The sequence below is a fragment of the Peribacillus frigoritolerans genome (assembly GCF_001636405.1).
Lineage (GTDB): Bacteria > Bacillota > Bacilli > Bacillales > DSM-1321 > Peribacillus > Peribacillus frigoritolerans.
This window is the reverse complement of the sequence record NZ_KV440950.1, coordinates 5343933-5401603: the sequence shown is the minus strand read 5'-3', so window position 1 is coordinate 5401603 and position 57671 is coordinate 5343933. Positions and strand designations below refer to the sequence as shown.

General features: G+C 37.0%; 50 protein-coding genes and 6 pseudogenes (1 of these 56 only partly in view). 45 read left to right on the top strand and 11 right to left on the bottom strand.

Features of this window, described 5'->3' with window-relative positions; all coding sequences use genetic code 11:
• The 7 genes from A6755_RS25345 to A6755_RS25315 all read left to right on the top strand — a co-directional run.
• On the top strand, positions 1–439 hold the 3' portion of the coding sequence (locus A6755_RS25345; RefSeq protein ID WP_063592688.1) for a nucleotidyltransferase family protein. Its footprint begins 89 nt before the window's first position; only the last 439 of its 528 coding nucleotides appear in the window; the start codon falls outside the window, past its left edge; the stop codon is at positions 437–439.
• Between the two features lie 194 nt (positions 440–633).
• Positions 634–1134 (top strand): hypothetical protein, encoded by a 501-nt coding sequence (locus A6755_RS25340; protein WP_063592354.1) that lies wholly within the window; start codon positions 634–636, stop codon positions 1132–1134.
• A 197-nt stretch (positions 1135–1331) separates the two neighbouring features.
• Positions 1332–1544: a DUF6366 family protein gene (locus A6755_RS25335; RefSeq protein ID WP_048685394.1), complete on the top strand. Its 213-nt coding sequence runs from the start codon at positions 1332–1334 to the stop codon at positions 1542–1544.
• Between the two features lie 728 nt (positions 1545–2272).
• Positions 2273–2797: a DUF4352 domain-containing protein gene (locus A6755_RS25330; protein ID WP_063592353.1), complete on the top strand. Its 525-nt coding sequence runs from the start codon at positions 2273–2275 to the stop codon at positions 2795–2797.
• Positions 2798–2883: 86 nt separating this feature from the next.
• Entirely contained in the window at positions 2884–3426 is a 543-nt protein-coding gene (locus A6755_RS25325; RefSeq protein WP_063592352.1) for a DUF3040 domain-containing protein, read from the top strand.
• Complete coding sequence (locus A6755_RS25320) at positions 3423–3743, top strand: hypothetical protein (RefSeq protein ID WP_063592351.1); 321 nt, start codon at positions 3423–3425, stop codon at positions 3741–3743. The genes A6755_RS25325 and A6755_RS25320 overlap by 4 nt, the downstream gene beginning before the upstream one ends.
• 354 nt (positions 3744–4097) lie before the next feature.
• The gene (locus tag A6755_RS25315; RefSeq protein ID WP_063592350.1) at positions 4098–4736 is read left to right on the top strand and encodes a hypothetical protein; all 639 of its coding nucleotides are present in this window, start codon (positions 4098–4100) and stop codon (positions 4734–4736) included.
• Between the two features lie 816 nt (positions 4737–5552).
• Here the strand turns inward: A6755_RS25315 and A6755_RS28420 are convergent.
• Positions 5553–5723 (bottom strand): annotated as a pseudogene (locus A6755_RS28420) (tyrosine-type recombinase/integrase); the annotation flags it as partial.
• A 172-nt stretch (positions 5724–5895) separates the two neighbouring features.
• Here A6755_RS28420 and A6755_RS28175 point away from each other — a divergent pair.
• The 8 genes and pseudogenes from A6755_RS28175 to A6755_RS25280 all read left to right on the top strand — a co-directional run bounded on the left by A6755_RS28175 (position 5896) and on the right by A6755_RS25280 (position 17219).
• Positions 5896–6003, top strand: coding sequence for a topoisomerase C-terminal repeat-containing protein (locus A6755_RS28175; protein ID WP_347876805.1), 108 nt, complete (start codon positions 5896–5898; stop codon positions 6001–6003).
• 1250 nt (positions 6004–7253) lie between these two features.
• Positions 7254–7349, top strand: a pseudogene (locus A6755_RS28415) (zinc-ribbon domain-containing protein); the annotation flags it as partial.
• Between the two features lie 339 nt (positions 7350–7688).
• Positions 7689–8576, top strand: a complete 888-nt coding sequence (locus A6755_RS25300; protein WP_244889719.1) for a histidine kinase dimerization/phospho-acceptor domain-containing protein — start codon at positions 7689–7691, stop codon at positions 8574–8576.
• 11 nt (positions 8577–8587) lie between these two features.
• Positions 8588–8893, top strand: a complete 306-nt coding sequence (locus A6755_RS27845) for a sensor histidine kinase (protein WP_244889718.1) — start codon at positions 8588–8590, stop codon at positions 8891–8893.
• The gene (locus tag A6755_RS25295; RefSeq protein ID WP_063592347.1) at positions 8890–9525 is read left to right on the top strand and encodes a response regulator; all 636 of its coding nucleotides are present in this window, start codon (positions 8890–8892) and stop codon (positions 9523–9525) included. The genes A6755_RS27845 and A6755_RS25295 overlap by 4 nt, the downstream gene beginning before the upstream one ends.
• 404 nt (positions 9526–9929) lie before the next feature.
• Entirely contained in the window at positions 9930–11261 is a 1332-nt protein-coding gene (locus A6755_RS25290) for a peptide MFS transporter (RefSeq protein WP_063592346.1), read from the top strand.
• Positions 11262–11982: 721 nt separating this feature from the next.
• A complete protein-coding gene (locus A6755_RS25285) occupies positions 11983–12690 on the top strand; it encodes an SH3 domain-containing protein (RefSeq protein WP_063592345.1) in 708 nt (235 codons plus the stop codon).
• 3389 nt (positions 12691–16079) lie between these two features.
• The gene (locus A6755_RS25280) at positions 16080–17219 is read left to right on the top strand and encodes a phage tail protein (RefSeq protein ID WP_063592344.1); all 1140 of its coding nucleotides are present in this window, start codon (positions 16080–16082) and stop codon (positions 17217–17219) included.
• 659 nt (positions 17220–17878) lie between these two features.
• Here the strand turns inward: A6755_RS25280 and A6755_RS28410 are convergent.
• A complete protein-coding gene (locus A6755_RS28410; RefSeq protein WP_084738124.1) occupies positions 17879–18229 on the bottom strand; it encodes a polysaccharide pyruvyl transferase family protein in 351 nt (116 codons plus the stop codon).
• Positions 18230–18909: 680 nt separating this feature from the next.
• Between A6755_RS28410 and nikA the strand changes: the two genes are divergently transcribed.
• From nikA to A6755_RS25245, 8 genes are all read left to right on the top strand, one after another.
• Positions 18910–20535, top strand: a complete 1626-nt coding sequence (gene nikA, locus A6755_RS25275) for a nickel ABC transporter substrate-binding protein (RefSeq protein WP_063592343.1) — start codon at positions 18910–18912, stop codon at positions 20533–20535.
• A gap of 17 nt (positions 20536–20552) precedes the next feature.
• On the top strand, positions 20553–21497 hold the full coding sequence (gene nikB / locus A6755_RS25270) for a nickel ABC transporter permease subunit NikB (protein ID WP_063592342.1): 945 nt from the start codon (positions 20553–20555) through the stop codon (positions 21495–21497).
• On the top strand, positions 21494–22324 hold the full coding sequence (gene nikC, locus A6755_RS25265) for a nickel ABC transporter permease subunit NikC (protein ID WP_063592341.1): 831 nt from the start codon (positions 21494–21496) through the stop codon (positions 22322–22324). The genes nikB and nikC overlap by 4 nt, the downstream gene beginning before the upstream one ends.
• 18 nt (positions 22325–22342) lie before the next feature.
• Positions 22343–23170: a nickel import ATP-binding protein NikD gene (gene nikD, locus A6755_RS25260; RefSeq protein ID WP_063592340.1), complete on the top strand. Its 828-nt coding sequence runs from the start codon at positions 22343–22345 to the stop codon at positions 23168–23170.
• Positions 23171–23203: 33 nt separating this feature from the next.
• Positions 23204–24025 carry a nickel import ATP-binding protein NikE gene (gene nikE, locus A6755_RS25255; RefSeq protein ID WP_063592339.1) on the top strand — a complete coding sequence of 274 codons (822 nt, stop codon included), beginning with the start codon at positions 23204–23206 and terminating at the stop codon, positions 24023–24025.
• Positions 24026–24164: 139 nt separating this feature from the next.
• On the top strand, positions 24165–24293 hold the full coding sequence (locus tag A6755_RS28060; RefSeq protein ID WP_283249157.1) for a hypothetical protein: 129 nt from the start codon (positions 24165–24167) through the stop codon (positions 24291–24293).
• A gap of 104 nt (positions 24294–24397) precedes the next feature.
• Positions 24398–24889: a DUF2975 domain-containing protein gene (locus A6755_RS25250; protein WP_034306308.1), complete on the top strand. Its 492-nt coding sequence runs from the start codon at positions 24398–24400 to the stop codon at positions 24887–24889.
• A 10-nt stretch (positions 24890–24899) separates the two neighbouring features.
• On the top strand, positions 24900–25124 hold the full coding sequence (locus A6755_RS25245) for a helix-turn-helix domain-containing protein (RefSeq protein WP_057276524.1): 225 nt from the start codon (positions 24900–24902) through the stop codon (positions 25122–25124).
• A 210-nt stretch (positions 25125–25334) separates the two neighbouring features.
• Here A6755_RS25245 and A6755_RS25240 read toward each other — a convergent pair whose 3' ends face one another.
• Both A6755_RS25240 and A6755_RS26455 read right to left on the bottom strand, forming a co-directional pair.
• Entirely contained in the window at positions 25335–25874 is a 540-nt protein-coding gene (locus A6755_RS25240) for a VanZ family protein (RefSeq protein ID WP_063592338.1), read from the bottom strand.
• 91 nt (positions 25875–25965) lie between these two features.
• A pseudogene (locus A6755_RS26455) lies at positions 25966–26046 on the bottom strand (carboxypeptidase); the annotation flags it as partial.
• Positions 26047–27127: 1081 nt separating this feature from the next.
• Between A6755_RS26455 and A6755_RS25235 the strand changes: the two are divergent.
• The 3 genes and pseudogenes from A6755_RS25235 to A6755_RS25225 all read left to right on the top strand — a co-directional run bounded on the left by A6755_RS25235 (position 27128) and on the right by A6755_RS25225 (position 30495).
• Positions 27128–29287 (top strand): S8 family serine peptidase, encoded by a 2160-nt coding sequence (locus A6755_RS25235; RefSeq protein ID WP_063592337.1) that lies wholly within the window; start codon positions 27128–27130, stop codon positions 29285–29287.
• Positions 29288–29554: 267 nt separating this feature from the next.
• Positions 29555–29891 (top strand): annotated as a pseudogene (locus A6755_RS25230) (tyrosine-type recombinase/integrase); the annotation flags it as partial.
• 52 nt (positions 29892–29943) lie between these two features.
• Positions 29944–30495, top strand: coding sequence for a GNAT family N-acetyltransferase (locus A6755_RS25225; RefSeq protein WP_063592336.1), 552 nt, complete (start codon positions 29944–29946; stop codon positions 30493–30495).
• Positions 30496–30848: 353 nt separating this feature from the next.
• On the opposite strand, the gene brnQ is transcribed toward A6755_RS25225, so the two are convergent.
• The 3 genes from brnQ to A6755_RS25210 all read right to left on the bottom strand — a co-directional run bounded on the left by brnQ (position 30849) and on the right by A6755_RS25210 (position 35750).
• Complete coding sequence (gene brnQ, locus A6755_RS25220; protein ID WP_084738121.1) at positions 30849–32213, bottom strand: branched-chain amino acid transport system II carrier protein; 1365 nt, start codon at positions 32211–32213, stop codon at positions 30849–30851.
• Between the two features lie 1151 nt (positions 32214–33364).
• On the bottom strand, positions 33365–35155 hold the full coding sequence (locus A6755_RS25215) for a helix-turn-helix transcriptional regulator (protein WP_063592335.1): 1791 nt from the start codon (positions 35153–35155) through the stop codon (positions 33365–33367).
• Between the two features lie 4 nt (positions 35156–35159).
• On the bottom strand, positions 35160–35750 hold the full coding sequence (locus A6755_RS25210) for a sensor domain-containing protein (protein ID WP_063592334.1): 591 nt from the start codon (positions 35748–35750) through the stop codon (positions 35160–35162).
• 327 nt (positions 35751–36077) lie between these two features.
• Between A6755_RS25210 and A6755_RS25205 the strand changes: the two are divergent.
• The 3 genes and pseudogenes from A6755_RS25205 to A6755_RS27370 all read left to right on the top strand — a co-directional run.
• Positions 36078–37121: pseudogene (locus tag A6755_RS25205) on the top strand (serine hydrolase domain-containing protein); the annotation flags it as partial.
• Positions 37122–37224: 103 nt separating this feature from the next.
• Positions 37225–37722, top strand: a complete 498-nt coding sequence (locus A6755_RS25200; protein ID WP_034306267.1) for an LURP-one-related/scramblase family protein — start codon at positions 37225–37227, stop codon at positions 37720–37722.
• Between the two features lie 697 nt (positions 37723–38419).
• Positions 38420–38569, top strand: a complete 150-nt coding sequence (locus A6755_RS27370) for a hypothetical protein (RefSeq protein WP_034306261.1) — start codon at positions 38420–38422, stop codon at positions 38567–38569.
• 642 nt (positions 38570–39211) lie between these two features.
• On the opposite strand, the pseudogene A6755_RS26450 reads toward A6755_RS27370, so the two are convergent.
• Positions 39212–39391, bottom strand: a pseudogene (locus A6755_RS26450) (catalase); the annotation flags it as partial.
• A 220-nt stretch (positions 39392–39611) separates the two neighbouring features.
• Here A6755_RS26450 and A6755_RS27840 point away from each other — a divergent pair.
• The gene (locus tag A6755_RS27840; RefSeq protein ID WP_244889717.1) at positions 39612–39803 is read left to right on the top strand and encodes an SRPBCC family protein; all 192 of its coding nucleotides are present in this window, start codon (positions 39612–39614) and stop codon (positions 39801–39803) included.
• Between the two features lie 76 nt (positions 39804–39879).
• On the opposite strand, the gene A6755_RS27835 is transcribed toward A6755_RS27840, so the two are convergent.
• Positions 39880–40077, bottom strand: a complete 198-nt coding sequence (locus A6755_RS27835) for a hypothetical protein (protein WP_244889716.1) — start codon at positions 40075–40077, stop codon at positions 39880–39882.
• 375 nt (positions 40078–40452) lie between these two features.
• Between A6755_RS27835 and A6755_RS25185 the strand changes: the two genes are divergently transcribed.
• On the top strand, positions 40453–40638 hold the full coding sequence (locus A6755_RS25185) for a hypothetical protein (RefSeq protein ID WP_034306238.1): 186 nt from the start codon (positions 40453–40455) through the stop codon (positions 40636–40638).
• Positions 40635–41138, top strand: coding sequence for a hypothetical protein (locus A6755_RS25180; RefSeq protein WP_063592332.1), 504 nt, complete (start codon positions 40635–40637; stop codon positions 41136–41138). Before A6755_RS25185 ends, A6755_RS25180 begins: the two co-directional genes overlap by 4 nt.
• Positions 41139–41586: 448 nt before the next feature.
• Here the strand turns inward: A6755_RS25180 and A6755_RS25175 are convergent, their stop codons facing one another.
• Positions 41587–42237 carry a TetR/AcrR family transcriptional regulator gene (locus tag A6755_RS25175; protein WP_063592331.1) on the bottom strand — a complete coding sequence of 217 codons (651 nt, stop codon included), beginning with the start codon at positions 42235–42237 and terminating at the stop codon, positions 41587–41589.
• A 291-nt stretch (positions 42238–42528) separates the two neighbouring features.
• On the opposite strand from A6755_RS25175, the gene A6755_RS25170 reads away from it, so the two are divergent.
• The 5 genes from A6755_RS25170 (at position 42529) to A6755_RS25155 (ending at position 46949) form a co-directional block, all read left to right on the top strand.
• On the top strand, positions 42529–43380 hold the full coding sequence (locus A6755_RS25170; protein ID WP_063592330.1) for an SDR family NAD(P)-dependent oxidoreductase: 852 nt from the start codon (positions 42529–42531) through the stop codon (positions 43378–43380).
• The gene (locus A6755_RS28055; protein WP_284108960.1) at positions 43380–43505 is read left to right on the top strand and encodes a hypothetical protein; all 126 of its coding nucleotides are present in this window, start codon (positions 43380–43382) and stop codon (positions 43503–43505) included. The genes A6755_RS25170 and A6755_RS28055 overlap by 1 nt, the downstream gene beginning before the upstream one ends.
• A 396-nt stretch (positions 43506–43901) precedes the next feature.
• Entirely contained in the window at positions 43902–44816 is a 915-nt protein-coding gene (locus A6755_RS25165) for a DoxX-like family protein (RefSeq protein ID WP_063592329.1), read from the top strand.
• Positions 44816–45427, top strand: a complete 612-nt coding sequence (locus tag A6755_RS25160) for a DUF4166 domain-containing protein (RefSeq protein ID WP_063592328.1) — start codon at positions 44816–44818, stop codon at positions 45425–45427. The genes A6755_RS25165 and A6755_RS25160 overlap by 1 nt, the downstream gene beginning before the upstream one ends.
• The gene (locus A6755_RS25155; protein WP_063592327.1) at positions 45396–46949 is read left to right on the top strand and encodes a YndJ family protein; all 1554 of its coding nucleotides are present in this window, start codon (positions 45396–45398) and stop codon (positions 46947–46949) included. The genes A6755_RS25160 and A6755_RS25155 overlap by 32 nt, the downstream gene beginning before the upstream one ends.
• A 337-nt stretch (positions 46950–47286) precedes the next feature.
• Here A6755_RS25155 and A6755_RS25150 read toward each other — a convergent pair whose 3' ends face one another.
• A complete protein-coding gene (locus A6755_RS25150) occupies positions 47287–48261 on the bottom strand; it encodes a LacI family DNA-binding transcriptional regulator (RefSeq protein WP_063592326.1) in 975 nt (324 codons plus the stop codon).
• Between the two features lie 429 nt (positions 48262–48690).
• Between A6755_RS25150 and A6755_RS25145 the strand changes: the two genes are divergently transcribed.
• From A6755_RS25145 to A6755_RS28405, 8 genes are all read left to right on the top strand, one after another.
• A complete protein-coding gene (locus A6755_RS25145) occupies positions 48691–49989 on the top strand; it encodes an ABC transporter substrate-binding protein (protein WP_063592325.1) in 1299 nt (432 codons plus the stop codon).
• 11 nt (positions 49990–50000) lie between these two features.
• On the top strand, positions 50001–50945 hold the full coding sequence (locus A6755_RS25140; protein WP_063592324.1) for a carbohydrate ABC transporter permease: 945 nt from the start codon (positions 50001–50003) through the stop codon (positions 50943–50945).
• Complete coding sequence (locus A6755_RS25135) at positions 50945–51793, top strand: carbohydrate ABC transporter permease (protein ID WP_034306216.1); 849 nt, start codon at positions 50945–50947, stop codon at positions 51791–51793. Before A6755_RS25140 ends, A6755_RS25135 begins: the two co-directional genes overlap by 1 nt.
• 111 nt (positions 51794–51904) lie before the next feature.
• Positions 51905–53146 (top strand): MFS transporter, encoded by a 1242-nt coding sequence (locus A6755_RS25130; protein ID WP_063592323.1) that lies wholly within the window; start codon positions 51905–51907, stop codon positions 53144–53146.
• Between the two features lie 21 nt (positions 53147–53167).
• Positions 53168–54631 (top strand): glycoside hydrolase family 32 protein, encoded by a 1464-nt coding sequence (locus tag A6755_RS25125; RefSeq protein WP_063592686.1) that lies wholly within the window; start codon positions 53168–53170, stop codon positions 54629–54631.
• A gap of 53 nt (positions 54632–54684) precedes the next feature.
• Positions 54685–55695: a carbohydrate kinase family protein gene (locus tag A6755_RS25120; protein ID WP_063592322.1), complete on the top strand. Its 1011-nt coding sequence runs from the start codon at positions 54685–54687 to the stop codon at positions 55693–55695.
• A gap of 403 nt (positions 55696–56098) precedes the next feature.
• Positions 56099–57331, top strand: a complete 1233-nt coding sequence (locus tag A6755_RS25115) for an MFS transporter (protein WP_063592321.1) — start codon at positions 56099–56101, stop codon at positions 57329–57331.
• A gap of 162 nt (positions 57332–57493) precedes the next feature.
• Positions 57494–57664: a DUF2834 domain-containing protein gene (locus A6755_RS28405; RefSeq protein ID WP_377307432.1), complete on the top strand. Its 171-nt coding sequence runs from the start codon at positions 57494–57496 to the stop codon at positions 57662–57664.
• The last annotated feature ends 7 nt before the right edge of the window (positions 57665–57671 follow it).

The window sequence follows — 57671 nt, the reverse complement described above, 5'->3', positions numbered from 1 at the left end:
ATTACACGATTTTAGCATAAGAACATCTATTCCAGATATTGATGTGATTTATTTTGATCCAACAAATATTGATAAATATGAAGAAAAGAAAATCGAAAAAAAACTAGAATCCCTTATAACCAATATCCCTTGGTCGGTAAAGAATGAAGCGAGAATGCATGTTAAAAGTAATATGCCTCCTTATTGTTCGTCTGTAGATGCTATATCGAAGTTTCCAGAAACAGCAACAGCTTTGGGAGTAAAGTTAGATGAAAATGACAATGTAATATTAACAGCACCTTGTGGAATTCATGATGTTATTAATTTAGAGGTAAAACCAACACCTTATTTTAAAGAGACTAAAGAGCGAGTAGAAATTTACGAAGATCGCATAACAAAAAAGAAATGGAAATCGACTTGGGAAAAGTTAAAAGTTAACCACATCAAAACCTCTTCTTAAGCTAACGGGTGCTTTACTTCAATAACAGGGGTTGCTGCGGCAGCCTTTTCTTATGGCACTAACGGGGCAGGATAGTTGTATAAGGAATTGGTTTATTATGGTATTATATTTAGGTTATTGTCTTCAACACTCAATGTTAGGGTGGATAATTTAATCGTTTGAAATTTACATTCATCTTTTAGGAGGACATACCTTTGTTTAATTTAAAAAAAGTCACTGTGGGACTCCTGGTTATAGGAATTCTTGCTGCTTGTGACAATGAACTAGACTTTAAAAATGAATTAGTGGATACTCCTCAACAAAACGAGGTTCAAGATTCCCCCCAACAGAACACAGAGCCTTCTTACGATGCACCAAGGTATCATATGACGGGCGGTTGGACAAATGGTGAATATTACATAATGATTAATGGTAGCAGCGACATCAAAGGATCTGCTAAGTATATACTGCAAAAAATTCCGAAAAAGGGAACAGAGAAAGTCGTAAAGCATATGCAGTTAACCGAATCAACTGGAAATAAGCTAACTGCTATAATTTATAGTGAAAATTCAAATAGGACTTCATTTCTAACGTTAGAAATGAACAAGGAAAAAACTGAAATTACTCTTACGATGCCGAATGAAAAACCCGTCACTTATAAAAAAACAGATATTATGCCATTCGAATTTAATCCTGAATATGTAAGGGGAGAATAAAACCAAAATAATAATAAAAAAAATACACCTCATCAACCTTAGTGGTAAGCTTTGTTATTGACCTAACGGTTGCGTTAACTGAAGATCAGAGCTGTCTTTTAAGGCAGCTCTTTTCTTGTGGCACTAACGGGGCAGGTTTATGGAAGAAGGTATTACCAAGAAATTAGAGAATACGGTAATCATAGGGGGTGTTTGACTTGAATACTCGACAAGAAACTCCAGAAGAAAAAAGAGAGAGGTTAAGACAAGAAGAACTTAAAAAGAACCCGAACGTTGCATTAAGAGATGGAATTGATCGAGCTGAAAATGGAAATTTAGCAGATTTAGCTGGTGGTTTAGGTTGGAAAGGAACAGGAATATTAATTATTGTTTTAATTGTTGGATATGTTTTATATAAACTGTTTTTCTAAAGGTTTAAAGTAAACTTGTTCAGCTTAAGGGTGCTTTACTTCATCAGGAGCTGATCATCAGCTCCATTTCTTATAGAACTAACGGGGCAGGTTAGTTGAACAAGGGACATTTTGAATAGGATTTACTCTTATATTCTCAGAAGCTACCCATCCTACTCCTATCATAGAGGCAGCAACTCAGTAATAATAATTAAAGGATGATTTTCTAATAACTCTTTCAACTTCCCCACACCGCCATACCAACTTTAAGTGATTCATTACTCATATTCGCCATTTGTTCTCTCCCATCCCATTCCGTTTTATAATTTACACACTTACACAATTATTTGCACATAAAAAAGCCTGATTTTTAGGATTATCAACTAGATAATTGTAAGAAACAATCAGAAGCATCGGTTTAACAAATGGGAAATATCTTACAATATCTCTCTCTTCATCAAGTTTTAAAGTGATTGTATATTGTAAATTACGAAACCTATAATGTGAAATTCGGTCTATATTCATCCCCCGTATATCATCAAGAACAATAGACAAGAATTCAAAAAATTCTTCCTTATCATCTCCTATAACTCATCTACCAATTGTGGGGAATTAAACATAAATTTGTCTTTAAATAAAAAATCTTTAAATAAGTGTAAATAGATATAAAAAAGTATTTCAAATACATGTTATATACGTTACATTAGTAATGGACTAAAAATCACATAATTAAATGGGGGCAAAACAAAATGAAAAAATTTGCTAAAATCTTAGGTCTATCTGCATTAACGATCGGTGTTCTAACAGCTTGTGGAGAATCAGAAGTGAAAGAAGTCGACGGCGGAGCTAAAGAAGAAACGAAGAAAGAAGAAGCACCGAAAAAAGAATCGTATAAAGTGGGAGATACCGTTTCTGTTGACGGAATGGAAGTTACCATCAAATCAGCGAAATTTGTAAATCCAGCGGAATATTCACCTTCAGAAAAAGGAAAGATTATTCAAATTGAAGTGACAGCAAAAAATAATTCGTCTGCTAATGGATTCATCGACAATACAGAATTCACGATTTCTGATAAAGAAGGAAACATGCTTGAAGAGTATTATGGATTCGATACATCTTTCAGCGGTGAAGTGAAAAAAGGAAAACAACTTACCGGTAAAATCGCATTTGACGTATCAGAATCAGAAAGCTATGAAATCTTTTACGAACCTTCTTTCACTTTGAAAGAAAACGCAGAAATTAAATTCGACTTACCAAAATCAGAATTAGAATAATAACTGGTATAGTCGTCGAAATCAACCAATTCACATATGTGGGGGATATTTTCCCCCCTTTTTAGTCCTCAATGGAGGTAGGTTTTATGAAAAATTTATCTTGTTTTTTCCTTTTCGCACTAATTTTATTCTTTCATATCCCTGTAAGTGCAGAAAGTTACGAAGTGGAAGACATCCAATCGGAAATCGACCAATTAAGAGCGGCAATGGAACAATATTCCCAACAATACGAAGATGAATGTAAGTCTTCTGATGAATATGGGGTAGAGTGTGCTTCTCTTGTAGGAACAATTAAAGGAACAGCCAATAGAATCCGCACATTAGAAAATTTATTGTGGGAAAAGCAATCCATCATAGAAGAACAAGAAGCAGAAAAAGAAACCATTTTAGAAGAGAAAGAAATGGAAGAACTGCAAGAAATCGAACAAGAACTAAGAGATGAAAATAGTCGAATTGAAGAAGACAAAAGAAAAGAACGTGTACAAATCGCAAAAGAAGAACGAGAAGAAAAGCGATTATATAAATTAATTGCCGTTATTTTTGGTTGTCTTCTCATTCTGACTGTCATTTTCGCTCTCATTCTAAAGAACACAAAAAATATTAAACAACATGGAGGAAAACAACAATGAAAGTATGGGTAGCAGTATTATCAATATTAGGTGGATTATCAGGTATCGTCAGTGGATTTATCGTAACAGCATTTGGAGCAGGATTCGGAGAGGACGAAATGGCAAGTAGCGGCGCCAATGTATTTTGGATTTCAGCACTCGCCATCTTTATCGGATTCTTAGCCTGGAAATTTAAAAAAATCAGCGGATTACTTCTTATCATCATCGCTTGTTACGGATTCGTAGCCAATGGATTATTCTTCACGATTGCTTTTATCTTCTTAATTTTAGCAGGAATCTTATCTTTCCGTATTCCAACTGTAAAAAAAGAAGCGTAATAACATACCATAACATCTAAGAAGAGAGAGCAAATCATCAGAAGAAAGCGTTAAAAATTACGGGAATCAGCATTATGCGTAACTAAATAGTTACGCTATTTTTTTACACACAACATTTGGAAGGATTTAACTGTATGACAGAAAAAAAGATGTGTACGTACTGCGCTAATTGGTACGATTTTTCTGTAATGAGGCCATTGTATGAACAAGGCAATACCCATATTGATTACTATTGTGAGAGATGTGTACAGGCTGTTAAAAAGAATCTGATAAACCTTCCATACCGATCATTATTCACATGGGGCAATAAGGGGAGCGAGAAAGAGTAGAAGATAAGGTCTAGGGGGATTGGTTATGAAGAAGATGCTAAGTGTAGTATTCTTGTCGGTTGGATTATTGTCAGCCTGTCAAAGTGATTCTTCTGAAGCAGGTACAGAAGTTGAACTAAAAAAAGAAGAAAAACAGGAAATAATGAAAGAAGTAAAACAGGAGTATGAGTTCAAAGATATTGAGAAGATGGATAAAGAGAAATCTTTTGAAGAAGCCTTCGATAATTATTTTGGTCATGATAGGCATTTCACTGCTTATGCTTATGGTGATGAAAAGGAAGAGATTATATTTGGTGGACCAATCAAAGAACTCGATATGAATGAAACCTCCTCCTATTATGATAGGGAAGTGCAGATTTATATTCAAATGAAAATAGGTGTGGATACTCGTGTAGAAATGATAGATTTCCTTCATTATCTGAAATATAGTGGATTGTTGGAAGTGGAAGAACCGATAGAGAATGATTCAAATGGAGATGCGTTCCCGATTAGAATGCTTGTCTATCCTCCGACTAAGCCTGGAATGAATACACCAGAAGCATATCAAGAGTGGACAATCAATAATAAGAAAGTCGAAGCTATGGATTTCAGCGATAAGTTAGATATCTTACGATTCATTAGTCAGTATGGAGAGTTTGAAGGTGTGAATCCGACAGTTCAATAAAATTAGGGGCGGATATTAAATGGTGAAAACAAATTTTTGGGCACCATGATTCAAGAATTAGTGGACTTGACCTAACGACATAATTACGTTGACTATATCAGACAGTGCTACACGCAGGAGCAAATCAAGTAAAACGAAAATTCCTAAATTTAAAAGGATGACTAAAAGAGTACTACATACAGAGTTTGGCGAAATGATGGGAAATCTTACGATAGGCATGCTCTTTGTATTCCCAGTAATAACCTTGCTAACTATGTCATTTCCTAAAGTAGTCTTTTCAATCGTTGGATTAATATTTCTGGGTACATGGTTATCTTCGCAGAGTATTAGATCCGCTTTAATCATTTTGGGAATATGTTTGGCTCCAGTGTTATTAGGATTCGTGTCCATTGGCTTTTTTATGGCTATATTCGGCTAGAAAGTTTTGCCGTAAACACACAAAGACATCACTTTTGTGTCGTGGCCAATTTAAAAGTTTTAACTTATTCAATAAGAGTAACACGGTAACATCGGAGTAAAATAAAAGCCCACCAACAAAGGCAGGCACGATTTAAAATGGGGGTAACACAAGGGTAACATAGTCTTTTTAAAAGCCATTATCTAGAGTTAAAGACGTTACAGAACGAATCCTTCAAAAACGTTTGTATACCGTGCATTAATTAACTTATATTTACTTTAGTTAAACATGTTACAAGATGAAGGACTTATGGGCGGCATGATGTAATCATTCGCTAAAACCCTTAATGGAGGGGTTTAACGAGGATTCAGAATGAGCTCACCTAACATGTGAATATCAATTTTAAAGAAAAAGGCCTCTCACAGTTTACTGTGGGAGGCCTTTTTTTCCATGTTGTCAGTCATATGAGCATAGATATTCATCGTTGTTTGAATATCTGTATGTCCTAATCGTTGTTGAATTTCTTTCAACCCCACCCCTGTTTCGATCAGTAAGGATGTGGGTATGCCTGAATGTAACGTAATTTCCTTCACTTCCCTTAGGTATTGTACACTAAGTGTTTTTCTTATATTGCCCGCTAGCATAACAATTTGAATACCTAATGAATGCCCGTTGATGTAAAAAAGAGAATATCAGTTTCAGACGTTCCTTCTATGGATGCTCGGAATATGCAAATGGGTGTAAATAGACCTTTCCTTCTCAATGCTCGGAAAGAAAGTGACCGAAAACCATGTGAAAGATTTATGTACCAAGAAGAAAACAAGTGTGATCAAGGGGATGAAACCGAAGGCAAAAGAAAAAAGCCTTTGATGCTTCTCTTGTTTTGAAGATGATGGATCAAATGGATTTGAATTTGCTAAAAAAACATTTGCTAAATCCAAACAAAACTAAACTAAACTAAAATCCCCATCACAATTGATAGGTTTCGGTAATTAAAGGATAATTTAACATATGGTGGATAAAAAATTTAAACTGTGTATTTACATTTGATAAAGGGAGAGTAATATTAATATAAGATGTTGGTAATAAATCTGGTTTTATCAGAGAAACAAACGAAATCTTTTGTATAACGAAATAAGAGAGTGAGAAATTGCTATGATTTTAAAGAGAAAAATATTAACTGCTATTCTTAGTAGTTTGTTATTTGCACTTATCTTTTCAGTACTTGGTGGCTTTGAAGTGAACCGATTTTTTAATTTATATTTAAATTTATATTATTTAAACTTTATGTTTGTAATTACGTACGGAGTTATTGCTTCCTTTTTTAGTGACTGGCTAAGTAGGAAGATTTCTAAAATAACTTGTACCCGTGAAATTACCTCCTTCTTAATTCATTGTTGCTGCGGAGCAGTATTACTAGTCTATGGTATTGGTTCTGCTATCTTATTCTTTATTATTGATCGTTTATTAGGCAGGATGAAGTTTGGATGGCTGTCAGTAATCATAGCATTATTTATCGTAATACTAGTATTTATAATTATGATTAATAGGTAGGCAAAATTAGCGAATTGAATTTAACTGTTACTTAATAATATGGCATCCTACTCTAATCAATCAGATTCCAATAAGTAAGTTATAGAAGAGAGTGTGAAGGATTTTATCGGAGGCATTAATCAAAGAAAATTAGTGTTCTTTCTTGGCTCTGGCGCTAACTTGGCAGCATTCCCATAATAAGTGAATTAAAAAAGGAAGAGTTTGTGAAGAAATAAACTTAAACAATCGGGAGCGTTTGTTTAATAAGGGTCCTTACATATTAGATATATCTAATATGTAAGGACCCTTATTTTATCTATATTATTTTTATTTTAGTCTTGATAACTTAATATCAGGATAATCTTCGTATTCATAAATAATTGTGGTTTCATATTCCTTTTTTCTTCTGGAATTTCTTCAGACAAAGTAAAATCACCTTCACTATTTTATTTGATTATATATATTCTAAGAAAGAGGGAATGCGGAGCAAGCCTGCCTTTGTATAATTTCTAAAAAATAAATGTAAAAGGCGGCAAGCTTATTTTACAAACTCTCATTTTAATGTTTGGTGATTATGTAAAAAGCGCAGTCACGAATGGAATGCACAAATATACAATAGAAATGGTAATCGTAGTGGATGTCCCAATTGTTATGAGAACAAACTTAAAAATAAGCAATTTTAAATAAACTCGCTTTCTGGACTCTCTTATCCACTAGGGACATATTGATAGACCCTGTACAACCATTATGTATTGGATAAGTCTCATTCCTCCATTATTTCCATAAAATCACGAAAACTCAAGTTGTACTGCAGGCACCACCTTACTGTGAGGATAGTAATTTTTAGAGTTTACTTGCAAGATGTTCGAGCATTAGAACCCATTTTTTTATAATTTTCATAATAATGATGAATTGCGTATAATGAGAATGGAAGGGTATACATACATTTAAATCAATACGAAATGAAAGAATGGTCATCATTCTATTCTAGAAGCAAATAATCGATTAAAGGTGAAATGATTATGATAGCTAGTCTTATGAGGTCTTGGACAATATGGATAAAAATTGGAGTAATTTTATTCGGGGTATTCTTACTGTCGTGGTTGGGTCCTGACGAAATTGGCCTTACTGATTTGCTTATTTCTTTAAGAGAAGGTGAAGAAACGGGAAATAAGCTAATGCTTGCCGTTTTTTTGTTAATTTCTTTAAATACAGTTTTAGCTTTGTTTCATTATATTGGTGCACTGCTGTTGGGAGACGAAATCGGTGCTCGTTTAAACCGTCCATGGTTAAAAATCGTCATTCCTCTTATTGTTATTCCTCTCGATTATATCGTGATAAATGCTTATTATTCTTTAACATACTCATTTAGCGCATATGCTTTGTTATTGTTGTTAGCCATCTTATTATTGCAAGCCTTTGAAAAGGATAGACTAAAGCCAATTATTAAAACGATTATTTGTTCTCAATTAATCTTTGGGATTGAATGGCTGAATGAGATTCCTGCTTTATCCCAATTTGGATTTGGCCAAGGATCGATTTCAAAGGAATTAAAAGATATAGCGGTTCAAATTGGATTTGAGCAATCTTTAACATTGTACAGTTTAACTTTGTGCTTAATTTTTGTTATTAATGCTGTTATTTTAGCTGTGTATTTTTCTTTATCTGAACAAAGATGGCGGATAAAGCAAGAGCTTCATTATGCGCAGTTAGAAGCAATGCAGTCAAGATCAGGACGAGAAGCACTATATCTGGTCCATGATTTAAAAACGCCTCTCACAGCAATTGAGGGGCTGAATTCTTTAATTAGTATGAAAGTGGACGATTCTAAAATTAAGGAATATTGTCAAAGGATTTCAGCATCGATTCATTCCGTTAGCGACATGATTTCCGAAATAAAATCCGAATGACAAGGGCATTGGTGAATTTAATTGACAATGCTTACGATGCAGTGAATGGAGTGGGAGATGGAAAGATTTTGCTTAAAGTAAAAACCTATGAAAATGAACTTTGGTTGGGCGTATCAGATAACGGGAAAGGGATTTCACCTAAAGAGCAGGTGGAAATATGGAAAGCTGGGTTCAGTACGAAATCGCATCCAGGGATGGGATTAGCTTTCGTACGACAAGTTGCTGAAGGGCATGGTGCATCTGTGGAAATTGACAGCAAGCTTGGGCACGGGACAATAATTTGGATTAAACTAGCTGAGGGGAGTGTGTCAATATGAACATTTTAGTCATTGATGATGATGCATCAATTCAATACATGCTAAGTGAAATTTGTGAATTTGCCGGCTGGAATGCAGATACGGCTAACAACGGAAAAGAAGGGTTGAATGTGTTTGTAGAAAAAGGAGCGGATGTTGTTTTAGTTGATTATCATATGCCGGAAATGGACGGAATAAAAACAGTGGGTGAGCTTCGTAAACTTAATGCCGATGTTCCGATTCTTGTATTAACAGTCGATGAACGACAGGAAATTGCTGATCGCTTTCTTGAAGCAGGCGCAACGGATTTTGCGTTAAAGCCTGTAAAAGCTCCTGATTTGATTTCAAGAATTCAACTGCATGCCCGCCTAGCAAAATTAACCCAATCAGCTCCGCAGCAAAAATCCAGTGAAGAGAAGGGTGTATTTGTAACAAAGGGAATTAGTAAGAGAACACTTCGTCACGTTAGTGATTTTCTACATTCTAATCGTGAGCCTTTTTCTGTTGATACAATTTCTAAAGAAGTTGGATTGGCTTATCCGACCGTCTATCGCTATATTATGCATTTACTTGATGAAGGAAAAGTGGAAACTATTGTGAGTTATCAAAAAATAGGAAGACCCAAAAATTTATATCAATGGATTGTTGACTAAGAAACTGCCTTAATACTAGGCAGTTTTTTATTATGATGGGGGGTCTCCGTTGCTGGGCAGACCGTTAATGCAACAAGACTTTTTTTCTTTTTTTTCTGTATTTTTATATTTTCTGATAATATAAAATTATTTTACAACACTAAAGATTCTTTAAAATGTAAATACCTTCATTGAATGTCTTCAAGTTAAATGAATGAATTTATAATTTTATGCCCATGTAGATTTTGCTATCAGATTCTTTTTGCACCAGAGCGAAGATTAAAAATGAAAACGCTTACTGATGGTGGGTTGGATGGAATGAGTGGCCATCATCGTACCATTCAATTGTCTATTAAAATAAAGACCATGCAATTATTTTGTGAATGTAACGATTGATGGTTAACCATATTGAGGAGGACTTTATTATGCAAGCACTATTAAAAGAAGAAGTTCAGCAGCCAAACCAGTCCAGGAAAAAGCATCCTCCAGGATTGTATATGCTGTTCGCTACTGAGGCATGGGAGCGCTTCAGCTATTACGGAATGAGGGCAATCCTTGTTCTTTACTTAACGGCAACGGTTGTAAACGGCGGGCTTGGAGTCGACAAATCTGCGGCTATGGGCATATACGGATTCTTTACTGGTGCCGTTTATATTACGCCAATGATTGGCGGATACTTGACTGACCGTTTCATAGGCAGAAGATTGGCGATCACGATTGGCGGTATTTTAATGGCGCTGGGTAACTTTTTGCTATTCGCAAGTCAGAGTTTGACAGCGCTTTACATTGGTCTTGGTTTATTGATTATCGGTAATGGTTTCTTCAAGCCAAATATCTCGACAATTGTTGGTGATCTTTATGAAGACAACGACCCGCGTCGTGATGGGGCTTTCACCATCTTCTATATGGGTATTAACGTTGGGGCTTTCTTCGCACCGTTAGTGGTTGGGCTTATGAGCTATAAATATGGGTTCTTGACAGCTGCAATTGGCATGATTGTAGGACAGTTAGTTTTCAACTTATTAGGCAATCGCTATTTAGGTGATATCGGTAAAGAACCTACTGGCAAACCGGATGTTACAGCTGGTAAAAAATCAGCTGCACCGTTAACGAAAAGAGAACAAAAACGTACAACGGCAATCGTGATTTTGGCAGTATTCGTCATTGCTTTCTGGGCCGCTTTCGAGCAGGCAGGAAGTTCATTGACATTGTATGCCAATGACCAAATTGATCGGAATGTATTTGGCTTTGAGGTTCCAACTGCCTGGTTCCAATCATTGAACCCTTTATTCATCGTGATTTTAGCGCCAATTATGTCTGCTTTATGGTACAAGCTTGGCAGCTCAAAACGCGGTGACTTAAAAACCCCAACGAAGATGGCTCTTGGTTTAGTCACTGTTGGTTTAGGTTTCTTAGTATTGCTTCCTGCCGTTATGTACACAGGAAACGATACAGCGCTGAAAGTGAACATCCTGTTCATGATTGTAACGTATTTCCTTCATACATTAGCCGAACTAATGATTTCACCAGTTGGTTTGTCAATGGTAAGCAAAATTGCTCCAATCAAGCTAGCCTCTCTTCTAATGGGAGTATGGCTGGCAAGTTCCGCAGTGGCCAATATGGTAGCCGGACAATTAGCTGCATATACGCAGTCTTTAGGTTACCTGGAAATCTTCAGTGTGATTGGTTTTGTAACAATTGGTTTAGGTATTGTATTGTTGTTTCTTTCGAAGCCAGTCGCAAAGCTGATGAAATAATGAAAGAATAAGCTGACCCAAAAGGCATATAATGTGCCATTTGGGTCGAGCTTTTTTTAGTGGGAAAATAATAGAATCGGTCCAAACTGGTGTAAGAGGAGTCTCCACAACGACCCAAACCAGAAAGGAACGATTCTCTGAAGTTTTATTTCTGTGTGCTTAATCTTATTGTGTTTTAGCATTTTCACGAGTCTTTCATCAATTTGAATGGTACGGAACATAAGTAAACAAAAGCAAATCAATGGGAAGTTCTTATAGAACCAGAAAAAGCTATATTAGATGAGAAACAATAATAAACATTTAGGTGGATTAATGGACTTGGTTTCAATAATCGACCAGCCACTTTTAGTAGAAAAGCACTCAGAGCTGGTTATGTAAAAGAGCCTATGAATTAGGATGAATTCACTCCACTTAAGTGATTATATGAAATTTGTACGAGTGGTAACTTGCAACAAAAAAGGGGATTCTTGAGGATAAGGCTGGCCAGTTTTCCTAAGGCACGGGAAAAGGCGCCACGCCCAACCAGATGTAATAGGTGGAGGCTATGCAAGAGAAGGAAGGTAAGTGAATTGGTGATCTAATCCTATATGGAAACAGAAGAAAGGAAAAGCGAATCTTATCGCTATCCCTAACGACTTCTGGATAGGCTATACTTATCTAGACAGAAAATTTAAGGTCGGGTAGACTACAGATACAACTAGTTATAGAAAAGAGGTCCGATATGCGACGCGATATACAACTGAATGAACGAGCTTTCTCTTCCAAGGAAGTGGCAGAAGAAGTGGGGATTGCAACTCCCACTGTTCGAAAGTATGGTCAAATCTTAGAGCGGAATGGATATGAGTTTTTGAAAGATGGAGATCGGCGTATCTTTGTTAAATCTGACATCGGAGCGCTTATAGCGCTACGCGATACGGACAAGCCCCTAGACGATACAGCTAAAGACCTTGTGTATCAACAAAAAGAAAGATTAGAAGGATCCAATGAAACACACATAGCGATACCCGATACATATGAAAATTCACCCCACGACCCCAATCAATTAAACGAGGTCTTAATGTTTTTAGCCAATGAACTTGCAGCTACACGTGAAATGAATGTCCAACTGACAAACGATATGTCACAGCTTAAAACAAAGGTTTCCCGGCTCCAGCAAGATCATCATGTTATAAGTTCTAGTATTGGAAATTCAGCGCAAAGAACTAATACTAAAATTGAACAATTAACTGAACAACAAAATACCCATTACGAAACATTGCTGGAACAAGAAAAACAAAAAAGTGAACTCTTACAAAAAGAAATACAAAATATGCGGGACGAACAGAAAAAAGAATGGAGTTCACAAAATGAATTTAATAAACGTTTAGAAGAGGCTATACAAAAACGTTCCGAAAAATGGCGGGGACTTTTCTCCATATTCAGAAAATGAGGGATGACTGTTAAGGTTTTTTGCCTAGCTCTGTATTGATTTGTTATTGATGAAGAAACATTTGATAGATTGAGAAAAGCATTGTAATGCGAATCCAAAAAACTTAAAAAAATTCATAGTGCCATATATGATTCGCGTAGCTGAAAAACAGAATGAAGAAAGAATATTTAACTTTACAGGTTTGGCACCTGTTATGTAAGAGCTCGGCGATTCCAATGTATCGGACGTTCTACCAAAGGCAAGCGAAGGCTCAATTGAAATTCATTGGAGATTTGTTTAAGCGATATGCATCTAAAACAAAATGCACAATTTGAAGCAAGAAATAAAGGCATGTTTGATAAAAAGGGAGTTGAAAACATGCATTCAAAAACAAGAGTCATTCTTACTAGAGGTGCTCCAGACAGGGATTGATCGGCTCCTTTTTTGTGTGTTGCGTATCGCTGGGCGATATAACTTGCAAATAAATTCGAATCTTTAGGTTTATTAGAAAAGTGAGTGACGTTTAATGCAAACATGATATACATCCGAATGAACGAGTATTCTTTGTATTCTTTTCTAAGGAAGTGGCAGAAGAAGTGGGGATGCATACCCACTGTTCAAAAGTATGGTCAAAACTTAGAACGAAACGGATATGAGTTTTTAAGATGGTGGTTACCTATCTTTATACAATCTGACATCGAAGCGCACATAGCGTTATACGATACGTGATAAGGGAATGTCCCTGGATGGTACAGCTAAAGATCTTATGTATCTATTAAAAGATAGATTAGAAGTAACCGATGAAACAGAGATAGCGATACCCGGTATAAAGACAACTTAACCCATAATTTCAAACAAATAAATGAGATTTTAAATGTTTTAACCAATAAACTTGCAGCTACCCTTGAAATGAACGTCCACTGACAAACGATATGTCTCAGCTTAAAACAACGGTTTCTCAGCTCCGGCAAGATCCATGTCCTCAATAGTGTTTTTCAAGAAAGGGGCTAATCGGTTCTTTTTTTGTTTCGTATCGGTGTGCGATATAACATGAAAATATGTCCACAGATTCTTCATCTTTAAATAGAAAGGAAAGTCCTATATGCAACAGGATTTACTTCGGAATGAATGAGCATCCTCTTCAAAAGAAGTGGAAATGTAAAATCAATGCTCGAAAGTATGTCTAAAACTTAGAGCGAAATGAATAACCATTATTACAATGTGGGAATTTACACACCTGCTTTTAATCCGACATCGAAACGCTTAAAGCGATACGCTATACGGGGAACCCCCTAAACGATAGAGTTAAAGGCCCTTGTATCAAGAAAAAGAAAGATTAGAAGGAACCAATGAAACAGAGATAGCGATACCCGATACATATGACAATTTATCCCATGCTCTCATTCAATTAAAAGAGAGCTGAATTTTTAACCAATATACTCGCAGCTACGGGTGAAATGAACATTTAACTGACAAACGATATGTCATAGCTTAAAACTGAACAACAAAAAAACATTAAGAAACATTACTTCAATAAGAAAAAGGTTTCATTACTTTTTTTTAGTCTCTTTGACTATATTGAGATGTTAAATAACACCGAGGCAATCAAATCAATAGTAGAAATTCCTTTGTTCCAACTATTCAGAATCACTATTTTTCAAATTTCAACAATTTCCTGAGAAATAACTACAAATTCTGAGTAGATATCGACAAAATGAGAGGGTTCTAAAAGATGTAGTAAAACATTGGTGAAAATTTTCAGATAGGAAGCGTGGTTGATTGAGTTAAAAATTTGATTGAAAACGTTTATGGGTATTGAGTGTGGGGAAGTAGACGAACTATATCTCTTTTGAATGAAAGCGTATGTGTCTTTAGAAGAACACACTTTTCAGGACTAAAGAAATTTTCAACCAATACACTCGCAGCTACGCGTGAGGTGAACATTTAACTGACAAACGATATGTCATAATTTAAAACTAAACAAAAAAACCATTAAGAAACATTACTTCAAAATAAGAAAAAGGTTTCTTAATGGTTTTTTTAGAATCTTTTACGATATTGAGGTGTTAATAACAATTTAAACCGAGGCAATCAAATCAATAGTAGAAATTCTTTTGTTCTAACTATTCAGAATCACTATTTTCAAATTTCAACAATTTCCCGAGAAATAACTACAAATTCTGAGTAAATATCGACAAAATTAGAAGCTTCTAAAAGATGTAGTGAAACATTGGTGGAAATTATGACTAATTGAGTTTTTTTAACAAGGAAATCAGATAGGAAGCTTGGTTGATTGAGTTAAAAACTGATTGAAAACGTTTATGGGGTATTGAGTATGGAGAAGTAGACGAATTATTTCTCTTTTGAATGAAAGTGTATGTGCTTGGGAAGAACACACCTTTCAGGATTAAAGAAATATAAAGGGGTGAATGAGGGACAACCTACGATAGTATTGAAGGCAGCTAAATTGCCGCGAGTAGCAACCTGTGCTAGCTCAAACAACACAAAAAGACCTATAAAAGCAAGTCAAAGAAAACAAGGCTAATGCCGAAGACAAAAGGAGGTCCCAAGGCAAGGGATACAAATGTCTCGTAGGGAAGCCAAGACAAAGCAGGTAAACAATGATAGCGTTTTTTATAGGTGAATGGGAGCCATCACTAAAATAAGGAAGGCAGCCAGATCCCCGCGAGTAGCAACCCATGCTAGTTGACAAGTACTATGCAATCTCTAATTGGTCTAGAAAATCAACTATATAAAAACGTTACAAGCATAGCATCTTAAACAGGTGCTTTTTTTATGTGCATACTTAATAAACGCTCCTTTTAAAAGGAGTGCGTTCTAGTTATGCAATTTCAGAGTGATAATTATCTGGTAATTTTCTAAAATCTACATACTAAAGACATCTAAACCTTGTTGGGTCAAAGTAAAAGAAACAATTGCCCAATTTTCTAATTTAACACGATATGTAGCGCCTTGGGTAACACCATTCCAGTTAGTGCTGTAGTGCCATCAGACACTAATTTCCTTAACAACTTAGTTAGAGATAAAAGTTTCGATGTAATAGTATCCAATATGGTTATTCAAGTTCTTGAAAAAAAAATAAGAAATGTATCGTCAATCAGTAGATGCAGGCTGTTTTATATTTTCTATTTTACATCCTTAGTTTGTTATATCAGAAAGTGGTTGGGAGAAAACAAGAGACGGTAAAAAGGTGCAGTGGAACGTGATGTCTGTACGGCCGAAACGATGCTGAATTTCCATTACTCCTACACCCTCTTATGGTGGTGGGTGTCTCCATGTGTTCATACTGTACAATATTCAATCTGTTTATTTCACCAAAAAGTCCAGCTCTAAAGGTGTTACCTAGCATAAAATATAGTAAAATTCATTGCTTTCAGGAGAGGGTAACATTGACAAACTATGAACGAATTCCGAGTGGCGTTATCGTAATGTGGAGCGGATCCATTAAGAATATTCCAAAAGGATGGTTGTTATGTGATGGAACGAAAGGAACGCCAGATTTGAGGGAGCGCTTTGTTTTGGGAACAGCTAAAAATTCGGAAATTGGCGATAGGGGTGGACATAAAAGAATAAAACTGGACAAATCCCAACTTGCTCCCCATAGTCATACTGGAAACACGGCTGAGGCTGGAGACCACACACATATGGGTACGACGGATGTGGGTGGAGACCACACGCATACGGGAACAACGAATGTGGCTGGAGACCACACACATATGGGAACAACGGATGTGGGTGGAGACCACACGCATACGGGAACAACGAATGTAGCTGGAAACCATACGCATACGGGAACAACGAATGTAGCCGGGGACCACACGCATACGGGAACAACGAATGTAGCTGGAGACCACACGCATATGGGAACAACGAATGTAGCTGGAGACCATACGCATACGGGAACAACAAATGTAACTGGAGACCATACGCATACGGGAACAACGAATGTAGCTGGAAGCCACACACATACCGGTATGACAAATCCTTCTGGAATACATTCACACCAATACGTTGATCGTGGCGACACAACCACTAATAAACCGGCAGGCGGGAATCAAGCAGCGGCCAATAACACTTCCGGCATTTATACCACATCTCCAGCAGGGGAACATACCCACAACTTTACGACATCTGAGGCTGGAGCCCATAGCCACGACTTTACGACATCTGAGGCTGGAGCCCATAGCCACGACTTTACGACATCTGAGGCTGGAGCTCATAGCCACGACTTTACGACATCAGAGGCTGGAGCTCATAGCCACGATTTCACGACATCAGAAGCGGGGGCCCATAGCCATGACTTTACGACATCAGAGGCTGGAGCCCATAGCCACGACTTCACGACATCAGAAGCGGGAGCCCATAGCCATGATTTTACGACATCAGAAGCGGGAGTCCATAGCCACGACTTTACGACATCAGAAGCTGGAGCCCATAGCCATGATTTTAGGACAAACTTGGCAGGTAGCGGAAAGTCAATTAATATAATGAATCCGTACTATAAACTGGCGTTTATTATGAAAAAATAGGCAGCTAAGGTCTAGTGGCTTCTTTCTTTTGAGCCGCATTTTCGCCTGCCATGAGAATCAGGTAGGTATTTTCTCCGAATGAATGTTATTATTGTGATTCCGAGAATTAAGGAATTTTATCCATTAATCATAATAAATAAGGCTATGTATTAATATATTTCTAATTTCTTCATTCTCAAATACAGAAGAACGAAAAAATATGGCTAAATTTCTGATCATTATGGAGACGGATAAGAAAAAGTGTCCTATGGTCATAACATGCTCATAACCTTTTTTCTTCTTTTTTAAAGTATAATGAAAAGGAGAAAACCCTTTTCATATCATCTATATATATATGCCTTATTGAATGGGCGACACATGTGAATATCTTTAAAGTTGAAGGCCTCCCAGTTTACCGTGGGAGGCCATTTCTTATTTGGCAATTTCAACGAAAAGTGGGATGGAGGAGAACATCAACTCCTAGAATCATTCCAAGTAAAAGGGACTGATAGAAGTTGGATTAATTTGGAGTTTGGGTATTAAAATCTAAAAGTTAGTCTACTGTGAAATTATTTTTTATAGGTTCAATTATTAAGGGACTGAATTGTTCCTTTCTATTTTTGTATTGTTCGATTATCTTTTCATTATTCAGTTCAATTTCCCGGATCCCTTCCATAATATCAAGAGCTAGTTGTATCGGAATCGGTTGAAACGACTAAATTCTCCAGCCCAAGGGACTGAAACAAATCAAATACTTTAAATCTGTATCCGAGGGCGATACAGGGGACATTTCCTGCTAAGGAAAGGATATTAGCGTGAAGTTTAAAGTTAATGCTCAAACTGCAAACAGAGAGTTTTTCAATAAGCTCTTCCTCTGAGTATAAAGATGGATCATAAGTCACATTCAAGGGGTCATTCAATTTATCGTAAAGTCGTTTGGAGGCCTCCCGGTCACTGCCCCAGACGTACAATAAAATTTTATAACCCGACTTTATTAATTTTTTGGATACTTGAAGAAGCGCATTTTCAATAGCAGCTTCTTGGGAATGTCCGAAAGCTTTAAGTCTTTACAGGCTCTCAGGAAAATCATGCAGATGTTTGCCTTTGTCCATGCTATTCAGTAATGGAAAACGGAGTGCAGCTGTAAACAGTCCACACTCCACTTCGTCTGGATCGCCAAACCAAATGAACAATGGCGCTATACAAAAAAATGAGAAAATGTCAGGTGATACATTCCCAGTCCTTTAACACCATATATGTTCGGCATTCTCAGCAAGAGCGTTTGGGACATTCACAAATCTATACAACGATTAATGTCCACCTTCCGATGTCTTCTATGCACAAATAATTATATTAGAATAATATTATCAGCTTTATCCTCTTATAAGGTTAAGAGGATTGCAACTGATGATTGTGTTATCAAAAAACAGGTGAATGATAATTATTTCTTCACGACGGAATGTTATTTATTTTGGTCAAGTTCCTTACTTTCACGAACAATACCGGTTTTAAAAGGGGTCGAACGTGTGAATATTCGGAGTAGCATCATCATTCATGGCTGAAAAGAATATTGGGGGTCTAGTTATCTACATATGATTTCTTATAAACATAATTATATTTTTTGAGAGTTTCGACATTATATTGACAATAATATAGTTACTCATTACAATTGAAAATAATTCTCAATATGGTACAGGGGGCACCAATGGTTATGTCAAAACGAAGAAACAGCAAAAAAGTGTTATTTATATCGGCAATCGTTTTAATTCTATCAACGCTTTTACTTGGATGTACAAATGAATCAAAAGAAAATTCAACTTCAAACAAAGACAATAAAGACATGCTTACTTTGGCTTGGCCGAGGGATATAGGTGAAATGAATCCGCATGTCTATAATCCTTCTCAATTATTCGCTACATCAATGATATATGAACCTTTGGTCAGCTACCAAGATGGAGGTAAGCTGAAACCGCATTTAGCTGAATCTTGGGAAATTTCCAAGGATGGGAAGGAATATACGTTCAACCTCCGTCAAGATGTGAAATTTTCTGACGGTACAAGCTTTAATGCTGAAATTGTGAAAAAGAACTTTGATACTATATTGAAAAATGTTGATTTGCATAGTTGGTTGGGCTTTATTACGAAAGTGGATCAAACGGAAGTAATTGACCAAAATACATTTAAACTAACATTAAAGGAGCCATATTATCCTACTATTCAAGAGTTAGCCGTTGTTCGTCCAGTCCGATTCTTAGGTGATGCTGGATTCCCTAAAGATGGTGACACTTCTAAAGGTGTTACAAAACCAGTCGGTACAGGCCCATGGATTTTGGAAGAATATAAAGCAGATGAATATGCTATTTTCAAACGCAATGAAAATTATTGGGGTGAACTCCCTAAAGTTAAGAAAATTAAAGTCAAGGTCATTCCTGATGCGGAAACCCGTGTTCTTGCTTTTGAAAAAGGTGACCTGGACCTAATTTATGGTGAAGGTGCTATCAGTCTGGATGCTTTCAAACAATTAGAAACAACAGGTAACTATGAGACTAGTATTTCTGATCCGGTTGCGACAAGACAACTAGTTATGAATACGAAGAAAGAACAACTTTCAGATTTACGTGTTCGTCAAGCGTTACAATATGGATTTAATAAAAAAGCAATGGTTGACGGAGTTACTTCTGGGTTGGAAGAGAAGGCAGATTTCATTTTACCGACAAACTTCCCGTATACTTCAGACATTGATGTAACAGCGATTGATTATAATGTTGAAAAAGCAAAAGCTTTATTAGATGAAGCGGGATGGAAGCTTCCAAAAGGAAAAAACGTTCGTGAGAAAGACGGAAAGCCGCTTGAAATCGAGTTAATGTACGACTCTGCAGAATCTATTCAAAAAGCAATGGCCGAAACGTTACAATCTGAGTGGGCGGCACTAGGTGTTAAATTGAATATCGTTGGAGTAGAGCTTACGGTACAAATTGAAAGATTCAAAGCTAATGATTTTGAATTGAATTTCTTTAGTAACTATGGCGCTCCATATGATCCACATACTTTCGTAAATGTCGTTGGTTCAGAAGGATTCGGTTTTAACGAAGCCATTTCATCTTATCCGAACAGAGATGAGTTGTTAAAACAAATTGCAGATGTTCCTGGAACAACAGATGAAAAAGAACGTCAAGAACTTTACTCAACCATTTTGGAATCACTGCAAGACCAAGGAGCGATTGTGCCCATTTCTTATATTAAGAAAATAGCTGTTTACCAAAAAGATGTATCTGATTTTACATTCCCTGCTAACCGGGATGAACATCCATTCACAGGAATTAGCATCGAGAAGTAAGTTACAGGAGGGTTTTCATGGGCACGTATATCTTGAAACGAATTATGGCCATTATTCCCATCTTTCTCTTGGCCACTCTTCTTACGTTTGGAATGATTCACCTTTCACCAGTGGACCCAGCTGAGGCATATTTATCTGCAGCACATATCCAATCTACAGATGAGATATTGGCTCAGAAAAGACATGAGTTTGGCTTAGATCAACCCCTCCATGTTCAATATGTAAATTCTATTATTAAGATATGCCAATTTGATTTTGGCATATCTTATCTTTCGAATAAACCTGTTTGGGAAGAGGTAACCTATCGAATGCCAGCGACCATTCAGTTAGCTTTAGGGAGCATCATATTAGCTATCCTGGTCAGTGTCCCTCTTGGATTTTTGGCAGGCATAAAGAAAAACAGTGTTATTGACCATTTTAGTCGCCTTCTCTCTTTTTTCGGGGCGTCCATCCCTTCTTTTTGGCTTGGTTATTTATTGATTTTTTTCTTTTCTGTTAAACTCGACCTATTTCCTGTCGAAGGAATCGGGACTTGGCAACATCTGGTTCTTCCTTCCGTTACTTTAGCTTTGCCATTAATAGCTTTGTATACTCGACTATTACGTGCTAGCGTTCTTGAAAATTTGCAGGAACCTTATGTCCTTTTTGCTCGCACAAGAGGGATTCATGAAAAAGTCATTATGGGAAAACATGTATTGAGAATAGCCATATCCCCCATGATTACTGGACTGGGGATGAATTTAGGAAAGCTGCTGACTGGAACCATTATCGTCGAAGCGGTCTTTTCCTGGCCAGGATTCGGTCGTTATTTCATTGAAGCTATTTTTAATCGGGATGTTCCTGTCATTCAATGCTATGTGCTTTTAGCTGCGGGACTATTCATTTTTAGCAATTTGATTGTTGATCTAATCCAAATGTGTATCGACCCACGCATCTCCAGAAAAGGAGGGCAACGTCAATGATAACAAGTCTTCGTATTATGATGAGAAGTCAGAAAGTGATTGTCCTTTGTTCAATAATATTAAGCTTCCTATTTATCATCACCATCTTGGCTCCTTGGATTGCACCTAATGATCCTATTGCTGTCAATTTAGCTAATAAACTACAGCCATCTTCCTTTGAGTATCCATTGGGAACGGATCATTTAGGAAGATGTACGTTATCACGCATCTTATATGGAGCTCGCATTTCGTTAGGATTTGCTACATTAATCTTTATTTCATCTTTAGGCATCGGTTTGATTATCGGAACCATTGCTGGTTATAAAGGCGGATGGGTGGACCAGGTGCTAATGAGACTGTGTGATGGCGTTATGGCATTTCCGAACCTTTTGCTCATTCTTGGACTTGTTGGCATATTGGGACCTGGCCTTAAACAGGTCATCATAGCATTGATGCTTGTGCAATGGGTGTATTATGCGAGAATTTTCCGAGGAATGGTACTTAGTCTAAAAGAACAAAACTATATAGCGGCAGCTAAAATAAGCGGTTCTTCGCAATGGAAGATAATAAAGAAACATATTGTTCCAAATGTTCTTCCTCCGCTCGCTGTTATGGGTACATTAGAAATGGGTTGGGCCATCATGGATATATCGGCCATGTCGTTTCTAGGTTTGGGCGTGCAACCTCCTACACCAGAATGGGGAGCAATGATTCATGAAGGGAAAACCTATATTCGGACGAATCCAGAATTAATGCTATATCCAGGTTTGATGATTATGCTTGTTGTCGTCACCTTCAATTTATTAGGCGAAGCGCTATCAGAACGTTTTGGAGTCAAACGTCGTTAATAAAAAGGAATGAGAAGATTGAGAACAGAACGGTCGAATGTATTAACAGTGAGCGATCTACATGTACAAGTACAAACAAAGGATGGTGCTTCCACCCTCGTTCAGGACATTAATTTCGAACTGGAAAAAGGGAAGGTATTGGGTCTTGTTGGGGAAAGTGGGAGTGGCAAAACCGTTACGAGTATGTCCATTCTACAGCTTCTTGATCGGAAAACAACGACAATCAAAGGAAGCATTACCCTTCAAGGACGAGAATTAAATGGTTTGGACGATAAAGAAATACGTGGAATTCGCGGCAAGGATATTGGCTTTATTATGCAAAATCCAATGAATTCATTTACGCCTGTTTTTACAATTGGCAATCAATTTGTCGAAACGATTAGGTCTCATACCGCATTGAATAAAAAACAAGCAAAAGAGCTTGCCATCGAAGCGATGCAAAATGTAAACCTGCCAAATCCCGCGAAAGTATTAAAAAGCTATCCTTTTCAACTGAGTGGAGGTATGCTTCAACGCGTGATGATTGCGATGGCTGCATGTATACAGCCATCCGTTATTATTGCTGATGAGCCGACGACTGCACTCGACGTACATAACCAATTACAGGTACTTCGCCACTTGGATAAAATCCGTTCTGAATATGGAACATCCATTTTACTCATTTCTCATGATCTTGGCGTCATTTCTGAAATGGCAGATGATGTAGTCGTTATGCAACATGGCAGAATTGTAGAAACAGCAAATGTGTATGAACTATTTGATAATCCGCAGCATGAATATACAAAGAAACTGCTAAATGCCCGCCTTAGCATTAAACATGAAGAGCCTATCACCCATATGTTGTGATATATGGACTGCATTTTTTTGAGGGGTGAACAAATGAGTTTATTACAAGTAAAAGCAGTAACTCATAGCTATAATTCTCATACGTTTTTAAAATGGAAAGAGCCTTCTAAAAAAGTACTCACTGACATTTCCCTCTCCATTGACGAAGGAACATGCTTAGGGCTGCTTGGCACGAGTGGAGCTGGAAAAAGTACATTAGGAAAAGTGATCCTTGGCTTAGAACGTCCACAGCAAGGACAGGTTCTGTTTCAAGGGCATGATATCTATACTGCTGATAAGCTTACTCGACAAAAGATACGCCGAGATCTACAGGTCGTCTTTCAGGATTCATATTCAGCTGTCAATCCACGAATGACCGCCGAAAGTATTGTAGGCGAGCCATTGGAAAACTATGAAAAACTAACCGTAACCGAACAAAAAAGAACGGTTATTGAGTTATTGGAAAGAGTGGGCCTAAGTGAAAAGGATTTAAAAAAATACCCACACCAATTTAGCGGTGGACAATTGCAAAGAATTAATATTGCTAGAGCAATCTCTCTTAAGCCACTGTTAATCGTCTTGGATGAATCCGTGAGCAGTCTGGATATGGTTAATCAAACACTGATTTTAGAATTATTAAGTGAGTTGAAAAAAGACTTCGGCTTATCTTATCTTTTTATTACACATGATATTAAAGCGGCTTATTCAATCTCTGATACTTTGGGTGTACTGGAAAAAGGGGAATTAATCGAGCATTACAATTCAAAAGATCAGTTTTTTTCGTCAGAACATCCTGTCGTTGAACAGATGAGAAGTTCTATACTCGCTGAGCATCCGCGTTATCGTTCTCTTCCAATGAGGATTAACAAGTCCTAGTTTAGAATATAATTTGAACGCCGCGGTTTCCGTTTAAAAATCGAGGTCCTTGTTTATCTCATATTTGAGGAGTTGCAATAGCATACATTATACTGGTTATTCGTTTTTTACGATTTAGCGATGTGGGCGTTTCATTATTATGACTAACGTTGAATATCTTGCTGCCATCTGGCAGCTTCTTTTGTTTATGCAACTAAAGGGGAAGTTGGTTGCACAAGCTATCGAGCGTTTCTCTGGAATGGGGAATGCTTTTATTTTTGTCTTATAAATGTTTAAACAATAATAATATAATTAGATACAATAATACTTTATTGTAAAACGATAAAAAACGTGTTAAATTCAAATTGACAATAATTAAATGAGGTGCTTTTCATGAAACGAAGTTCAACACTCTTTTTAAAGGTAGCTGTTATTTTTATCGGCATTCCGGTTCTTGCTTTGTGTCTATTTTTGTTGCCTCAGATAGCGAATGAAGCAAATGAAGCAGCAGAAAGAGGTTCAGATTTGGCTTATGTGGTATATGGCCTATTAATGGTTATGTATGTGTCGGCAATCCCATTTTACTTCGCTTTGTATCAATCGTTTAACCTATTAAGCTATATTGACAAGAACCAAGCTTTCTCGGAATTATCTGTAAGAGCGCTAAAGAAAATCAAAAAATGTGCCATCACAATCAGTGGCTTGTATGTGGTGGCCCTGCCATTCGTCTTTATCCTAGCGGAAGTGGATGACGCACCGGGTCTCGGACTAATCGGAATGGTCATGATTTTTGCCCCCATGGTGATTGCTGTCTTTGCGGCTGTCCTTCAAAGACTTTTACAAGAAGCCATCGATATAAAATCAGAGAATGACTTAATAGTCTGAGGTGAATAACATGGCAATAATAATCAATATTGATGTGATGCTGGCTAAAAGGAAAATGAGCGTAACGGAACTTTCGGAAAGGGTTGGAATAACGATGGCTAACCTTTCTATATTGAAAAATGGAAAGGCAAAAGCGATTCGACTATCAACGTTAGAAGCGATTTGTAAGGCTTTGGACTGTCAGCCGGGAGATCTTTTGGAATACAAAAGTGAAGAGGGAACTCAAGGAGAATAGATCATTCAGGTAGGCTGCTGCGGCGGCCTTTTCTTCAACTATCGGGTCAGATTGTTTTCTGTTTTTAGAAATGGAATTTAAAAAAGCCATCCAAAATAGGTGGCTTGTGATATTTGTCATTCTTGTTTTATAAAATAAAGAACCTGCTGTATCAAGTCATTGATGATGTACCCTCTGTTAATTTTCATGAAACAGCAATTCTCCAATTACTTAGGAAACTTTATAAATAATAACGCCACTAATCCTGAGATATATTAATAACAGCAATAATGCAACAATGCATATCGTTCCGATTGAAGCTAAAACATTAAGGATTTTAGTAGCTTTAGTACTGAACAGCTTACAAAATACACTATAAACTCCAACTCCAATAATTCCACCTAATGTATTTCCCATAAAGTCAGTTATATCGCTAGCACCTATAGCAAAGATGAATTGCATTCCTTCAAATAGCAAACTAACTCCTGCTATTACTGTAATCCTTTTCAAGAAAGACCAATTTGATTTTAGCATACTGATATAAATTCCAAATGGGATAAATGCAAGTACATTATAGATTATTTCATTAAAATCTATTTGGTTATTAACATTAGCTGAACCAGCAAAAGGGATTAAGTTGATTTCCCTAAAATCCGGCAAGCCTTGGAATGAAAATTGCATTTTAAAGACTATAATCCATGTTAATGCAAATAAATATACGGCCAACAAGCCAGCAGTTATTTTTTTTTGATTGTTTTTTGATTTTTCCATATAAATCCCCAATTCCTAATTCACTTTCAAATTCATAACCTATGCTTTAACCTACTTTACACTATGCTATCATCACCGGAAATTTTTCAGATTGATCCTCTACTTTATCTTGGGATATCGGTAATATCTTAAAAATAAAATTAAAAACCAATAAAAATCCCCACTTTTTCATTTTTATTCTCCTCCATAAAGTAACTTGTATATAGGATAGGAAAAACTTTTAAAATAAAAAGTGGGGTAAATATTAAATTTTTCTTAAATTTTTATTTGGTTTTTATTATTAATCTTCTTAGGAATCCGCCATTGGTAATTGTGTCTTTAAAATAAAATTGCGATGTTCGAAGATAGATGCGAGGTTTTGTATAAAGTTGTGATACTTTATCTTTTCAATCAAAGATTTCTAAATGAGTTTTGATTAAACTTTTTTATACAATGGAGAGTCCATTTAAAAGGAAAGAAAACCATTTTGATTCCTTTTATTAGCCATAGCTTGGGGTTTACAGAAAACTTTTAATCAAACTTTACCAACACCAATAATTGATGGATTTTGACATTCCGGCCATAGAAATTCACGTAGATAAAGTTTTTCCGATGAGAATCGCTTTTCTTAATGAACGAACAGGGGCGTTAGCTGAAGATCGGAGCTGTCTTAAGGCAACTTTTTTTATGGAACTACCATGAAAATAAGTTCCTTTAAAAATGAAAAATGGCAGAAGACCCTCCTCAAACGTTAAAAAAAAGAGGAGAGCGTGAATAATTAGTCTATGGATTAGGGTTGACTGGATTAAGGTCAGTATCAGTATTGACACTACCTAACCATTTTCATTCTTTGTGGTGAATCGCCGATTTTTGCGCTTCATGGATGGCTAACAGGTGCGTTAGTTGATGAAGGAACACAAAAATGACCAATCTTTTTTATAAAAGAATAATCCAATTAAATAGTATTAGGGCATGTTTTGATTAATCTTTTTTCAAAACATGCTCCTTCTATTTAGTCATTCACCTTATTAATATACATTTTTTTCTAAATGTATACTTGAATATTTAACTCACATCTATTAAACTTGTGATTAGTTGTTAGAAAATACCAAGTAAGGAAAAGTTTAGTTATTTTCTATTTTTCAAACTAAAAAAATACTGAACTTGATCCTTTTTTGGCAAAAGAATTACATATCTAATAAATGGATATTGGAGGTTTTTTGTTCTTACTAAATTATTATCATGAAAACAAAAAAGCTGAGGGAGATTAGAGAATGAGAATATCAAAAAAGATAATAGGTATATGCGGGGCTGTAGGATTATTATTTGGGGGGACAACAACATTTGCTGCCACTTCTGCGAATACTCCTCAAGTTGTTAAACATGAGAAAAAGGTAGAAGGAAACATACAAGAGGAGATAATAAAAGTAGATAGTAGCGAAGTTAAAAAAAGGGAAATCCTTACTTATTTTAATAATAACAAACCAAAGAAGTATAAAGAAAATGAGGTTATCGTAAAATTTAAAAAGAATTACTCCATAAAAAGTCTAGGATCCCTGAGCACTACTTTAGGTTTAACAAATGCAAAAGAATTGAATAAAGAAGGAACACATGTAATGAAATTTTCCAAAAATAAAAAGATGGCAGATGTGTTAAAAGAACTTAACGCTTCTTCTAATGTTGAGTATGTAGAGCCAAACTATGTATATCAACCGACAGCAGTTACAGATCCCCTATATAGCGAACTATGGGGACTTAAAAATACTGGACAGGAAATATTAGGACTAGTTGGTAAAAAAGGTATTGATATAAATACGGAAGCAGCATGGGCTAATACAAAGGGCAGTTCCTCTCTTGTTATTGGAGTGATTGATACAGGAATCGAAATTAATCACCCAGAATTAAAAGATAGAATTTGGGTAAACACTGAAGAAATCCCTAACGATGGAATCGATAATGATAAAAATGGATATATAGACGATGTAAACGGCTGGAATTTTTATGATAAAAATAATAAATTGTTCATTCGAGGAGAGGAAGACTTCCACGGAACTCATGTTGCAGGAACAATAGCTGCAAAAGCAAATAAAATTGGAGTTACCGGTATTGCACCAAATGTGAAAATTATGCCTCTCAAGTTTCTCGGACCATATGGAGGGTACGAATCTGATGCGATTGTTGCCATTGAATATGCTAAGGCAAAAGGTGTAAAGATTTTGAATAACTCATGGGGTGGAGGAGAACATTCACAAGCATTAAAGGATGCTATTAAAAACTCAGGCACCTTATTTATAGCTGCGGCAGGTAACTTTGCAGAGAACTCGGATACAAGTCCAATGTATCCTGCTGCTTATGATTTGCCTAACATTCTTTCTGTAGCCTCTATTAACAATACAGGAAATCTTTCAGGTTTTTCTAACTACGGTGCAAAAAGCGTAGATGTCGCTGCTCCTGGTGAAAGTATTTTAAGTACAACCCCAAGTGTGGAAGGCGACTATTCTACGGCTTATGAATATCTTGATGGAACATCCATGGCTACCCCGCATGTTACAGGAGTAGCAGCGTTAGTAAAAAGCGCACGTTCATCGTATACTCCCATTCAAATCAAGGATGCCATCTTGAGAACCACTACAAAGCTGTCTTCATTAACAGGAAAAGTTGGTACGGGAGGACTTGTGAATGCAGGGAAAGCTGTTAATTTCGAGGTAGATTCTGATATCCCTGGTATTGCTTGGAAGGGAGGGAGTATCAGTACTTCACTTGATGCAAGTAAAGATAAAAATGATGTTTATTCTATTAAACTATTAAAAGGGGAAAAGGTGAAGGCTACACTAACTGGTGATTCCGGGACGGACTTTGATCTATATTTGTATAACGACACTACAAAGACTGTAAATTCGAGCAACGGCATTGTAGCACATTCAGAAATTACAAATTCATCCAAGGAGTCCTTTACTTTTACAGCTCCTAAAACAGGCACATATTATTTGAATGCCCACGCTTTTAGTGGAGCTGGAAAATACACTCTTTCTGTTACAGAAGGCATTGGAGCAGGAACATATGAAAATACAAGTAAATATTTTGGATATGAAGGAACATGGAATAAAATATCCGATGGAAGTGCTTCGGCAAGCTCATACATAAGTACAAACCAAACCGGTTCAACTGTGAAAATTGTGTTTAATGGTACAGGAATATCCTATAAAGCTATAAAAAATGACAAACAAGGAATTGTAAAAGTGACATTGGACGGAAAATCAGCAAACTATAGCTTGCATGCTGCTACTCCTAAGTATAAAGAAGAAATCTTCAGTAAAACAGGACTAACTGCAGGTAAGCACGTATTATCTATTGAATGGACTGGTCAGGCAGATCCTGTTGCCCGTAAAACTTCTACAGAGGTGAATGTTGATTCCATCTCAGTTTTAAAATAGTTGTTATATATATATATGTATACCTTTAGCTTCATCCATAAAGAGGATGAAGTTAAGGGTTTTTGTGTTCGGGAAAGTGGGGGAAAGGTTCCCATAATCCTATCTTTAATAGCTATGTATTTCTTAATTAATCATTAGCCCGGTTAAATCCTTCCATATATCTAGTAAAAATGAATGCCTAAAAGTTAGAAATGTATGATTTTGTGAAATTATCGTACATTCAAATCATTGGTACATAAGGGTTTGAAGAAGGGGAGGTCGATGATGATGACACAACAAAAAAATGTGCAGCCGATCCGGGATCAGCAGCAGTTAGAAGATATGAAATGGGCGCTGAAGCGCCATTGTTCGGAGCGCGATTACATCCTGTTTGTTTTAGGCTGTGAGACCGGCTTACGTGTTGGGGACCTACTCAAACTCAGCACGAAGCAGATCCTGACCTTAAAGCAAACAAAACAAGATTCTTCGGGTCAAGGAAGGCAAAACGCAAAAAATCCGCGACATGTATATCGCGAATTGCTTTGAAGAGGTCTTTGAGTACGCCCAAAGCGTCCCGAGTCCCTATTTATTCCCGTCCAGGAAGGGAGAACGCCCCATTCGCCGCCATAGAAATTTCTTATGGAACTATTAGTATCCAAAATTAGGGGGGAATTCTAATGATATATGATAATTTAAATAAAACAATTACCACTAAAAGGCTAGTACTAAGAATTTTTCAAAAATCTGATGCAGTAGCAGTTACTAAACTTTGTAATAATTATAATATTTATAAAAATACATTGTACCTACCTTATCCATACACTATAGATGATGCTTTATCATGGATTGAGCATCATCTTGACAATTTTAATGCTAATAAGTCATATGAATTTAATATAACAGATAAGGAAAGTGGAGAATTATATGGAGCTATAGCGTTATCTAACAACCAAAAGTTTAATAATGGTGAAATATCCTATTGGATTGGTAAAAAATTTTGGGGAAATGGATATGCTACAGAGGCAGCGCAAGCTATATTACATTTTGCATTTGAAGAAAAGCAATACCATAAAGTATTTGCTCGTTACTTTAATTCAAATCCAGCTTCAGGAAGAGTAATGCAAAAATTAGGCTTGAAAAAAGAAGGGATATTAATTGATCATGTGAGGAAAGAAAATCGATTTGAAGATCTGGTATATTACGGAATTATAAACTCAGTAGGATTATAGATTATACTGCTTATTTGTAATCGGTTCCGTTTTCTTGAGGGAGATATGCTGAATTATTCGCCAAATGGTGGACCGACGGTGAATTAATGGGTTTAACCAGAAACATCTGGCTGCACTTATTTTACTAAAGGAAGTTTGGGTGAGGCAGCCTTTTTCTTATGGCACTAACGGGGCAGGTTAGTTGAATAACGAAAAAAGCCCAATTTCTCAATTTTAATGCTGAGAAATTGGGCTTTTTAATATCGAAATTTCCTTAACGTTGTAAATCTGCATTTTCCTGACGCTACCCCTTAGAGAACGAACAGGTGCCGTTCGATTAAAATGTCAACAAATAGAAAAAATGGTTGACATTTTTAAGAAATTTTTTTTCTTTTAACTATTCTAGTTGGATGATTAAGACCGAATTTCACTCGTATTATGCTACTGCTAAACCCTATAAACCCTCCAACAATTGCTGGGATAATCCACCCTAGTCCTACATCATACAGAGGAAGAATTTCATGAAAGAAATTATTAATGGATGAAAAGCGTATACCAGCTCGGTTTAATCCATCAAATAAACTAATGATAAATGTTAAAAGTAAGCTTCCTTGATACACTTCAGCTTTCCCTTTAAATAAAGAATGAAAAAATGTTAAGAAAATTAATACAATAGCTAATGGATAAATAGCTGTTAGGAGAGGAATTGAAACTGCAATTAACTGTGTTAGCCCAATATTGGCAACTATTGCACTAAAAATAGATAAACTAATAGCAATTGTTTTGTAAGATACCTTTGGAAATAGTTTATGGAAGAATGAAGAACAAGATGTAACAAGTCCTACGCTTGTTGTTAAACAAGCTACTGTAATCATTAACCCTAATAATATCCCGCCATAAGCTCCAAAATAATAATCCGAGACTTTTGCTAAGATGGTACCTCCATTATCCAGGTGTCCAAGTTTTTCTACACTTGAAGCACCCATATAAGAAAGAGCTGAATACATGGTTGCTAGGAAAAAGGCAGCAATTCCAGTTGCTTTTGCACAAACAACCATAATTTGTTTTTTTGTTTTTGCACCTTTTTCTTTAATGGCATTAATGATGATGATGCCAAAAACAAAAGATGCAAGCGTATCCATTGTTAAATAACCTTCTCTAAACCCATTAAAAAATGGTTGAACTGAATAATTCTTAATAGGTGCTTGAAAATCTCCGATTGGATGTTTAAAAGCAACTACTACTAGGATTCCAATGAACGTTATCTTGATTGGTGTTAATATTTTCCCGACAATTCCGACAACTCTCGCGGGATTGATCGAAAAAAGGCACGTAATGCTAAAAAAGATGAGTGTAAAAATAAGTAAAGGTGTAGAGCCTGAATTTTCGGACAAAAAAGGTTTTACACCGATTTCAAAAGAAACGTTTCCTGATCTAGGCAAAGCAAATAAAGGACCAATGGCTAAATAAAGAACGGTTGTAAATACAATACCAAACACAGGATGTACCCGACTTGCTAACGACTGTAAATCATCTTTCCCCGAAAAACCAAGTGCTAACACACCAAGTAACGGTAGGCCGACTCCTGTTATTAAAAACCCTGCATTTGCTGACCAGATATTTATTCCTGCTGATTGACCAAGCATTGGTGGGAAAATTAAATTTCCTGCCCCAAAAAATAGAGCAAATAACATTAAACCAATAACTACTATAAATGAAAATGGTACTTTAGTAGGCAAATTAAACCCTCCATGAAATGACTAAATTTCACTTTTTAAAAAAAGTAATTTTCAAAAAATTATTCGCAAACTAAATACATAAGATTTTATCGTATTATGACTAGATAAAATTAATTTCAATATAAATTTTAAGTTTCTCCTTTTGGGTGGCCTTATTTAATATGCAATAGGTTCTTTAAAATTTTAACGACAAGCAGAACTATTACTACCATGATAACGATTAAATGATAATCGTGTGAATTACAGGGAATTTCCCTTAGCTCCCTATTAGTGATGTGTAATTATTAACTGAAATACCATTTTATTGATATTAATATATTGTAATATATACTGCTTACTCTTTAAAGGATAAAAAGGAGGAAAAAACAAGAAATAAAGTTGTCATTAGGATGTATAAAGTGGATTACGGACTATGGCAGGTTAGTTGCAGAAGGCTATTCTATTCAAATAAGGGACATAAAATAAATAGAACCCGACACAATAAAAATGAACTATATAAGGGAAGGTTTTATATCGGTGTTAAAGGTAACACTTGAAAAGTGCACTTTTTTTATTTTCAATGTATCTAACTTTATCACAAAGTGTTCAAACGGAAGAAAATTATAAAAAAGAAGGGAAAGTAGTTTATCAAATCCACTATGATTATAAATCAATCTATAATTAGCTAAAAGTTAATCAGAAGGAAAATGACCAATACTGATAGAAGGTCTTTCTATTGCTGAAATGGTAAAGAAACAGGGTTTCCAAGAAGGGATGTGGAAAACTATTTTGTAAGTTCACTATAAAGTAATTCAAAAGTGGAGAACCAAAGGTTACCTTTCAGAAGAGGATTATACCGACCTGGTCTATAGGCTAAAAGCAGATGAATCGAGGAGTTTATGACCGTAATCCAAATACTTAATTCAAATGTCCTGCAATTCTTTATTAAGAAGGATCGCTTTTTCTTATGCTACATTATAAAACCCAAAATAAGATCGATTATGTTGGGTTTTATATGATTGTCTTTATATGATTCATTGAAAATTAATCATGAATTACTTAAAAATTTTATTTATAGAAGCTATAAAACTTCCTATAACACATATTTTTGACATGTGGTCCCCTGAAACCTTGAACGTTCACACACCCCTAGCAGATGAAAGTAATCCCTCTTATGAAAGTAATCCTGTATCTCTTGCCTTTTGCACGGCTTCTTCTCGATTTTTGACTCCCAATTTATCATAGAGAGTGGAAGCGTAATTTCTTACAGTGCCGTTTGATAAGTAAAGTTCCGAAGCAATTGTTTTATAACGAATTCCTTGAGACAAAAGATTCAAAACCTCTAGTTCGCGTTTCGTTAAGCCATACTCTTTTCCATCTAACTTCAATCCGGCTGGCTCTGCCTCCTCATTTCCATCCCACATTCTATGGAACAAATCTTGGTCAATCATAGTGGCTCCCCGATAGACGAGGCGAATCGATTCAGCTAGTTCACGTGACTCTATGGATTTTAGCAGATAGCCGTCAGCGCCGCTTCGTATGATTTCCTTCGCCCTTTCTATATCCTGAAACGTTGAAAGGATGAGGACACGAATGTCAGGCCATTTATCCTTGATTATTTTGGTGGCACGAATCCCATCCAGATTGGGCATCTCCAAATCCATTAATACCAAATCTGGATTCAGCCTTCCACACAATTCTACAGCTTGCTCTCCATCTTCAGCCATGCCCACTACCTGCAAGTCCTTCTGTTCATCCAAGATTGTATAGAGACTTTCTCGAATAAACGAATGATCATCGACGATACACAAGCGGATTCTTTCGTTGGATAATTGCTCCAGTTTAGGTAACACACATGAGATGAGCGTCCCCACGCCTTTTTCGGAGTATATAGTGACTCTACCTTGTAATTGTGCCGTACGTTCTTTCATCGCAGTTAACCCGAAGCCATCTTTCCATTCCTCCACTCCGCAGCCATTATCTTGCACATCCAATCTCGTCTGTTGCGGCTCAAAATGCAGTGACACAATGATTTCGGTGGATTGTCCGTGTCGTACAGCATTAGTCAGTGCTTCCTGCAAGCTCCGATACAATGTCATTTTCACTTGTTTGGGGACCGTGTACTCTTCCCCTATTATTCGAGTGCGTACATTTACTTTTGCATGTTTCTGGAACTCTTCCGCCAATTGTTTCAAGGTAACAATTAACGGAAGTGATTCTTGTTGTGAATCCATTTGATGTAAATACGTTCTCACTTCTGCCATACTGTTACGGGCCAATTTCAATAATGAGTCAAGCTTTTGTTCCCCATCTTTTGTCTTTAATTCCTTACGTAATGTTTCCATCCCCATAATGATTGAGGTATAGGAATGTCCCATCGTATCGTGCAAATCTTTTGAGAGTCTATCACGCTCCTCTAGCAAAGTAATTCGTTCAATCTGAGATAAATACTGTTCCAATACAAGCTTCTGGTTACGAATAATTTCATTGTTACGGTAATTAATAACGAGTAAACGAAAGGAAAATCCCATTGCAAAGGCCAGTCCCATTTGTAGGATAATCACCCATACATCTATTTCACGGGAAAATATTGCAATGAGAAACGGAAACAGAACAATTGTGATAGAACCCGACCACCGGTATGATTTATGGGCACTATTTGCCGCGATCATGAAAGTCGGCATTAAAAAAGCTAGATAAGCCGCTGGAAATAATAAGATTAAGTAGAAGCAAACTCCACCAAACAAAACTATCTCAGTAAACAGATAATAGCGATAACTGAACATTAAACAAATCCAAGGTACTGAAAATGAGGCCACTTCCCAAAGAATGATGATCCAAAGTGGCACAGTTAAATGGTCTTGGTGTTGGATAGTAGTTAACATCATTGAGAGCCAGATGACAAAACGTATACAAAGTAATACCCAGTCAAACCAAAACCATTGTTTCAAAATCCCAAACAAATTATCACCCCTTAATAGCTTTGAACATGGAAGTCGTGTACTTTCCAATCATTTGAACTAAACTGTTTCCAATACAAGTACGTATCCAGGAGAGAATACCCCCAACGATCATGACACATATGGATTCCTTCCATGAATTCACGGTTATTCCTAATAAATATATATCAAGATATTGAAAAAGTAACGGTGTAACGATAAATACAAGCGGAGCTACATACAATAAAACGGCACATATGAGACTAATTACCCCAATAAGAAACTTCTGCATGAGCCAAAAAATAGCCCTCCAATTGTTATTATTAAGAATTGCTTCTTTCGCTTCAATCCATTTATCCTCTCCACTTTTTGTCCTTGGTAGGATTGGCTCTATCGATATATCCGTATAAACCTTCGTCTGAATACGTTCATACTGGACAAACGTGTGAGTTGTCCGCAACACACTCGCTAACAAGGGAATACCTACGAAAATAACTGTCATCACGAGTGCAAATGTAATGCTGGCCAAATAGAAGCAAAAGTAAAACAATCCGGATCCGAAGGTAAACAACAAAAAGTAGAAATCTTGCAAACTTTTTTGAGCTGCTTCTTTCGTCATTAGAATTTCTCCTCCTCTTTCTAATAAGTTATGAGCCGCTCTTCGATTCTAACTTTTCGCCTGTCACATACGGTAGTGTCAAAGTGTCATGATTTATAGGTCATGACAATGAAACTAACCGTTCTACGCTCTATTTTTTATGTCATGCATGAAGATGACGAAAGGTCACTAGCTACTATGACTTTCCGCTTGCTACACTCGGTTTATATAGCTGAAGAGCTGACTGCTCGTTGTGCTGACAAGAAATTTTCAGTCAAACAAAGGAGAGTCCAAAAATGAAAAAAGCAATCAATTCACAGTCTCGCAATTCTTCTCACTTCCACTAGCATGATTTCTGCATGTTCCCCATAATCATTAGAAGTTGGAGAATCAACACCACCGACATCCACGACCGATGTCCAAATGACGAAAGCTCCAATAATGCAAAAGAAATAGAATCTTTTGCTGATCCGTTATTTGAGAAAAAATGAAGGAGTACAGTGTAAACGGTTCAAGTTTTGTCGTCGTCCATGATGGAAAGGTCGTCATCAATAAAGGGGACGGTTATGCAGATAAAGAAAAGAAGATTCCCGTCAATAAGGAAACTGTCTTCCAAATTGCTTCAGTCTCGAAAACTTTTACTGCCTTGGCCGTGATGCAACAAGCCGATAAAGGAAAGCGTAAACTAGATCAAGATGTACAACAATATCTCGGTGGATTGAAAATACCCAATAAAACAGGAAAACCCCTTTTGATATGCTGAGCCATACCAGCGGCGTGGATTTTCCCGATATCACTACAATTACCGGACCAGAATACGTTAATCAAGATATCCCGATGAAGGAGTTTTTCTTTAAACATATGCCGACGGTGGTACGGCCGCCCGGTGAAGCTTATACGTATGACAACTTCGCATTTGCACTCGCAGGATATGCAGTGGAGAATGTTACGGGCTCATCTTTCTCACGATATACGGAAAAGAAAATTTTCAAACCATTAGGCATGAAGTCTACAAGTGTACGTTTTACGCCTGATCTTCTCAAGAGAATGGCTACACATTACGGTCCCACTGGCGATCCTATTCCAACAAGTGGGCATGGTCTAACAGATGCACCACAAGGAAGCATTTTGTCCACTGGAGAAGACATGTCAAAGTACATGATTATGCAGCTACAGAATGGGAAGTTTGGAGGTAAAGAAATCGTAAGTAAAAGAAGCATGGATATGATGCATGCCTACCAAGTTTTCGCAGATAAGACGATTCCTATTGCGACAGTTGGATTTGAAACGTATTTCAATGATCTAGCTAACGGTCAACACGTGGCATTAAAGGGAGGGAATATGCCGTATTCTTCTTTGATGGTTTTGGTTCCTGAACAGAAAAGCATTTTTCCAGTAAAGACGTGTATTTATTTGGGATTTAATGCATAAGATTGGAACCAATGCCCATTTTAATCGTAAGTAATGTAAAGGCTTAAGGTTGGGAGGCATTAGTATGAGGCAGCTTTATATTAAACAGAAGGTATTCAGTCTTAGTGGGAAATTTACAGTAAAGGATCAGCAGGAGAAGGATATATATTACGTGGAAGGAAGTTTTATGCAAGTTCCAAAGACTTTCTCCATTATGAATACAGCAAGAGATGAAGTAGCACTCATTACGAAAAAGGTGTTCAGCTTTTTACCAAAGTTTTTGGTTGAGGTGAATGGCCGAGAGGTATTAACAATAAAGAAGGAATTTTCCTTCTTAAAAGCACGATATACAATTGATGCGGCAGGCATTGAAGTACATGGTAATTGGTGGGATATGGATTTTCAAGTTTTACAGCATGGTCAAATCGTAGGTAAAGTGTGCAAGGAGTGGTTCACTTGGGGCGATAGCTACAAGGTTCAAATAATAGATGAAGAGATGGAAACGATTATTATTGCACTTGTTGTTGCAATTGATTGTGTGAAGGCTGATCAAGCAGCTGCTTCCTCATCAGCTTCGATTTAAAATAGAAGTGTAAAATTTCTACTTATATCTATCTCAATCCAAATATTACCTTGTTAAACTAACCTGGCTCTTTAGTCCCATAAGAAAAAGAAAAGTCTGGCATTTTATTGTGAAATCAGGACTTGAACAGGTACTGTGAACTATATTCAGCTAACACACCTGTTCGTTCAACAAGGTTTTTCCTTTTTCCACCACATGGCCTTGTCATTTAATTAGGGTAAAAGTTAATAATAAAGCGTGATTTTTTGGAGAAAAATATTGGGGATGTAGATTTTTTTAAACAAGTAGAAAAGGACTCTGCAAAAAACAATATTTCTCCTCAGAAACCTAAATTTGAAATCATCGAGAACGTAATGGTTATTAGCATTAAGAACCATTTAAAGATGGAGGAGACTTAGATTGTTTTAATATTTTAAACCTTATTTACCGAACAATTGGATCTTTAGAAAAGAGCTGAACAAACAAGAAATAGAATTATTGAGGCTTATGCAGAATGTCAAAGCATTTTATGTTAATTATAACAATGAAATGAATACCATTTGGCGATTAATTATTTTACCAAGTTTTTAATGTTTTTACTGATATAGGCAAAGTTAGCGGTACACTAAAAAAGTAATAAGGTTTACTTCAGTAAAATAAGGTATATTATATTGGTTGAATAGATTCTCTTTAAAGACAAGAAAAGTAGGTGAACAAAGTGGGAAAATATCAATTGGATACCAAAGGTAAGGTAGCTGTGACAAAGTTTCATGAAAAACATATGCCTGCCAAATTTGATAAAAAGCAGCAACTTGAAAAAATCCGTGCGGAGTATTTGAAAAAGAAGCAAAAACAAACGGATAAATAATATGATTTAAAACATAGGAAGACTAAAATCTCCTATGTTTTTTTATTTGAAGTTCTTTTTTCAATTGATGACACAGTTTATTATTATTCCATGAATTTCAGATTCGGTGACAAAAAACTCGTCATCAGATATCCATTCTTCACTGAAAATTCAATAGAGCGGCCGTTATTTTGGATACACCAGTAATCTCCAGCAGAAATTTTTAAAACATTTGGATACTCACTAGGCTTAGGATGCTTCTTAAATCTTTGTTTTCTTGTGGAACTTAGAGGTAAACCCGTATAAAAGAAAGGAATTTTAAGTTAGGTGGGGTTAATAGAGTGGACAAAGACTTTTTTTGGTCTATATTTACAACTATATTTGGCATTATCGCAACCTGGACTGGTTTGATTTATACGACTCGTTTTCGGTTTGATAATAGCAAATTTTTTGAACACATCAAATATATAACGCCCTTACCACCAACAGTTAACTATTGGTTTCTTAAAGTTTTATTTATTTTCGGAGGATTAATGTGTGTTGTTTTGGGTCTATACGGAATTCTTTAAGGTATTCCTTATAGAACTAACGGGGCAGGATAGTTCCATAAGGAATACTGTTAAGTGACATTAAGGTCGCTTAAAAACGCTTGTCCTGTTATTCCGAGCCCACACGGTAACGGTGTGCATCTCCGTATGCGAATAGACGCCCTTGAAGCATCTTGTCCGGGGAAGCCTCAATTCCCGGTACGAATGTTCCCGGTGAGAATGTGGCTTGCTCTACTTCAGCAAAGTAGTTTTCAGGATTTCTGTTCAATTCCATACGGCCAAGCTCAATCAGCGGATTGTTGGTAGTCCTGTATTATGTGACCGGCTTGCATAAACGGAAAAGATAAATGCCAAAGGGTGCGTAGGATTGAAAAATTTTGATTCTAAAAATAATTGGAGGATTAGAAGAAGGAAAGCTATGTATAATTAGAGATGTAAGTTTATGCTTTTTATGTAATAATTATTTTGTAGAAATGAAAAGTTACAATTCATACATAGTGAAGGTGGGGATCATAGTGGCAATGGGAACGCATACTGTAGTAGTTCCAGTGGATGTACAAGCAGTTTGGGATTATGTCAGTGATCTCGAAAAATGGGCAACGACAGTACCAGCCTATAAAGAACATGAAATCATAAATGACAAGCAATCTATTTGGACATTTGAAGGTAGTGTGAAAGGTATTAAAAAACAATACAAGCGCAGGTAGATATTACTGAATGGAATGAACCTTCAAACATTAAGTTTGAACTAAAAGGTTTATCAGATAATTTTACAGGAAGCGGTCACTTTACTGCAGAAGATGTTAATGGTAAAACAATAATGACTTGTACGGTGGAAATCCATGCAGGCGGATTATCTGGTGCGGTGTTAACACCAATTATTAAATGGGCTGTTCCAAAAGTAGCATCTCGTTTAACAGAATCTATCGCACGTAAAATTGCAGTATTCTCATAGTTTTCAAAGGTTGAAAGCCAATTCATTTTGGGGATACCTACTCTGAAGTATAGATGGTAACATTCTGAAGTAACCAATATAATGATGAGCTCTACTAGAAATTTTATAATTAGCGGAAATGGGGCTGTCCAAAAGGATGGCCTCCTTTTTTCAATATTCCAGAATCGCTTTTTTTAATGAACTAACGGGTGCGCTAGTTCACTAAAAGAAAAAAGGAGAGTACATATTATACATGGCTAATATGTACTCTCCTTTATTTATTAAGGTTTTTTATAATTAGGTCTAGATTTGAAAAACTAACAAACATTAAAGGACCGTCAATAGACCTGTTTTTTGTACGAAAGAAGGATGGCCACCAAGTTTCGACGAATATATTAATATACTTTTTGGAGGTGTTGGATATGGGGATTTGTTGTGGAGAGTGTCACGTTGAATTAAAGAGTGATGATTATGTCACATTGGATGAATTTAGCACGCTGAGGCACACATATTGCGGTTATGATCTTATTGCCGAGCTGATCAAAGACATAGGGACTTATCGAAATATCAAAACAAAGTATTGGTTTTCCCGTGAGCGTACTAAATGAAAATCGGTAAAATCCTGGAGTTAATTATAACTGATACACCAGCGAATATTGCCAAAAGGGCTGATGTTCATCTTTCAGAAAAATCACTAAGAAAAGCTTTGAATAAAGCTGGTTATGAGTATAGAAATTCAGGCGAAAAAGGCTGGTACTTTGTTGGTGATGGTGACGAGGAAACGGTACAAGAGCAGCTTATTTATGACTTTGCAACAGCAGGAAAAGCGAAGGCGAACGTTTCAACTAATGTAAATAAAGAACCTAAAGATACCAACCAACGTTCTAACGTTGGCATAAAACGTGGTAAAGAACAGGTCAAACAAGCGAACGAACAATCAGCACCAACCATAGAACGAACCAACGTAATAAGAAAACGTTCTTCATTCGATATGGATGTTGAACTTATGAAGGAACTAAAAATACAAGCAATCATTCATGATAGGACGGTTTATGAACTAGTTGAAAATGCCGTAAGGCACTATTTAGCTGAATTAAAGGGAAAGTGATGTGTCTTTGAAATAAAGTCACGATGTTTATAATAAAGTTGCATCATTTTACCCCTTTAGATAATATCCTCTAAAGGGGTATTTTTATGTCCAAGAGATAAAGTGCATCTGAAATTTAAAAATGGTTCAAGGGGATTTTTGAGTGGTAATAGAGTTGTTCCGTTAAAGGGTGCGATTCTTTAATAAGAATTACTTTTATAGAAACAACGGGTGCGTTAGTTGATTAAGGAACATAAAAATGTTCAATCTTTTTTATAAAAGAAGAATCCAATTAAATAGTATAAGGGCATGTTTTGATTAATCTTTTTCAAAACATGCCCTTTCTATTTATTCATTTATCAAGGTTGCTTGTATTAAAAAAATACCCTCGTGTCGTTTTGAAATAAAGTTGCGACGTGTTAAAAATAAAGAAAAGACACCCTAAGGTGCTTTTCCCTCTCTAGAAGCATCAACTCGAAAATAACGAACCGACAACCAAAGACAACGTTTGCTCGTAAACGGCATGTGCGGACTGCACATCACCAAAATGTCCGCACATGTAAAGATGGATAACACCGTGGAGCGACGCCCAGAAGATACGGACGACGGTTTCCGTGTCATACGGACCGGTAATCAGTCCCTGCTCTTGCGCATTACCAATTACCGTCAACAATTGCCGCATGGCTGTTACGGTGCCGTGTATGCTCTCCTCGTCTGGTTTGAAATCCGCGAAGGCTCCTCCGAACATCAGCTTGTAATAACCGGAGTATCGCTGTCCGAATTGCCAGAAGGTTTCACCTAAATTAAACAGCTGCTGCATCGGATCGTCAGCGCGCGGCGTTCTCTCGAATTCGTTGGCGAGAAGCTTGCAGCCGTCGAGATAAAGCTGCTGAGCCAGTCCATCTTTATTGACAAACAGGTTGTATATGATTTTGGTTGAGCAATCCATCTTCTGCGCAACTTTACGCACCGTCACAGCTTCAGGACCCTCATCGTACAAAATCGTTGCCGCAGCATCGACGACGAGCTTTCGAAGATTTTCAATATTTTTCAAGCGAGCCTCCTGATACGTTTCCAACTTTTTCGTATTTGCATCGAAGGAATTATTTTGGTCTGTCATCGCTATCACCCTCAATTAATACATTTTTAATAAGAAACAATGTTTCCAGCTCTTAACAGGAATTTTAATATAATTGTCGGAACGTTGTCAATGTTGCAAGGGATGCCAAAAACCAACGATTCAAAAAACGATGTTGACTTTCTTAAAAAGCTTAGTTACAATGATTTCAATTGGAAACAGTGTTACCGGAACGTGTCATAATTCTTGACTCTTATGAGAGTCAGGAATTATTTTTAAGGAAAAAGTAACACTGTTTCCTAATTATAAAAAAGTGGATAGGAGAGTTGCACAATGAACATAAAAGGAAATTGGGCGCTTGTCACGGGAGCTTCATCCGGCATCGGGGAGCAATTCGCCCGACAATTGGCCAAAGAGGGTGGGGACCTTGTACTCGTAGCCCGATCGAGAAACAAGCTGGAGAACCTGGCATCGGAGCTTAGAAAGAAGCACGGCGTCAAGGTCGAAGTGATTCCTGCCGATCTTGGCAGAGAGGGCGCGCCAGGCGAGTTATATCGGCAATGTCAACTTCTGAATTTAGAGATCGAATTGCTGGTCAACAACGCCGGCTTTGCCACGCACGGTTTGTTTGAACAAGTGTCAGGCGTGCGCCAGCATGAGGAAGTCATGCTCAATGTTGCCGCTGTAGTAGATATGACGCACTTGTTCTTGCCGGATATGTTGAGTAGAAACTCCGGGGCCGTTATCAATGTCGCATCGACCGCCGGATTTCAGCCCCTTCCCTATATGGCCGTATACGGAGCAACGAAAGCCTTCGTCTTGTCGTTTACCCAAGCCTTGTGGTGGGAAAACCGCAACAGTGGCGTCCAATTTTTCACACTTTGTCCCGGAGCCACGGACACCGGCTTCTTCAACGTCGTAGGTGCGGAAGAAGCCGCCGTCGGTAAGAAAGACACACCGGAGCGGGTAGTGGAAGTTGCACTTCGGGCATTTAAGGACGGGAAGCTGTATGTCGTTCCGGGTACACAGAATTATATAGGTACGCAGATCGGACGATTCATGACGAGGAAACAGGGACTTCGTCTCGTTGGCGGCATGCTTCGTCCACGCGACGGCTCCGCCAACAAAAAGAAGTCGGCCGGTCCGTCCGATCTTGCAGGATGGATGATCGAGGAGGTGCACTGATGGCTAAATCGGCAAATATTTCAGCTAATGCTTCTGTCCATCAACCCATCCGGGAAAGTCATGGAAAGCTGGCACATTCAATTCGAGAAGGCGGAATAAACTTTAGATACAATGAAATTGATTAAAATATTTTATAAAAATTGAACTGGAATATTCTGAATAGTAATCTATTTTGATCAATCTTTTTTCAAAATAGATTTTTTTTATTTATCGTAAAATGTGGGTTTGCGAGATATCTTTGATTAAACTTTATTTAAAAGCTACACCTCGAAAGAGGGTGGAGTTTGATTGAATTACTAGTAGGATAAAGAGTTGGAAGTACATCGAGTAACCAATTGTACGAACGGGGCAGGGTAGTTAGATAGTGATGTTTAACCTCTGTTCAGCAATTGGGCCAGAAAATTGAGCAATAAAATAAGTTCTTAGAGTGTCTTTCAAACTCTATCACTCTTACAGGGATTTCATGAATTCTAACATTGTGTAATGAAACTTATGTTACTTTATTAATGGAGGTGACATTTATGAAAAATAAACCGATCTATGTGGAAATTCCAATTCAGGCAACTATAGACGAAGTATGGCGTATGACTCAAAAGCCTGAACTACATGAACAATGGGATTTGCGTTTTTCTTCTATTACTTATTTACCGAAAAAATCAGAAGATGATCCGCAATCCTTTTTATATGAAACGAAATTGGGATGTTGGGTAAAAGTCGCTGGCTGGGGTAAAAGTATCGGTACGCATAATAAGAAGGATGGTTCAAAGACATCTTCTCTTCACTTTGGTACCGATCAAAAAATTTCGCCAATTTGTGAAGGTAAAGGATATTGGCAGTATATTCCGGCAGATAACGGAACCACATTTCTCACCCAATATGACTATGATGTACGTTATGGTTTATTTGGACGGCTTTTAGACATCTTTTTTCGGCCCATCATGGGGTGGGCAACAGCTCTAAGCTTTGATGTGCTAAAACGCTGGATCGAAAAGGGGGAATCGCCACGATCACAGTATGTACGTTTCATTATTAACACTATAGTAACAATGCTCTTTTTCTTTGTTTGGCTTTATCATGGGCTAATACCGAAGATGATTGCCAAACATCCTGAGGAAGTATCGATGCTATCTAGTTTAACTTCCTTGGAGGGGACTGCTGCTGTAAAGGGTGTAGGGATAATAGGCGTTCTCGAGATTTTATTTGCAGTGGTATGGCTTCTTTATCGTAAGAAAAGACATTTACTTGTTCTGCAGATGATTGTTTTTCCAGTACTGACCATTAGTGCCTTGATCGCTAGTCCTTCATTCTCATTACACCCGTTTAACCCTATTACATTTAATGCTAGCCTGTGGGTTCTTTCCATTATTAGCTTCTTACTCGCAACTGATTTGCCATCGGCAACAAGTTGCAAGCGTACGAGAAAGGGTGAATCATAATGACAATCTACCAAGACCTCTTAGGTGAGGGTTTTCAAAGACTTCATCCTAAGCTACAAGAGCGTTATGCCCTACCAATTGATAAACCGTTTAATGGGGTCGGAATGATGTCAAAAATTGAAACGGGGGCTTTCTGGCTAAAACCCTTTTTTAAATTAGCAACACGCTGGAAATTTCTTTTTCCCGAAAACGGGAAGGATGTACCGTTTTCAATCAAAAATACCTGTAGATCATTGCCGACTGGTGAGGCAGAAATATATTGGGAGCGTACTTTTTATTTTGAAGAGAGTACTCGGCATTTTAATGCGTTTATGACGGTTGATACAAAGCGTGGTGTTGTGAAGGATTATTTAGGGGAGCCGAGCTTATTTTATTCGGATTTAAAGTTTACGGTGACACCTGATGGGCGCATAAACATTCGCTCTGGGCCTCAACGTATCGTTATAGGTAACCTAGAGTTTCCAATTCTTCGGTTATTAGAAGGAGTTGTGAACGTTGAGGAAGGGTACGATGATGCCCGAGAAGTATTTACGATTCAAGTCGATATACGAAACCGAATCGTAGGAAGGTTGATGGCTTATGAAGGCGAATTTAAGGAGCAGACTGTTTAGTTCAATCACCATTGCTGGTGTGTTCTTTTTCATAGCAAGCAGCATTTTGGCATCTGAACCCTATTTGTTAATGCTGACAGCTGCACAGTTGATTTTCGTGCCACTTATGCTCCAGCTACTATTAGAAACAAAGAGGAAACATATTATTTTCAATTGGATTGCTATGCTCTCCATCTTTTTATTGCAAGTTATCCCATCAAGTACAGGACAGATGGTACTCGCTTTCATTTATATGATTTTAACCTTTTTTGTGGCGTGTTATGGGCTAAAACGGTTTTTTCAGCGTGGTTTTACAAACTGGGCAGAAATATCGATTGATATCGGGATGATGTATTTATTTGTAGGCGGACTATGGTTCTTTGCTTATATTGCGGGAATTGATACAGGTTTTAGTCCACTAATCACTTGGTTAACAGCTATTCATTTTCATTACTCTGCCTTCTTATTGCCCATATCTCTTGGGTTTTTTGGACGCTTACACGATTCAACATGGTATCGATTAATTGTGCCTATTATTTTAGCAGGTCCCATACTCGTCGCCATTGGCATTTCATTTTCGCCGTTACTGGAATTCATCTCTGTGTTGCTATACATATTTGCCATTTACACCTTAATCGTACTTGCATACCGAACACGCTTCCTTTCACACTTGCAGACGATATTGATACGGCTATCATTCAGTGCACTAGGCATCACAATCTTATTTTCATTGCTTTATGCGACAAATAATTCGTTTGGACTTTGGTTTGTTAGTATTGATTTTATGCTGAAATTTCATGGCTTATTTAACTGTTTGATTTTTGGCATGTTAGGCGTACTAGGTTGGGTGCTTGTGCCTCCTAAAACGAAGCAGGATGTCTGGAATTTCCCAGTGAGCCGAATTCGAGGTGCGTTAAAAGGAGCAGGCAAGCAACACCCAGGACTAGTGGATGAACTAAGTGATTTTGTTGATATCAAAACTTTACCAAAAACAATCGTCCATTTTTATGAGAACACAGATCAGTATCGGTTATTTGCTTCTGTAAAATGGGCAACTTGGTTTATACCGTTTGCGGTGTGCTATAAATTGATAAGTGCAAAACTACAGCAATTGAACCTGCCCATCTCAAGTAAACGAACTGAAATGACATATAAAATACGTGCTGTTGATCAAACGCTAGATGGGAGGAAAAATCCACGCGCATGGATTCGCCAGGTGAAGGAGAATACCGTATTTGTGGCCATTTATTCTCAGCATAAAACGGAGGGCAGGACGTATATGAATATAGCACTTCCTCTTCCTTATTCGTCAATGATTGGTATTTTACAGCTTGATGCTATCGATGGCTCTCTTATTCTTTCGAGCGAGGGAGAAAGTGACTCTGGTATTTATTTAGCAGCTGGCAAAGCGCTTTTCAAGCTTCCATTATCCGAGCACTTTTTAATTAATGAAACAATTGCGGGAATACTCACAGCCCATCACAAAATGCGAATCTTTGGCATGCCTTTCTTACATATTGATTACACCATAAATCAAAAATGATGGTATTTAATGCTTATTTGGGGTGATTTAAAGACGTGAAATTCAATAATTGGAGGATAATAGTTTTTCTAATTATTTATACAATCATTGATACGACTTATTCCATTATAGGGAGCGATTCTTTAATAGGGATCGCCCCTTGAGACCTAAGGGGTTTTACATATATTTTTTAAAAGTACACATTTTCAGACAAAGTACGTGAACTGACTCCCCAATTAAAACAGTTTATTTTATATACCCATCTATTTAGAGCGAATCCACAATAATTTTCTTTCGTCTTTGCATTTGCAACAAAATCGGTTTTGACACCTCAAAACTATCATATAAATACAATAAATTAAGTCGTTCCACCTTCTAAAAGTTTAACAGGCAGATATGTCTCTAACGGAAAATTGTTAAATTCACCTTCAATTTGTTTTAATAAAATATCAATTGCTGACTTGGCAATTAAATCAATTGGTTGTTGTATGGTTGTCAATTCTGGCAGTAAAACTTGAACTGCTTCTGTTCCATCATAACCGACAACTTTTAATTGCGTTGGTATCTCTTTTCCGCGTTTTTTAGATTCAGCTATAACAGATGCCGCGATTAAATCATCACTTGCAAAGATCCCATCTACTTCTGGATGTTCATCAAAAAGCTTAGAGATAACTTCTTTATGAATTTGAAGGGGTGAAACTTCATATGTAATTGGAAGTCTACCCTGTTCCTTCATAACATCCTCATACGCTTTTCTTCTTAAGTTTGCTGGTGTTTGCAGCTCAATTGGTCCATTTATATGAACGATATACTGACAGCCTTTCATTATTAATAATTCTGTAGCTTTTTTCCCTCCGCTATAATTGTCAGAGCCAACAACAGGGATGTTTTTCGATAAGTAGTGGTCAATTGCCACGACAGAAAGATTCTGCTTCTCATAATTTAGTATACCTCGGTTATATGTCACAACGACTACTCCATCTACTTGATTACGTATGAGCATCTCTAAATATTTTTCTTCTTTATCTATGCGGTTTAAGCTGTTACAAAGTAACAATTTATAGCCTAATGAAGCACAGATACTTTCAATATGAAAGGTAAGTTCACCGTAAAAAGGGTTACTTGAGTTTGGGATAATTAGTCCTATTAAATTAGTTCGTTTATTAAATAAAGAACGGGCTAAATCGTTTGGAAAATAATTAATCTCTTCCATCGCTTTATAAACTTTTTCTTTTGTTTTTTCACTTATGTAACCGCGGTTATTTAATACACGGGAAACTGTTGTTGATGAAACACCTGCTATTTTTGCCACATCGTGAATGTTAGGCTTCATTTCATGTCCTCCTACCTCATTAAGAAACATCCATTATTATTTAAAATGAAGTTTTCATGTTTTTGTCCATTGACTGGAAACTGAGACTTTTTGAGTTGGTTCACAGAGTTATTAAACATTGGCATCAATATTTTATAAAGAGCGAAGGTTATAAAAATGAAAATCCATAATTAACTGTTTAATAGCATATCATAAACTGTCACCTACTAGGAAAACCCTATAATAAAATAATTTCAGATTAGTCTGATCACGCACCTATTTTAGAGAAAAGCACTACTAGGTGCAAGAGTAGAGACTTACATGAATTTAATTTCTGACTTTTCAAAAAAATGACTGTCAACCGGTTGACATATGTAACCGGTTGACATAAACTACTGTTGAAAGCGCTTTTATAAGTTTTTTAAAAGATATGAGGAGGGAGTGAAAGGTATGAAGAAATGGCTACTTGTAAGTATATCTTTATTACTGATGTTTGCTGCGGTGGGCTGCAGCAAAAGCGAAAGCGTAAATAGTGATGGTAAAAAGACGATTACGATGTGGGTGCACATATCTGATGAAAATGAAGAAGGAAAAGTGTATAAAAAACGGGTAGAAGCCTTCAATAAGAAGTATGCTCCTGACAATATCAAAGCTAAAATTGAATTTATTCCACGTAGCGGAAATGGCGGTGGTTATGAAGACAAAGTAAACGCGGCCCTTACAACCAGCACGTTGCCGGATGTTATTACTTTGGACGGACCCAATACAGCTGCTTACGCGAAATCTGGTGTCATTGCACCATTGGATGAGTATGTAAAAGATCAAGAGGATTTGCTGCCAAGTATTAAGCAACAAGGAACTTATAAAGACAAGCTGTATGCAATTGGTGTTAGTGAATCATCTGTTGGGATTTACTACAATAAAAGGATGTTACAAGAGGCGGGCGTCGATTTGAATACGCTGCCAACAGTTGATAATCCATGGACATGGGACCAATTCCTTGCTCTTTGTAAAACGTTGAAAGATAAATACGACAAACCAGCTATTGATATGCAATTACAGTCGAAAGACGAAATGTTGACGTATGCGCTAACTCCGTTTGTCTGGTCAGCTGATGGGGATATCATCTCGAAAGATGGAAAGAAGGCAGAAGGTGTCTTCAATAAAAAACCTACTGTTGAAGCGTTGACATTTATTCAAACTATGTTGAAAGAAGGTTATACGACACGAACACCAGTCAAACAAGCGTTTGAAACGGAAAAATATCCAATGAAGATTAGTGGAGTATGGACTGTAACTGATATGAAAACAAACTACCAAAAGGTAGATTATGGCGTTATCCCATATCCTGTATCACCAAAGACAAAGAAACTAGTTTCTCCTTCAGGTAGTTGGCAATTTGCGATGACACAAACGTCCGAAAATAAAGAATGGGCTGCAAAATTAGTCGATTGGATGACAAACAAAGATTCGAATGTGGAACTGAGCCGTACGATTGCAGCACTGCCAGTCCGATACTCTTCTGAAAAAGTGATGGCAAAAGAGTTCTCAGATCAAATGAATGTCTTCTTGAAACAATTGAAAGAAACAGGACACGCAAGACCCGTTACACCGGCTTATCCGCAAGTAACGCGTGCTTTCCAACAAACAATCGATGACATCAGCTTCTATGATCAGAATAAAGATATCCAAAAAGTATTGGATACACATGCGAAAGAAATGCAATCAGCTATCGATAAGGCCAATTAGAAGGAGGAGCTATGAGTAAAATTGGATGGAAAGAAAATAGGGGTGTCTATACATTTCTGAGACCAGAGGAAAGAACCAAGAATAAAACTCGGTGGAAAGAAAATGTAGTAGCATATACGTTTTTGGGACCGGCGTTGTTACTTTTATCGATGTTCCTTGTTATTCCGTCTATTATGTCAGTCTATTATTCGTTTACGGATTACTATTTATTGACACCAGATATGCGTAAATTTGTCGGATTGGACAATTTCATCAATCTATTCCAAGACCCAATTTTTCTGAAAAGCTTGGTGAACACACTGGAATTTGTCGTTTGGGTGATTCCGTTACAGATAGGGGCAGCTCTTGGGCTTGCCCTCCTGTTAAATAAACAACGTAAAGCAAACACGTTTTTTAAAGTAGCTTACTTTAGTCCAGTTGTCATGTCACTTGTCGTTATCTCTGTTCTATGGTTGTATTTGTTGAATCCAAATGAAGGGATTATTAATAACGTACTCACATACTTCGGCATTTCAGCGCAACCGTTTTTGACAAGTCCCAAGCAGGCGATATTTACAATTGTCGTGGTTTCAGCTTGGCAAGGAGCTGGCTTTCAGATGCTGATTTTTCTAGCAGGACTGCAGAATATCCCCGGTGATGTTTATGAGGCGGCACAGTTAGACGGAATAAATAAATGGCAACGTTTCATGTACATTACGTTACCTTTGTTGAAACCAACTTCAATTTTTATATTTATTACCACATTAATTGGTGCATTCAAGCTGTTGGTTCAACCAATGGTTATGACGCAAGGCGGACCAGTGAATTCCACCATGACGGTTGTCTATTATATTTATCAAACTGGTTTTACGGACCGTATGGTTGGTTATGCCAGTTCAATTGCTCTCTTGTTTGGGACGATTATCGGATTGGTTACGATTACGCAGCGTAAACTGGTGAAGGAGGATGAAGATTGATGAGACGGAAATTCGGGCCTCTAACAATTTTAGAATACATATGCCTGGTTTTGCTCGCGGTGCTATTTATTTTTCCGCTGTTTTGGATGGTCGCATCCTCGATGAAACCAGAAGCGGAAATTTATAACGATATGAGTAACATTAAGGCTTTCCTGCCATCATTTCATCCATCAGACTGGTTTGTATCCTATAAGCAAGTTCTGTTACGGTTTCATTTACTAGGTTATATAGGCAACAGTTTGTTTTATGGTTTGTGTGTAGCAGTTGGTTCCATAATTATCAATGGGATGGCGGGCTATGCATTTGCCAAACTTAATTTTAGTGGAAAAAAAGTGCTGTTTGGACTTTTATTGGCTATTTTGATCGTGCCATTTGAAACCATCTTAATCTCTCAATTTACCATTATTCATAGCATTGGATTAGTGGATACACGTCTTGCGGTTATTTTGCCAGCGTTGGCAGGGGCATTCAATATCTATTTGTTCCGGAACTTTTTTATGGCTATTCCAAAAGAGATTATTGAATCGGCTAAATTGGATGGGGCAAATACATGGCAAGTATTCTGGCGGATCATGCTACCGATGTCCAAACCGGCGGTTGCCACTGTTGGGACATTGGCTTTTATCGGAAGTTGGAATGACTACATCTGGCCTCTGATGGTCTTGACAGACAAGTCGAAATTTCCGATCCAAGTAGCGATTACAGCAATTAATAGTACAGATCCGGTTTATACTAACCAAGTCATGGCTGTTCTGACGATATCCACCGTTCCATTGATTATTATCTATATTGTGGCTCAACGTTATATTTTAGAGGGGATTGGTGGTTCAGGTACAGGCATTAAATAGAGAGTGTATCATCATTAACAACCATGTATGGACTTAAATTCACATTTCTGATTCTTCTTTTTCATATCGTCAACATTTCTTTTCACATGTCTAGTAAAAGGAGCAATTAAATTGGAAGTTTCAAAAATTCTGTATTGGAAGTTAAGTGCGTATTTTTTCTTTTTCTTTTTTACTTGGTCTTCAAGTTACTCTTTATTTTCCATTTGGTTAGGACAAGAAATAAATTTAAGTGGGGCAGCTACAGGTATTATCTTTTCTGTAAACGCTATCTTCGCCTTATGTATGCAGCCACTATATGGTTATATATCTGACAAAATAGGTTTAAAGAAAAAAATATTATCTTTCATTAGTTTGCTACTCGTATTTGTAGGACCATTTTATATTTTCGTCTATGGACCATTATTAAAACACAATGTCTTTTGGGGCGCGATTGTTGGAGGAATCTATTTAGCCGTTGCTTTTCTAGCTGGTATTGGAGCTATTGAATCATATATTGAGAAGATTAGCCGTAAATATGATTTCGAATATGGAAAATCGAGAATGTGGGGATCTCTAGGGTGGGCGGCAGCTACATTTTTTGCAGGACAGCTGTTTAATATTAACCCAAATATCAATTTCTGGGTTGCATCTGTTTCAGCGATCATATTAGTGGCCATTATTATGTCTGTGAAAATAGAAATGACGGATCAAGAGATGAATAGAGCCGATTCTATTAAATTAAGAGACGTTGGACAACTTTTTTTATTAAAAGATTTCTGGTTTTTCATGATGTACATTATTGGGGTGACATGCGTCTACAGTGTTTATGATCAGCAATTCCCTCTTTATTACGCCTCATTATTTCCGACTGAATCGTTAGGCAATCAAGTATTCGGATATCTAAACTCGTTCCAAGTATTTTTAGAGGCCGGAATGATGTTTCTTGCTCCGTTTATCGTAAATAAGTTTGGTGTAAAGAATAGTTTAATTCTAGCAGGATTTTTAATGGCCTTCCGAATCATCGGTTCTGGAATTGTTGTTGGGCCAATCGGAATTTCTTCGATGAAATTAATTCACGCCCTAGAACTGCCTATTATGCTAATTGCTATTTTTAAATATTTAGCAGCAAATTTCGATACCCGTCTATCTTCTGTGCTTTATCTAGTTGGTTTCCAATTTGCATCTCAGGTTGGTGCTTCTATTCTTTCACCACTTGCAGGTGGATTATATGACAGTGTAGGATTTCGTAATACCTATCTCATCATGGGAATCATGGTGTTTTGTTTTACCATTATTTCAATTTTTACTTTAAAAGGTTCTAAAAAAAGAAAAGGCTTAAATCGCAATCTGGAAAGGTTACGAAAGATAATATAGGAGGATGTTAAGATGTTAACAATTAATAAAATTAAACAGGCTGAAGAGGCACTGAAGAAAGCCAAGAAAAAAATAAATGATCGTTATCGATTAGGTTACCATATCATGGCTCCAGCTAACTGGATGAATGACCCGAACGGTTTCGCGCAGTATAAAGGGGAATATCATGCCTTTTATCAATGCCATCCATATGATGCAAATTGGGGACCTATGCATTGGGGCCATGTTAAAAGTAAAGATCTCGTTCATTGGGAGCACTTGCCTGTTGCTTTAGCTCCCGGGGATGCTTGTGATACAGATGGGTGTTTCTCAGGAAGTGCCGTTGATAATGATGGTGAACTAACCCTGATCTATACAGGACATCACTATACAGACAAGGAAAAAGACCACTTCTATCAAAATCAAAATATTGCGGTCAGTACGGATGGAATATCATTTGAGAAAGTGGGAGAAAATCCGGTTATTGCTAAACCACCAGTAGATAGTGCACATCACTTCCGTGATCCAAAGGTGTGGAGGCACAATGATACCTGGTACATGGTTTTAGGAAATTCGACGAAGGAGAATGTCGGAAGAGTTATTTTATACCGTTCTTCTGATCTACTGAATTGGGAATACATTGGCGTTCTTGCGCAAAGTGATGGATCCCTTGGATATATGTGGGAATGCCCGGACTTCTTTGAATTAGATGGAAAATATATTTTAATGATCTCTCCTCAAGGTATTAAATCAAATGGAGATTTATATAATAATCTATTCCAAACAGGTTATTTGGTTGGAGATTATAATTACGAAACAAACGAGTTTGTTCACGGATCATTTACCGAACTGGATAATGGACATGATTTTTATGCAGTTCAAACACTGTTAGATGATAAGGGGCGTCGAATTGCGATTGGTTGGATGGATATGTGGGAGTCAAACATGCCAACTAAAGCTGATGGATGGTGTGGAGCCTTAACATTACCACGTGAAATAACGCTAGGGGATCATAACAAGATTTTAATGAATCCTGTTGAGGAATTAATCTTATTACGGGATTCTGAACACATTGAGTGTACAAATCAATCCATTTCTGAAAGCTATTTGATAGAAACGAAAGAGGATTTACTTGAAGTGAAAGCAGTGTTTGATTTAATTAATTGTAGCGCTCAATCTGTAGGTCTAAAGATTCGTGGAGTTAACAAAGAAGAAACAGTATTAACGTATCACTTAGATAAACAACAACTAACACTTGATTGCTCCAAGTCAGGAAAAGTGGAAGATGGTGTTAGAAGCACGATGCTTGAGACAAATAAAGAGCTTTCCCTGCGTGTATTTATTGATCGATCTTCCATTGAAATCTTTGCGAATGATGGACAAACGACCATGACAAGTCGTATCTATCCGAATGAAGATAGACTAGGAATTGAGTTATTTGCTGAGAAGGGTGATGTAAAAGTCAAGGAAATAACCTATTGGAACCTTCAAGACATCTGGAAATAAAATAGCAAGGAACAAGTGTCTACACACTTGTTCCTTGTTTAGGGGTGAAAACATTGAAAAAAGTTTTTTGTATTGGTGAGACATTAATTGATTTTATTCCTATTCAAAAAGAAAAATCTTTAAAAGAGGTTACTGGTTTTGAACGTGTTGCCGGTGGAGCTCCTATGAACGTTGCGATTGCAATTGCAAAATATGGTGTGAATTCCGTCATGCTGACCAAGATAGCTAATGATAATTTTGGTGATTATTTAGAGGATTTGCTTCGAGGAAATGATGTTGACACTTCCTATATTATTCGAAGCGATGAAGGTGAAACTGGATTAGCATTTGTATCTGTAGATAATTTCGGAGAAAGAAGTTTTAATTTTTACCGAAAGAATGCAGCTGATTTATTACTTTCACCAGATGAGGTGAAGTCAGAGTGGTTTAATCAAGGAGATCTTCTTCACTTTTGCTCAGTGGATTTAGTTGAAAGTCCAATGAAACAAACCCATATAAAAGTGATAGACAGATTTAATAAAATAGGTGGAATTGTAAGTTTTGACCCTAATGTCAGGCTTCCTTTATGGCCAGATGAAGAAAGCTGTCGGAGTACCATACTAAACTTCTTGCCTCTAGCGGATATTGTAAAAGTATCTGATGAAGAATTATATTTTATAACAAACATTCATACGGAAAAAGAAGCGATTGAATCCCTTTTTGTCGGTAACGTGAAAGTGGTCGTATATACAAAAGGTAGCGATGGCGCAAATATTTATTTGAAAAATGGAGAGGTATATGAAGACAAAGGATTTAAAGTAATTGTTTCGGATACAACAGGGGCAGGTGATGCATTTATCGGAGGTTTCTTATCCGAACTAGTTTCACTTGAAGTAACTAATGAAAATCTATGTGAAAGAGTGAGTGAAAATCATCAACGATTACTTACTTTTGCAAATGCAAGTGGAGCACTGACTGCTTCCGTAAAAGGGGCTATTCAGGAAGCACCCGGAAAACGCCATGTATTAAATTTTATTTCTACTCAACGGGACACAACAAAGAGGGGGGAGAAAGAAATTTTGTAAAGAGTTTTAAAATCCCTTACTGTGTTCATTATTTATAAGGACAAGGTTTGGTTCGTCCCAGTATGATTATTAGAACTTTATGAAAGTTTCGGAAAATCGAGTGGACCTAAAAAGTAACTATCTGTGAGCATTATGAGATTGATGCATTAGCAGGTGTGGCCTCGTTTGTAGCTATCATTAACCCGCATTCCACCATTTTTTGTAACGATGAAGTTGATAAAGGAATATTAGACAAAATTGCTATAGGTAGCTCAAAATATCTCCCGTCAGAACATCTTCAATGTGTGGATTGTTTATATGGATTACAAAGTCTTGGGCCTGATCTCATGATGAATGGAACAAGCAAGTAAAATAAATTGGAAAGTGCAATTGAGTACCAAATAATTAAAGGCGAGGTTTGAATATGACAACATTCCTTTTAGTCATCATTTATTTAGCTTTTATTAGCTTAGGCTTACCTGATTCATTGTTGGGGGTAGCGTGGCCTGTGATGCAGTTGGACTATGGAGCCCCGCTTGAGACTGCTGGATTACTTTTTATGACGATAGCTGGTGGTACAATTATTTCCAGTTTAGCTAGCGGAATGGTACTTAAACGGTTTGGAACTGGCAATGTCACATTTGTCAGTTGCTTACTGACTGCTGGTGCTTTGTTGGGATTTCATTTTGCTCCATCGCTTGTTTGGTTAATTGTATGTGCCATACCACTTGGATTAGGTGCAGGATCTGTTGATGCAGGATTAAACGATTATGTTGCTACACAGTATAAGGCACACCATATGAGTTGGTTACATTGTTTTTGGGGAGTCGGAGCTACTTTTGGTCCTATCATTATGGCTCAGTTTATCTCAGAACAAAATTCTTGGAGAAATGGATATCTTGCAATCTCTGGAATTCAGTTCATGTTAACTGTAATCCTTCTCTTCACTTTGCCCTTATGGAATAGAGTGAAAAAGGAAAGCAATATAACAATAAATGAAGCGCAGGAAGATTCAAAAGGTGTATTTTATAATGAAGATGCTAAACATGTAAAACCTTTACAAATTAAAGGAGTTAAACTGGCTCTGATCTCCTTCTTGTTTTATTGTGGGGTTGAATCAACAGTGGGTCTTTGGGGAAGTAGCTTTCTGGTAAATGTCAAGGAGTTACCCGTATCGGTTGCTGCACAATGGGTTTCCTTATATTACGCAGGGATAACAATGGGGAGATTTATTACAGGCTTCATTACCTTTAAAATGAGTAACCGTACTCTCATTCGGATGGGGCAAATAATAGCATTAGCTGGTGCCACGCTTCTATTCCTACCATTGCCTTCCACTTTTTCGCTTGTAGGTTTTATTATGGTTGGACTAGGATTAGCACCGATATTTCCGTGTATGTTGCATGAAACTCCAACACGTTTTGGGAAGAAGCATTCCCAGACAATTATGGGTTATCAAATGGCTGTTGCTTATACAGGTAGTACTTTCATACCACCTCTTCTTGGCTTCATTGCATCACATTCAACAATAGGAATCTTTCCATTTTGTATTGCTGTTTTTGTTGTAGCAATGCTCCTAAGTTCAGAAAAATTAAATACCTTACTGACAAAGAATGATTTATTAACGAGGAAAGATAAAAGCTCAAAAGCATTTTAAGCATCCTCGAAATCAATCACCCTTACTTACATCGATTACCACCGAAGTAGTAGAAGCTGCACGAAATAACTTAGTGCTTGGACGTATATAATAAAGAAACCCAGCTATTCTACTCATGTCTAGGTTTTTAAAGAGGATAATGGACTTGATTTAGGTTTATAAATGGAATTATTATTCACTAACACGATATCGGCCTTTTTTGCAGTTGATTTTTTAATCTCATGTACAGTTTTCTTGGTATTTATAAATATGGATTTGTCTTTTATCTCATATTACCGTTGGATTATCTTTAGCTCTACCTTTATTTTTGTTTTTTTGACATCCCTATATTAATAGAAAG

Excerpts from the sequence above, each read along its gene's own strand:
- A6755_RS25330 (WP_063592353.1), top strand. The coding sequence starts at position 2,273 with ATGAAAAAATTTGCTAAAATCTTAGGTCTATCTGCATTAACGATCGGT.
- A6755_RS25325 (WP_063592352.1), top strand. The coding sequence starts at position 2,884 with ATGAAAAATTTATCTTGTTTTTTCCTTTTCGCACTAATTTTATTCTTT.
- A6755_RS25320 (WP_063592351.1), top strand. The coding sequence starts at position 3,423 with ATGAAAGTATGGGTAGCAGTATTATCAATATTAGGTGGATTATCAGGT.
- A6755_RS25315 (WP_063592350.1), top strand. The coding sequence starts at position 4,098 with ATGAAGAAGATGCTAAGTGTAGTATTCTTGTCGGTTGGATTATTGTCA.
- A6755_RS28175 (WP_347876805.1), top strand. The coding sequence starts at position 5,896 with ATGCTCGGAAAGAAAGTGACCGAAAACCATGTGAAAGATTTATGTACC.
- A6755_RS25300 (WP_244889719.1), top strand. The coding sequence starts at position 7,689 with ATGATAGCTAGTCTTATGAGGTCTTGGACAATATGGATAAAAATTGGA.
- A6755_RS25295 (WP_063592347.1), top strand. The coding sequence starts at position 8,890 with ATGAACATTTTAGTCATTGATGATGATGCATCAATTCAATACATGCTA.
- A6755_RS25290 (WP_063592346.1), top strand. The coding sequence starts at position 9,930 with ATGCAAGCACTATTAAAAGAAGAAGTTCAGCAGCCAAACCAGTCCAGG.
- A6755_RS25285 (WP_063592345.1), top strand. The coding sequence starts at position 11,983 with ATGCGACGCGATATACAACTGAATGAACGAGCTTTCTCTTCCAAGGAA.
- nikA (WP_063592343.1), top strand. The coding sequence starts at position 18,910 with ATGTCAAAACGAAGAAACAGCAAAAAAGTGTTATTTATATCGGCAATC.
- nikB (WP_063592342.1), top strand. The coding sequence starts at position 20,553 with ATGGGCACGTATATCTTGAAACGAATTATGGCCATTATTCCCATCTTT.
- nikC (WP_063592341.1), top strand. The coding sequence starts at position 21,494 with ATGATAACAAGTCTTCGTATTATGATGAGAAGTCAGAAAGTGATTGTC.
- nikE (WP_063592339.1), top strand. The coding sequence starts at position 23,204 with ATGAGTTTATTACAAGTAAAAGCAGTAACTCATAGCTATAATTCTCAT.
- A6755_RS28060 (WP_283249157.1), top strand. The coding sequence starts at position 24,165 with ATGACTAACGTTGAATATCTTGCTGCCATCTGGCAGCTTCTTTTGTTT.
- A6755_RS25250 (WP_034306308.1), top strand. The coding sequence starts at position 24,398 with ATGAAACGAAGTTCAACACTCTTTTTAAAGGTAGCTGTTATTTTTATC.
- A6755_RS25245 (WP_057276524.1), top strand. The coding sequence starts at position 24,900 with ATGGCAATAATAATCAATATTGATGTGATGCTGGCTAAAAGGAAAATG.
- A6755_RS25240 (WP_063592338.1), bottom strand. The coding sequence starts at position 25,874 with ATGGAAAAATCAAAAAACAATCAAAAAAAAATAACTGCTGGCTTGTTG.
- A6755_RS25235 (WP_063592337.1), top strand. The coding sequence starts at position 27,128 with ATGAGAATATCAAAAAAGATAATAGGTATATGCGGGGCTGTAGGATTA.
- A6755_RS25225 (WP_063592336.1), top strand. The coding sequence starts at position 29,944 with ATGATATATGATAATTTAAATAAAACAATTACCACTAAAAGGCTAGTA.
- A6755_RS25210 (WP_063592334.1), bottom strand. The coding sequence starts at position 35,750 with ATGACGAAAGAAGCAGCTCAAAAAAGTTTGCAAGATTTCTACTTTTTG.
- A6755_RS25200 (WP_034306267.1), top strand. The coding sequence starts at position 37,225 with ATGAGGCAGCTTTATATTAAACAGAAGGTATTCAGTCTTAGTGGGAAA.
- A6755_RS27835 (WP_244889716.1), bottom strand. The coding sequence starts at position 40,077 with ATGAATTGGCTTTCAACCTTTGAAAACTATGAGAATACTGCAATTTTA.
- A6755_RS25185 (WP_034306238.1), top strand. The coding sequence starts at position 40,453 with ATGGGGATTTGTTGTGGAGAGTGTCACGTTGAATTAAAGAGTGATGAT.
- A6755_RS25180 (WP_063592332.1), top strand. The coding sequence starts at position 40,635 with ATGAAAATCGGTAAAATCCTGGAGTTAATTATAACTGATACACCAGCG.
- A6755_RS25175 (WP_063592331.1), bottom strand. The coding sequence starts at position 42,237 with ATGACAGACCAAAATAATTCCTTCGATGCAAATACGAAAAAGTTGGAA.
- A6755_RS25170 (WP_063592330.1), top strand. The coding sequence starts at position 42,529 with ATGAACATAAAAGGAAATTGGGCGCTTGTCACGGGAGCTTCATCCGGC.
- A6755_RS28055 (WP_284108960.1), top strand. The coding sequence starts at position 43,380 with ATGGCTAAATCGGCAAATATTTCAGCTAATGCTTCTGTCCATCAACCC.
- A6755_RS25165 (WP_063592329.1), top strand. The coding sequence starts at position 43,902 with ATGAAAAATAAACCGATCTATGTGGAAATTCCAATTCAGGCAACTATA.
- A6755_RS25160 (WP_063592328.1), top strand. The coding sequence starts at position 44,816 with ATGACAATCTACCAAGACCTCTTAGGTGAGGGTTTTCAAAGACTTCAT.
- A6755_RS25155 (WP_063592327.1), top strand. The coding sequence starts at position 45,396 with ATGAAGGCGAATTTAAGGAGCAGACTGTTTAGTTCAATCACCATTGCT.
- A6755_RS25150 (WP_063592326.1), bottom strand. The coding sequence starts at position 48,261 with ATGAAGCCTAACATTCACGATGTGGCAAAAATAGCAGGTGTTTCATCA.
- A6755_RS25145 (WP_063592325.1), top strand. The coding sequence starts at position 48,691 with ATGAAGAAATGGCTACTTGTAAGTATATCTTTATTACTGATGTTTGCT.
- A6755_RS25140 (WP_063592324.1), top strand. The coding sequence starts at position 50,001 with ATGAGTAAAATTGGATGGAAAGAAAATAGGGGTGTCTATACATTTCTG.
- A6755_RS25135 (WP_034306216.1), top strand. The coding sequence starts at position 50,945 with ATGAGACGGAAATTCGGGCCTCTAACAATTTTAGAATACATATGCCTG.
- A6755_RS25115 (WP_063592321.1), top strand. The coding sequence starts at position 56,099 with ATGACAACATTCCTTTTAGTCATCATTTATTTAGCTTTTATTAGCTTA.
- A6755_RS28405 (WP_377307432.1), top strand. The coding sequence starts at position 57,494 with ATGGAATTATTATTCACTAACACGATATCGGCCTTTTTTGCAGTTGAT.